The organism is Kluyvera sp. (genome assembly GCF_047971185.1).
Taxonomy (GTDB): Bacteria; Pseudomonadota; Gammaproteobacteria; order Enterobacterales; family Enterobacteriaceae; genus Kluyvera.
Map to the genome: position 1 here is coordinate 1 of NZ_JBKDZH010000035.1, position 57671 is coordinate 57671.

At 49.8% G+C, this 57671-nt stretch carries 55 protein-coding genes and 2 pseudogenes (1 of these 57 running past the window's edge); 38 read left to right on the forward strand and 19 right to left on the reverse strand.

Translation table 11 applies throughout. The features are described from left to right. The first annotated feature begins 739 nt into the window (after positions 1–739). From ACK5JN_RS09615 to ACK5JN_RS09625, 3 genes are read left to right on the forward strand one after another with little or no spacing between them, the layout of a single operon-like run. Complete coding sequence (locus tag ACK5JN_RS09615) at positions 740–1003, forward strand: hypothetical protein (RefSeq protein ID WP_152633612.1); 264 nt, start codon at positions 740–742, stop codon at positions 1001–1003. A gap of 7 nt (positions 1004–1010) precedes the next feature. Then, positions 1011–1385: a plasmid mobilization protein gene (locus ACK5JN_RS09620; RefSeq protein ID WP_121526065.1), complete on the forward strand. Its 375-nt coding sequence runs from the start codon at positions 1011–1013 to the stop codon at positions 1383–1385. Then, positions 1382–2842, forward strand: a complete 1461-nt coding sequence (locus ACK5JN_RS09625; RefSeq protein ID WP_416869970.1) for a relaxase/mobilization nuclease domain-containing protein — start codon at positions 1382–1384, stop codon at positions 2840–2842. Before ACK5JN_RS09620 ends, ACK5JN_RS09625 begins: the two co-directional genes overlap by 4 nt. A 104-nt stretch (positions 2843–2946) precedes the next feature. Here the strand turns inward: ACK5JN_RS09625 and ACK5JN_RS09630 are convergent, their stop codons facing one another. Next, positions 2947–4311: an AAA family ATPase gene (locus ACK5JN_RS09630; RefSeq protein WP_416869971.1), complete on the reverse strand. Its 1365-nt coding sequence runs from the start codon at positions 4309–4311 to the stop codon at positions 2947–2949. Further along, a complete protein-coding gene (locus tag ACK5JN_RS09635; RefSeq protein ID WP_112074904.1) occupies positions 4308–5258 on the reverse strand; it encodes a reverse transcriptase domain-containing protein in 951 nt (316 codons plus the stop codon). Before ACK5JN_RS09635 ends, ACK5JN_RS09630 begins: the two co-directional genes overlap by 4 nt. A 1107-nt stretch (positions 5259–6365) precedes the next feature. On the opposite strand from ACK5JN_RS09635, the gene ACK5JN_RS09640 reads away from it, so the two are divergent. Beyond that, positions 6366–6524: a hypothetical protein gene (locus tag ACK5JN_RS09640; RefSeq protein WP_162934431.1), complete on the forward strand. Its 159-nt coding sequence runs from the start codon at positions 6366–6368 to the stop codon at positions 6522–6524. Here the strand turns inward: ACK5JN_RS09640 and ACK5JN_RS09645 are convergent. From ACK5JN_RS09645 to ACK5JN_RS09665, 5 genes are all read right to left on the reverse strand, one after another. After that, on the reverse strand, positions 6521–6961 hold the full coding sequence (locus ACK5JN_RS09645) for a hypothetical protein (protein WP_416869972.1): 441 nt from the start codon (positions 6959–6961) through the stop codon (positions 6521–6523). The two genes, ACK5JN_RS09640 and ACK5JN_RS09645, sit on opposite strands and share 4 nt — an antisense overlap. Before the next feature lie 96 nt (positions 6962–7057). Further along, positions 7058–8173: a RelA/SpoT domain-containing protein gene (locus ACK5JN_RS09650; RefSeq protein WP_416869973.1), complete on the reverse strand. Its 1116-nt coding sequence runs from the start codon at positions 8171–8173 to the stop codon at positions 7058–7060. Positions 8174–8311: 138 nt separating this feature from the next. Then, complete coding sequence (locus tag ACK5JN_RS09655) at positions 8312–8524, reverse strand: hypothetical protein (RefSeq protein ID WP_416869974.1); 213 nt, start codon at positions 8522–8524, stop codon at positions 8312–8314. Next, positions 8518–9096, reverse strand: a complete 579-nt coding sequence (locus ACK5JN_RS09660) for a tyrosine-type recombinase/integrase (RefSeq protein WP_416869975.1) — start codon at positions 9094–9096, stop codon at positions 8518–8520. The genes ACK5JN_RS09655 and ACK5JN_RS09660 overlap by 7 nt, the downstream gene beginning before the upstream one ends. Further along, complete coding sequence (locus ACK5JN_RS09665) at positions 9083–9322, reverse strand: hypothetical protein (RefSeq protein ID WP_416869976.1); 240 nt, start codon at positions 9320–9322, stop codon at positions 9083–9085. Before ACK5JN_RS09665 ends, ACK5JN_RS09660 begins: the two co-directional genes overlap by 14 nt. 1344 nt (positions 9323–10666) lie before the next feature. Here ACK5JN_RS09665 and ACK5JN_RS09670 point away from each other — a divergent pair. The 10 genes from ACK5JN_RS09670 (at position 10667) to ACK5JN_RS09715 (ending at position 18027) form a co-directional block, all read left to right on the forward strand. Then, positions 10667–10831 carry a hypothetical protein gene (locus tag ACK5JN_RS09670; RefSeq protein ID WP_155167263.1) on the forward strand — a complete coding sequence of 55 codons (165 nt, stop codon included), beginning with the start codon at positions 10667–10669 and terminating at the stop codon, positions 10829–10831. Further along, positions 10797–12254, forward strand: coding sequence for a hypothetical protein (locus ACK5JN_RS09675; RefSeq protein WP_416869977.1), 1458 nt, complete (start codon positions 10797–10799; stop codon positions 12252–12254). The genes ACK5JN_RS09670 and ACK5JN_RS09675 overlap by 35 nt, the downstream gene beginning before the upstream one ends. A gap of 8 nt (positions 12255–12262) precedes the next feature. Beyond that, positions 12263–12544, forward strand: coding sequence for a hypothetical protein (locus ACK5JN_RS09680; protein ID WP_416869978.1), 282 nt, complete (start codon positions 12263–12265; stop codon positions 12542–12544). Between the two features lie 106 nt (positions 12545–12650). After that, positions 12651–13025, forward strand: a complete 375-nt coding sequence (locus ACK5JN_RS09685) for a hypothetical protein (RefSeq protein ID WP_416869979.1) — start codon at positions 12651–12653, stop codon at positions 13023–13025. Positions 13026–13242: 217 nt separating this feature from the next. Further along, positions 13243–13551, forward strand: coding sequence for a hypothetical protein (locus ACK5JN_RS09690; protein ID WP_416869980.1), 309 nt, complete (start codon positions 13243–13245; stop codon positions 13549–13551). A gap of 654 nt (positions 13552–14205) precedes the next feature. Next, positions 14206–14421, forward strand: coding sequence for a hypothetical protein (locus tag ACK5JN_RS09695; RefSeq protein WP_416869981.1), 216 nt, complete (start codon positions 14206–14208; stop codon positions 14419–14421). After that, positions 14418–14786, forward strand: coding sequence for a hypothetical protein (locus ACK5JN_RS09700; protein ID WP_416869982.1), 369 nt, complete (start codon positions 14418–14420; stop codon positions 14784–14786). The genes ACK5JN_RS09695 and ACK5JN_RS09700 overlap by 4 nt, the downstream gene beginning before the upstream one ends. A 20-nt stretch (positions 14787–14806) precedes the next feature. Further along, positions 14807–15841: a major capsid protein gene (locus tag ACK5JN_RS09705; protein ID WP_416869983.1), complete on the forward strand. Its 1035-nt coding sequence runs from the start codon at positions 14807–14809 to the stop codon at positions 15839–15841. A gap of 133 nt (positions 15842–15974) precedes the next feature. After that, complete coding sequence (locus ACK5JN_RS09710; RefSeq protein ID WP_416869984.1) at positions 15975–16175, forward strand: hypothetical protein; 201 nt, start codon at positions 15975–15977, stop codon at positions 16173–16175. Further along, complete coding sequence (locus tag ACK5JN_RS09715; RefSeq protein WP_416869985.1) at positions 16168–18027, forward strand: hypothetical protein; 1860 nt, start codon at positions 16168–16170, stop codon at positions 18025–18027. The genes ACK5JN_RS09710 and ACK5JN_RS09715 overlap by 8 nt, the downstream gene beginning before the upstream one ends. A gap of 28 nt (positions 18028–18055) precedes the next feature. Here ACK5JN_RS09715 and ACK5JN_RS09720 read toward each other — a convergent pair whose 3' ends face one another. The 3 genes and pseudogenes from ACK5JN_RS09720 to ACK5JN_RS09730 form a co-directional block, all read right to left on the reverse strand. Continuing rightward, positions 18056–19336 (reverse strand): tyrosine-type recombinase/integrase, encoded by a 1281-nt coding sequence (locus ACK5JN_RS09720; protein WP_416869986.1) that lies wholly within the window; start codon positions 19334–19336, stop codon positions 18056–18058. 368 nt (positions 19337–19704) lie between these two features. Beyond that, a pseudogene (locus tag ACK5JN_RS09725) lies at positions 19705–19812 on the reverse strand (aldo/keto reductase); the annotation flags it as partial. Between the two features lie 26 nt (positions 19813–19838). Further along, positions 19839–20690 (reverse strand): aldo/keto reductase, encoded by an 852-nt coding sequence (locus ACK5JN_RS09730; protein ID WP_223803972.1) that lies wholly within the window; start codon positions 20688–20690, stop codon positions 19839–19841. Between the two features lie 297 nt (positions 20691–20987). Here ACK5JN_RS09730 and ACK5JN_RS09735 point away from each other — a divergent pair, with 297 nt between their 5' ends. Next, a complete protein-coding gene (locus ACK5JN_RS09735; RefSeq protein ID WP_416869987.1) occupies positions 20988–21515 on the forward strand; it encodes a GNAT family N-acetyltransferase in 528 nt (175 codons plus the stop codon). A gap of 76 nt (positions 21516–21591) precedes the next feature. On the opposite strand, the pseudogene ACK5JN_RS09740 reads toward ACK5JN_RS09735, so the two are convergent. The 3 genes and pseudogenes from ACK5JN_RS09740 to ACK5JN_RS09750 all read right to left on the reverse strand — a co-directional run. Further along, positions 21592–21707 (reverse strand): annotated as a pseudogene (locus ACK5JN_RS09740) (transposase); the annotation flags it as partial. Positions 21708–21794: 87 nt separating this feature from the next. Further along, on the reverse strand, positions 21795–22382 hold the full coding sequence (locus tag ACK5JN_RS09745; RefSeq protein WP_416869988.1) for a sugar O-acetyltransferase: 588 nt from the start codon (positions 22380–22382) through the stop codon (positions 21795–21797). Positions 22383–22502: 120 nt separating this feature from the next. After that, complete coding sequence (locus tag ACK5JN_RS09750) at positions 22503–22868, reverse strand: hypothetical protein (protein WP_416869989.1); 366 nt, start codon at positions 22866–22868, stop codon at positions 22503–22505. 151 nt (positions 22869–23019) lie between these two features. On the opposite strand from ACK5JN_RS09750, the gene ACK5JN_RS09755 reads away from it, so the two are divergent. Beyond that, positions 23020–23784, forward strand: a complete 765-nt coding sequence (locus tag ACK5JN_RS09755) for a DeoR/GlpR family DNA-binding transcription regulator (RefSeq protein WP_416869990.1) — start codon at positions 23020–23022, stop codon at positions 23782–23784. Between the two features lie 52 nt (positions 23785–23836). Here ACK5JN_RS09755 and ACK5JN_RS09760 read toward each other — a convergent pair whose 3' ends face one another. Further along, complete coding sequence (locus ACK5JN_RS09760; RefSeq protein WP_416869991.1) at positions 23837–24637, reverse strand: Cof-type HAD-IIB family hydrolase; 801 nt, start codon at positions 24635–24637, stop codon at positions 23837–23839. 245 nt (positions 24638–24882) lie between these two features. Beyond that, positions 24883–25395, reverse strand: coding sequence for a LysR substrate-binding domain-containing protein (locus ACK5JN_RS09765; RefSeq protein WP_416870089.1), 513 nt, complete (start codon positions 25393–25395; stop codon positions 24883–24885). A 455-nt stretch (positions 25396–25850) separates the two neighbouring features. On the opposite strand from ACK5JN_RS09765, the gene ACK5JN_RS09770 reads away from it, so the two are divergent. The 10 genes from ACK5JN_RS09770 (at position 25851) to ACK5JN_RS09815 (ending at position 36370) form a co-directional block, all read left to right on the forward strand. After that, positions 25851–26411 carry a fimbrial protein gene (locus tag ACK5JN_RS09770; protein ID WP_416869992.1) on the forward strand — a complete coding sequence of 187 codons (561 nt, stop codon included), beginning with the start codon at positions 25851–25853 and terminating at the stop codon, positions 26409–26411. Positions 26412–26449: 38 nt separating this feature from the next. Then, positions 26450–27163 (forward strand): molecular chaperone, encoded by a 714-nt coding sequence (locus ACK5JN_RS09775; RefSeq protein ID WP_416869993.1) that lies wholly within the window; start codon positions 26450–26452, stop codon positions 27161–27163. Between the two features lie 27 nt (positions 27164–27190). After that, positions 27191–29698: a fimbria/pilus outer membrane usher protein gene (locus ACK5JN_RS09780; protein WP_416869994.1), complete on the forward strand. Its 2508-nt coding sequence runs from the start codon at positions 27191–27193 to the stop codon at positions 29696–29698. A gap of 24 nt (positions 29699–29722) precedes the next feature. Next, positions 29723–30901 carry a fimbrial protein gene (locus tag ACK5JN_RS09785; protein WP_416869995.1) on the forward strand — a complete coding sequence of 393 codons (1179 nt, stop codon included), beginning with the start codon at positions 29723–29725 and terminating at the stop codon, positions 30899–30901. 50 nt (positions 30902–30951) lie between these two features. Next, complete coding sequence (locus ACK5JN_RS09790) at positions 30952–32139, forward strand: HD domain-containing phosphohydrolase (protein ID WP_416869996.1); 1188 nt, start codon at positions 30952–30954, stop codon at positions 32137–32139. Positions 32140–32156: 17 nt separating this feature from the next. Continuing rightward, positions 32157–32936, forward strand: a complete 780-nt coding sequence (locus ACK5JN_RS09795; protein WP_416869997.1) for a winged helix-turn-helix domain-containing protein — start codon at positions 32157–32159, stop codon at positions 32934–32936. Next, the gene (locus ACK5JN_RS09800) at positions 32933–33412 is read left to right on the forward strand and encodes a hypothetical protein (protein WP_416869998.1); all 480 of its coding nucleotides are present in this window, start codon (positions 32933–32935) and stop codon (positions 33410–33412) included. Before ACK5JN_RS09795 ends, ACK5JN_RS09800 begins: the two co-directional genes overlap by 4 nt. A 29-nt stretch (positions 33413–33441) precedes the next feature. Beyond that, positions 33442–34110, forward strand: a complete 669-nt coding sequence (locus ACK5JN_RS09805; protein WP_416869999.1) for a Crp/Fnr family transcriptional regulator — start codon at positions 33442–33444, stop codon at positions 34108–34110. Positions 34111–34724: 614 nt separating this feature from the next. Then, positions 34725–34991 carry a hypothetical protein gene (locus tag ACK5JN_RS09810; RefSeq protein WP_416870000.1) on the forward strand — a complete coding sequence of 89 codons (267 nt, stop codon included), beginning with the start codon at positions 34725–34727 and terminating at the stop codon, positions 34989–34991. A gap of 542 nt (positions 34992–35533) precedes the next feature. After that, positions 35534–36370: an alpha/beta fold hydrolase gene (locus ACK5JN_RS09815; protein ID WP_416870001.1), complete on the forward strand. Its 837-nt coding sequence runs from the start codon at positions 35534–35536 to the stop codon at positions 36368–36370. 69 nt (positions 36371–36439) lie between these two features. On the opposite strand, the gene ACK5JN_RS09820 is transcribed toward ACK5JN_RS09815, so the two are convergent. Further along, positions 36440–37324, reverse strand: coding sequence for a LysR family transcriptional regulator (locus ACK5JN_RS09820; protein WP_416870002.1), 885 nt, complete (start codon positions 37322–37324; stop codon positions 36440–36442). A gap of 251 nt (positions 37325–37575) precedes the next feature. On the opposite strand from ACK5JN_RS09820, the gene ACK5JN_RS09825 reads away from it, so the two are divergent. After that, positions 37576–38634 carry an alpha/beta hydrolase gene (locus ACK5JN_RS09825; protein WP_416870090.1) on the forward strand — a complete coding sequence of 353 codons (1059 nt, stop codon included), beginning with the start codon at positions 37576–37578 and terminating at the stop codon, positions 38632–38634. A 132-nt stretch (positions 38635–38766) separates the two neighbouring features. Continuing rightward, complete coding sequence (locus ACK5JN_RS09830; RefSeq protein WP_416870091.1) at positions 38767–39870, forward strand: MFS transporter; 1104 nt, start codon at positions 38767–38769, stop codon at positions 39868–39870. Here the strand turns inward: ACK5JN_RS09830 and ACK5JN_RS09835 are convergent. Further along, the gene (locus tag ACK5JN_RS09835; protein ID WP_416870003.1) at positions 39867–40367 is read right to left on the reverse strand and encodes an Lrp/AsnC family transcriptional regulator; all 501 of its coding nucleotides are present in this window, start codon (positions 40365–40367) and stop codon (positions 39867–39869) included. The two genes, ACK5JN_RS09830 and ACK5JN_RS09835, sit on opposite strands and share 4 nt — an antisense overlap. An 84-nt stretch (positions 40368–40451) precedes the next feature. Between ACK5JN_RS09835 and ACK5JN_RS09840 the strand changes: the two genes are divergently transcribed. After that, positions 40452–41624, forward strand: a complete 1173-nt coding sequence (locus ACK5JN_RS09840; RefSeq protein WP_416870004.1) for an MFS transporter — start codon at positions 40452–40454, stop codon at positions 41622–41624. Positions 41625–41670: 46 nt separating this feature from the next. Here the strand turns inward: ACK5JN_RS09840 and ACK5JN_RS09845 are convergent, their stop codons facing one another. Next, positions 41671–42066 (reverse strand): hypothetical protein, encoded by a 396-nt coding sequence (locus ACK5JN_RS09845; RefSeq protein ID WP_416870005.1) that lies wholly within the window; start codon positions 42064–42066, stop codon positions 41671–41673. Between the two features lie 377 nt (positions 42067–42443). Between ACK5JN_RS09845 and atzF the strand changes: the two genes are divergently transcribed. From atzF to urtA, 4 genes are read left to right on the forward strand one after another with little or no spacing between them, the layout of a single operon-like run. After that, on the forward strand, positions 42444–44246 hold the full coding sequence (gene atzF / locus ACK5JN_RS09850) for an allophanate hydrolase (protein ID WP_416870006.1): 1803 nt from the start codon (positions 42444–42446) through the stop codon (positions 44244–44246). Continuing rightward, a complete protein-coding gene (gene uca / locus ACK5JN_RS09855; protein WP_416870007.1) occupies positions 44239–47871 on the forward strand; it encodes an urea carboxylase in 3633 nt (1210 codons plus the stop codon). The genes atzF and uca overlap by 8 nt, the downstream gene beginning before the upstream one ends. Continuing rightward, positions 47868–48566, forward strand: coding sequence for a GntR family transcriptional regulator (locus ACK5JN_RS09860; protein WP_416870008.1), 699 nt, complete (start codon positions 47868–47870; stop codon positions 48564–48566). Before uca ends, ACK5JN_RS09860 begins: the two co-directional genes overlap by 4 nt. 45 nt (positions 48567–48611) lie before the next feature. Then, the gene (gene urtA, locus ACK5JN_RS09865; protein ID WP_416870009.1) at positions 48612–49883 is read left to right on the forward strand and encodes an urea ABC transporter substrate-binding protein; all 1272 of its coding nucleotides are present in this window, start codon (positions 48612–48614) and stop codon (positions 49881–49883) included. Positions 49884–50144: 261 nt separating this feature from the next. Here the strand turns inward: urtA and iutA are convergent, their stop codons facing one another. Next, a complete protein-coding gene (gene iutA, locus ACK5JN_RS09870; protein ID WP_416870092.1) occupies positions 50145–52346 on the reverse strand; it encodes a ferric aerobactin receptor IutA in 2202 nt (733 codons plus the stop codon). Positions 52347–52748: 402 nt separating this feature from the next. Between iutA and urtB the strand changes: the two genes are divergently transcribed. The 5 genes from urtB to ACK5JN_RS09895 form a co-directional block, all read left to right on the forward strand. Beyond that, entirely contained in the window at positions 52749–54350 is a 1602-nt protein-coding gene (gene urtB, locus ACK5JN_RS09875) for an urea ABC transporter permease subunit UrtB (protein ID WP_416870010.1), read from the forward strand. Beyond that, positions 54350–55426, forward strand: coding sequence for an urea ABC transporter permease subunit UrtC (gene urtC / locus ACK5JN_RS09880; RefSeq protein WP_416870011.1), 1077 nt, complete (start codon positions 54350–54352; stop codon positions 55424–55426). Before urtB ends, urtC begins: the two co-directional genes overlap by 1 nt. Then, complete coding sequence (gene urtD / locus ACK5JN_RS09885; protein ID WP_416870012.1) at positions 55419–56210, forward strand: urea ABC transporter ATP-binding protein UrtD; 792 nt, start codon at positions 55419–55421, stop codon at positions 56208–56210. Before urtC ends, urtD begins: the two co-directional genes overlap by 8 nt. Position 56211: 1 nt before the next feature. Then, on the forward strand, positions 56212–56910 hold the full coding sequence (gene urtE / locus ACK5JN_RS09890) for an urea ABC transporter ATP-binding subunit UrtE (protein ID WP_416870013.1): 699 nt from the start codon (positions 56212–56214) through the stop codon (positions 56908–56910). A 602-nt stretch (positions 56911–57512) separates the two neighbouring features. After that, a protein-coding gene (locus ACK5JN_RS09895; protein ID WP_416870014.1) for a response regulator transcription factor crosses the window boundary here: on the forward strand, positions 57513–57671 show its start. Its footprint extends 516 nt past the window's final position; only the first 159 of its 675 coding nucleotides appear in the window; the start codon lies at positions 57513–57515; its stop codon lies beyond the right edge, outside the window.

Consider the following 57671-nt stretch of genomic DNA (forward strand, 5'->3'; position numbering starts at 1 on the left):
AACCCTCGATGCAGTATATACTAATATATACTATAGTCTGTTGATTTTATGAGCATTTTAAACCCATAGACGCCAGCAAACGAGCAAAAGCAAGTTTTACTCGTTTCTGTCGCCGCCGATCAAACCCCATTCCTTTGCATTTGGTGAAATCTGGCAAAGTTCGTGACCTCTTGGTAGTCAGATTTCACGTAGCAGCGGCATTTTTTACGCAAAGCTACCTATTACGCACAGCTACCCATCAAGACAATATATTATTTACCCTATTTTTTATTTGCATTTTATTTGTTGTGCAGGGTATTTATTTATGTAGCCGCTATATTGACAAACTTTTTAGATCGGTTATTTATTTAAATATAGGTTGAGTTCAGCTTTATTTTTGTTTTTCCGAAACTGAGGCAAGGTGTAATCCCGTAGCCGGTATTATACCCAATCCTTCGGATTGCCCTATCTCGCTTTGCTCGTAGGGTTGAAAAAGAACTACCCTTCCGCCTGATCACCCTATCAAGGGTTGGCGGTAAACAATAATTAGTTTTACATTGGATATTATAAATATAGGAGAAATAAATATGATGATTGTATCGGTGGGGGTTATGCTTCTTTGTATTCTTTTAGGTGCGTTCATGATCCGTAGTTGTATGGGTAAGATAAACTCTTCAAGCGAAGCAAAGCAAGCAATATCAGATGTTAGAAAAATGATAGATAAAAAATCTCTCATAAAATACAAAAGGAGCAATAGAATATGATTGATGATGACATAGAAAAACAAATGAGTTTAAAAATGAAGTTTGAGTTATTAGCACGATTTTTTTACTACATTGAACAAAATAAAGATATACCTTTTCGTGAAATTAATAGTGATGAACAAAGATTATGTTATTTCGTGTCTCATAGGTATATACAAGAAAATAAAGCTGATGACCTTCTAAAATCGTTGATTGATGAAAATGATGAAGACTATATAAAAGCTGTGAAAGATTTCATTTTTATCGATGGCGAGGAATAATACATATATGGATACAGACAGAAAAAGAGGTCGTATAGATTTAAATCACGAGGAACGCAGGGATATATCTATACAGTTTAGAGTAAACAAAGCAGAGTTTGAATATTTAAAATCATTAGTGGAAGCATCTGGACTTGAAAGAGGACATTACATTAGAAAAGAGATTTTAAACTCTGAACCATTGATAAAAAGAAAAATGCCAGAAGTTAATCAAAAAACATATATGCAGCTTTCAGCTATAGGAAATAATATAAATCAGGCTGTTAAAAAGTTAAATGGCAATGAATATTTTGATAAAAATGAAGTTGATAAACTTAACTTTAATATAAAGCAGGTCAGCAGAAGGGTAATAGAAATAAATAAAGACTTGGGGTATATATGAAAGGGAATGTGGCGAAAACGGGAAGATCATTTAAAAATAGAGTTAATTACATATTAAATGATGATCACAGTTTTATTTGTAGCAATATGTCAGCAGATAAAAATAATATTAGTGATTTGACTGATGAGTTCAATGCTGTAAGCAGCTTTAGACAAGATATAAAAAAACCAGTGTTTCATGCGTTTTTATCTCTTCCCAAGAATGAACATTTAACAGATGAAAAATGGCAAGAGATAGCAAAAGACTATTTGAAAGAAATGAATATCGATATAGAAAAACATCAATATATTTGTGTGCGTCATAAAGATACTGATAAAGACCACATCCATATTGTAGCCAACCGCATTGGTATTGATGGTTCTGTATGGCACGGTCAGCACTCAGCATTTAACACAATAGCAGCTTGTAAACGTCTTGAGATAAAGCACGACTTAACTATTACTAAGGGCTTACAAGGCCAAAAATCAGAGGTATCAGCACCAACCAAGAACGAGATCGAGCAAGCCCTCCGCACAGGTGAAAAACCAACTCGTATCGTGCTACAGAACGCATTACAGGCGGCTATGGTAGGAAAACCAGATCTTGAGACATTCATAGACAGACTGCAGGCTGTAGGCATAGAGCCGGCCTTTAACGTTGCTTCTACTGGCAACGTCGCCGGGGTGTCGTTTGGTATCAAAAATAATGAAAAAAATATTTTCTTCAAGGGTTCATCTCTTGGCAAAAAATTTAGTTGGAACACTATTAAAATGAAGGTGAAATATGACAAAATTAGAGATGATGAACTCATTAGGAGCTTCTCAGCAAGAAAAGATGATGAACCAAATAGTGTTGGACGATCATTTGTTGAACCAAATATCAATGACGGTAGAACCTCTGACGGAATCAATGATGATTCTTTCGGAATCAGTCAGCACAGCATTAAATCACACGCAACAGACACTAACAAGAGTGAACAACTCACTAGAAGCAACAACAACTGCTTTAAACTCAGCGAAAAATATAATAGACCAACAAGCCCAAAAGTTAGAAGAACAACACAAAAAGCTGCACAATTGCTCAACAGAGTTAAAGAACAACACAAAAAAAAATCAATCAAGACTTATAATCAAGGTAGCTTCAATAGTTGGCGTGATAAATCTGATAGCGGTTCTATCAGTAGGATACTTGATCACGCAGAAACAGCCACAACAGCCACGAATAAATTTAGACTCAAAGGCCGTAGCAGCTTCAATAGTAGAGCAACTAAGATCGAAGAAATAAGAGAAAAATTAGGTATAACAAAACCTGTTATTCATCCAAGGAACAAAGAAAAAATAGTTAAAGAAGAAATAAAGAAAAAACCATATTATATAGTTGAGCATGAAAATAGATTTAAATCTAGGTTGAGCGAGTATTTTAAAATCAACATACACAAACAAAAATATTTCGGCAGGAAACTAAATGTGAAAATATGAAAAACAATTGGCTTTATCAATAATTAGTATTAAAGCAAGGATGGCTGTTGAGCCTGACCGAAGGCAGGCTGTGCGTTAAAGTCATATTTACTCAATACAGTCTTCTACATTTTTAAAAAAGATGAAAGCCTGTTTTCAAAATTTAATACAGCTTCTTGATTATCTTTTTCTGCAATGTTGAATATCTTCTCCATATCAAATCCGTTCCTCTTTGTTAGTTTGTCAAAATATTTTTTGTTTCTTTTCTCTGGTTTCCCTTTTAATTTTCCAACATAAGGCAGATTGTATTGAGTATTATTGGATTTTTTAAAAATTTCCTTTTCAATTGAGTCGAAAGGTAAAAAGAGCAATTTAGATGCAATGCTTTTATTTTTTCCTAGGATTTCCTCCCTAACATCTCCATCTAAAATAACTAATACCTTCTCATCTCTCTCACATAGGAAAGACTCTTCTTTATTTCTTTTATAAAAATCAATAACGTTCTCACAGCCTCCTATGCTAATAACCTCAATTTTTTCTTTTTTGTTTAGCGTTGACTCTTTAATGATTTTTTGCATTTTCATTTTAATATATTCTTTTAAAACAGAGTCCTCTGTTAGAATATACTTATCACTTCCCTTAAATTCAAACATAACTCCTTTAATATAACTATATCCTCTTTTCTTTAAATCAACATTCCCATTTGAATTTTCTAGGTAATAAATGTCTATGCCAATATCATCAATAGATTTTAACATCGCAAGGGAATGCGTGGTAAATATAAAGAACTTCTCATTTTCTTCACTCGATTTCTTAATAAGCTTCACGAGCCTTATTTGAGCGTATGAGTCTAACGACATATCTATTTCGTCAATTATAATCAATTTTGTATCTGAGTTTATAATCCTAAAAATATTAATTACAAAATACTCTCCAGAGCTGAAATAATCTTCGCGTATATAGTTGCTATTTCCCACCAGTCTGAAATAATATTCCTCTCCATTTATTTCTACTGATTTCAAATCTGAAAAATCTTTATAGGGATATATAAAAGTTAAGAACTGGATTAGTGCTTCAGGAGTTGAATATTCACTGAATGCTATTTTAATCCTTAATTCACCATCTATTTCGTTCAATCTAGAATATGAACCATAGCGTTTCCCATATGGTACGGGAAGTTCAACAACACCTAGGTTTTTTTGGTTAACAATATTTTTACAATCTATTTGGTTTATAGCTGGATTGTATTTATACTCATAATGATCACCATCGATATCTATCGACAATTCACTATTTGGGTTGAATATAAATCGGTTTGATGTTTTTACAAAAATCGTAGGCTGGAATAAAATACCCATTGACTTTATTAACGTTGTTTTCCCTATTCCATTGTGGCTAACAATACAAAATATTTTACTTTCACTAAAGTCAAAGCTAGCGTTTAGATTTGATAGGTGTTGTATTTGGTTTATTGACAGTTCAAGTTTCATTTTACGAGACTCTTCCTAAGAAACATTTCAACTATTGTTGAACCATACTTTCTTTTTAATTTATTTATGTAAGCTTCATCAATCGTACTTATGTAATTAATCATGCCGGATAAATATCTTTTTACTTCCATTAGCTCAGGATCTTGAGAGTTAACGTTATTTAATTTTGATATATAGTGAAGCTTGGTTTCAATATTGTTTTTTATGGCTTTGTCAACAGAGATGTGTCCATCAGGCAAAATGCTGACGCCCATTATTTTACGGACACCACCTTTCTTTAAGAGTTTGGTCTTGTCAAAATTTAAAACAAATGTTTCACATTCTGAATTTATTATTTGTTGAATTGAGGAGAATATTTCATTTTTATGTATTTCTTTCTCGGACGAGATTATTAAATCATCAGAATATCGGGTGTATATGTATTCATTAGATGCGCTAAATTCTTTTAATTTTTTATCAGCATCACTGAAAAGAATATTACTTAGTGAAGGGGATGTGGAAAAACCTACTGGTAAGCAATCATTATAGCTTACAAGGTCAACTATTTTTGGTAAATATTCATTAATGTCAGATATAATAAACTCTTTAAAAATGTTTTCTAACTTACTTTGAATAAAGATTCGGGTGAAAGATGGGAAGAAGCTTTTTATATCTGTTTTGAAAATAAATGGGTTCAATCTATGTGGATAAACACAATCGAATACATTAACCTTTTTTCTATAAGAAAAGACTACATCATCTATGATCTTAACCCTGTTAAAGATAGCTTCATTGAGGAAGCGATGTAGCAATCGGAGTTTATTAAATCCTTCTTTATATGCTACTATTTCTCGTCCTCTGAAAGTTTTTGTCTCCAAATAGTCCATCTTATTTAAACTGAAAAAATCAACAAAATCCATTGTATTATTGAAATAAATATCAAATATTTCTTTTATCTTTATGCTCATGACGCACCACTGTTTATATCATTTTCATATAGATATCATATCGTATCTGCGGTGGAAAGACACTCTGGTGCTGAGGTATGTGAGGTATGTGAGGTATGTGAGGTATGTGAGGTGTGTTATACATACAAAAACCGCCTCGTTACATTGTGAGTTTAAACTGAAAACCATAAGGATTTCAATAAACTACATAGTAAGCGAAGCGGCATTGTAAGTGCATTAAAGCCTGTAGAGGCCGTTTACTGACCGGAGATTCTCGCTAGTCACGGCATGCAAGTAGTATATGCCTAAAAAAAACACATGTAAAGCCCTTGAAGCTTTGCAATCTCCGGTTAGACAAAATCATAATGAAGAAAGAAAATCCATTGGGGGTATCTTTGGGGGTATCACCAAAGATGAATCATGATATTTTTATTATTAATCAAATGAATATGTTACAGGTATTGCTCCTATTATCGCACCATTTCAACAAAATCAAAGGCTTACGTGATTTTCCCCGTCACTTTTGATCTTGCCTTAACACGTCTAAACGCCTGTGTAATGTATGGGCGGTTATCAGTATACATTGCATGGGCAGGTGTGCGAAGCGTCCAACCTGTAGAAGCATGTGAATCTTGCATGACCAGCATCACTTGCTTTGTAAAACTGAATCGTGCTAACAGGGCAGCCAGGCCCACACAACATGATAACGAAACTCTATCTTCTCCCCTTCGTGCGGGGGCTGTGGGCGATCCGTGCTGTGAAGCACCAGAAAGCCGAAAGTTCAGAAGTAACCCATTCGTAAGCCCTTGGGCTTTGTGTGGTGTATGGCTGAATGGATAAACAGGCGAAATGATGGGAAGACTAACCGGATCGGGAAAGAGTCCGGCTCTGCCACGGTAGCGATCACCGGAACACAACGATCACCTGATAACAGGAAGATAGAGAGACAATCTGACAGCCGCAGATCTTCTAACGAAGTCGCTACGCTCCCCGTTTTCTTATGTGCCCATCACGGCACGTAAAGGTGGGGTATTACCCAAAGGTTTTGTATTTGTCATTGCTCCTCAATTTTGGATAGCCTCCAGTATCCTGATCCGTATAGAAAAATTAACAAATCGAGGTGAGAACATGGCAAACGCTACCAAAAGCGCCGCGACAAAGCGCAACAACCGTAAGATTCATGCCCGTAAATTTCTGGCAACTCCAGAAGGTAAAGCCTGGCTTGCTAAGAAGCAGGAAGAAGAAGCAGAGATCAAATTAGCGCGAGCGGCTAACGCAATGTTTTAGCGGACATGTGATAAACCCCAGATGACCAGCCCAACCAATACGATAGCGCCGACGATGTTGATCGCGTTAACTGCGTTCTTCGTAGTCTGGGTGTAGCCTTTCCCTTTGCCAACATTGGCATGACACCAATCATTAAACGCCTGGTGGTGTTTTAGCTGTGTCTCTGAACCCGTTCTGGTGAGTTGACCGTTACGAGGCTTATAAAGCAATACCATGTCTTCCACGATTACTGTCGCATCTGGGGGGAAGTCTTGCGGAATGTCATTTACCTTTTCAGGGTATAGCTTACGGAACTCTTCGGCTAACAGCTTCCTTTCCCCATAAGCGTAGATTTCGTGTTGGCTTCCATACCTTAGCTCAATGTCGCTGAACCCACGGCGCACCATGTCATTAAGTTTCGGGGCTATTTTTTCGTAGGTTTTCGTGATGGTTGCCATCAAATGCACCTGCTTTACGTTAGTATAAGTATTGCGAAACTGGTTTTAAAGATGCGGTGTTATTAAAAAAGAGGGGATTCCCCTCTTTGTATTTTATTATTGATTTTGAGCGTGCTGTTCCACTGCATTTATATGCTTTTCAAGAAACTTTGTGAATAGCTCTGTTGAGCCAAAGTAATTGGGGTATGCGCGTTTGAGGGATTTACCATCTTCCGCAGATAATAACACGGAGATTATTATTTCCTCATTAGCTTCGCTTTCTGCTAAGGCATCCAATGCAGCTGCCGCAGAAGCCATTTTAAAGGGCTTGACTCTAACTGGGAATTTATTATCTGTAAATTTTCTGATCTCAATCAAATAATGACCCTTGAAGTATTTAGGTATTTTTATTCCAGGCATACCATTGTTTGTAATGTGCAGAGCCAATGTATAACGCGCTAACCTGGGAATTAATTGTAATTCAGCATGTAGTTCAGATAGTTCTTGCCTGTATGCCAATAAAGTGGCCGCAGGAAGTATGCTGGCTCCTTCATCATGAGCAACTAAGCATCCTGCCAAGTAAAATAATCTACGCCAGTCTTCATGCCCTTCCTGCGATGTTTTCAGCTTATAACCTTCAAGTGTATCAATGATCTCCAGACTTGTTGCCCAGGCATGTTGTAGTTCAGTACGAAGTTGAACCTCTATCTTCGTTTTTTTCCACGCGTTATTATCGTCACCTTCATGGAAACAACTGTAAATTAGATGAACTCCACCGTATCCGCTTGCTTTGGGTGTAAGATAATTTGCAGTATGAACAATGGTATGTATTGAACGACTCTTTTCGAGACGGCTTTGTAATAATTTTAGATGTTCAAGATTTTTTACGATTGCTCTACAGCCGCCAATGTCCTGCATCCGTGTTAATTTTATTGAGTTTTCGTGTATTCCATCAAGGGTTGGACGTTCAAGTTTATCTATAATAGTCGGAAGACGTTTTAAACGACGAGCAACAATTATTTTTTTATTCACCTTGGCGGATGTTCTCGCTAAGTGATTTTTCATTAACATTAACGGGTAAAGGTGTAATTCCCTAAAATTTTGGATCATCTCAATAGCAGCCTGACGTTCTTCATTAACACAACCATGTCTGATTGCTTGAGCAGATCTGTCGATAGCTTTTTTGGAGAAGCGCAAAGTGCATTTCTGGCTTTGATAAACGTCGTTAGCCATAGAGAAGTCCATTGTGAGTGTGAATAATAGTCAAGCATTATAACTGCATAACTGCTTGGTCTGAAATCATTTTCTCTGGTTGAAACTGTGATCTTAACGCACTTATTTAAGTTATCGACTTTGCTCTTTCTTCACTCGTCACTCCTCCTCAAATGTGCGGGTGTATTTGCACTGTTCGGACGGTCTGATCGTCACAGTCTCTGTAAAGTTGGCGTTGCTGTAGATGCAAATCTTCGCATTGTCTGTCTCCTGTTCGTCAGTCAACGGTAATGTGATGCGCCCAGCGTGAGCGGCGAGGGCTGGAAGTAGTGCCAGCGTCAGCACAAGTAAGCGTTTCATGTTGATCACCATTCTAAAGAAAACTCCTCTGTTAAATCGTCCTGCACGTCCTGACCGTACCCGATGTAATACATGGTTGAGCGCGGATCTGTCTGCCCCAGGAAATGGGCGATTGTCTCTATAGCCACCCCATTTTCGAATAAAATTCGGCCCCGACTTTTTCGCGGTGTATGGCAGCCCACGTTAGAGAATCCCGCTCTACGGCCCATCTTGCCGAACTCTGCAAACACTGTGTTACGAGTGACGGCATGGCCTTTGCTACGGAGATCGCCCTTGCTAAAGATGAAATCCGTTGTCACTGGCATAGTGGCTTGTTCTGCCTTGCGTTGTGCCACCACTGACAGCATGGACGCTGTAACCTTTGGCCTTACCACGTTTCCGGTTTTCTCCTGCTTCACCTTGAGGTGAGATTGTCCCTCTACGTCTTCATACTTGAGCTTTAGCACGTCAGAGATCCTCAACCCCGATTCATACATGAACACCCACAAGCAATAGAACAGGTTGCTTCTGGCGTTGCGTTGTAGTTCTGCTGCCACTGCCTTAATTTCGTCTGCGCTCTTTAGCGCCTGGCTAATACCTTTCATCTTTATCTCTCCTCTTGTTCGTTCCGGTGAAATCATCATTGATCAGAAATTGATCATTTTCAACATGTTGCACGATACGTTTATTTAAGAAGAGCACGAAATGATCAAAATGTGTGCGCGGTTGCCTGAGTTGCTGAACGGCTTGATCGAGGCCGCCCCGATTCTGCACAGCGTCCCTCTCGAATATCGGCAACTCATTGAAAAATAACAATAAATGTAATTTCATGAATGATTCATGAAACGGTGGTTATGTCAAGAAATTTATTTTCGATGACGGAGAGTTACCCCTGTTTGCACTGTGAAGTGATGGAAAAGTGTTCTGATTGAATGGAATCAACAAGTTAAAGAATACACTTTACGAAAGTGTATCGAATCGGGACGATATTGTACGGTAAATGAGAGTCTTTCTCATTTGTGACGGTGTGATCTGAGATGATGAGAATCATTCTCAATAATGGCGATTTTGGCATGAAAATAAACCGATGTTTCATTTTTAGAAAAAGTCTTTAAGCAAATCTGGCAAATTGCACCTGTCTGGAAAGTGCTCATTGTCCACAATGACGCTGTAAGCCGCACGGCGTAAGGATTTCGCATAAGTGGGGTAAAGTGTATTGATAGTTAGAAAGAGATTCAGAGAGCGTTACAGGCGGGTTATTTAGGATGGCTTAACCCTGAATTAAGTAGCGCTTTAATTACGGTTTGGCATGTATTTAACGTGGTATTTTTCCGGCTCTATGGAGTGTTGTTTCATGCGAGCACTGCGAACATGAAAAGATTATTGCATGTGTAGCATGTAATGCGGAGCATGGAAGAGTAGTACAGGAGAAGACTACTGTATAAAAGTAATGTTGATAGATGATCTCTCCTGTAATGGTGATTTGTCATGCTCGCTACGCTCACCGACAATTAAAACCTAACTACAACCCTTAATTAAATTAAGGTTATTAATTATCTCTCTTATGTTCTCGTACTCCTCGAACATACATCATTGTGCAAGATGTTTATGTGCAGATACTTTTTCATGCAACATTCACCTGCTGATCGCTGGTTCATCGTGAGCCTACACTTTCCGAAGGTATCAAAATAAATGTAAAAGGACTTATCATTTAAAATGATACCTCCTCTTACTTGATACCCTCGTAATCAGGTTACTTGTGCAAATGGCGCAGCCATAAGATCGGCTCCCTTGCATGAAGAGCCGGAAATGATACCATTAATGCATGTCTATGCACTGTTTCCTTCTTTTATGCATTTTAATGCATAAAGTGCTTGACAAACGTTAGTGAAATAGTGTACTATGGTAAGTATGAAGGGGAGAAAACCTTCTGAAACTTTCGGCCCTGGGCGGGGTAATCTGCCTGGGGCTTTTTGCATCCAAAATCCAAAGGAGGCCATTATTGAAGTATTTCAGCAGTGACCAGGTTTTTAATGATCTGGTGAGTGGCAAGGTGAAACGCCACGTTATTTACGCATCCATGCAAGCAGCAAAATCGAGGGAGTATACAGACCGAATGGAAATGTTCGCTGATGCTCTCGCCCGTTATGACCAACACCGAAAGGAAATTAACCAATGATGAACATTCGTTTTAGTCCAGAAGTTTACGAGGCTCTCCGTGAAGCCGCCACAATTAAAGGCGTAAGTATTCCGGCCTTGGTCAACTCCATTGTCAAAAATAACATCCTACAACAAGAGGAACCCAATGAAAGAAAAGAAGCAAGTAGTAAAATTCGTTGATGCAATTTGCGGATCTGGAAAATCCACCACATTACAGCACTACATCAAGTCAAATTTATTAACTAATTCTGATGCAATTCCCCCTCGTTATCTTCTGGTGATGCCAACACATGAATTATGTGGACAGGTGAAAGAAGAACTCAATGAAAGACGGGTGAAAAGTTATCACGTAGACACTGAAACAGAAGCAGTAAATCTATTAATTTCCACTCTGGAATACGATTTCCAGCATTCGGTGATAATCTGCACACATCAATGTTTCATTCATTATTGTTATCGCGCAGCGCTTGAAACGGAACTACAAAACCTTCTCCGTAGTTTCAGCATCTTTGTTGATGAAATCCCTGATGCTATGTTTGGCGCTTACATCAAAGTGCAGCATACAAATCGGACGGAACAAAATTTCCCATTCCTGGATTGGCTGGAAGAGCGCGACGGATTGTTATTCCTGAGTGAGGATAAGCGTGAAGATTTCTACGCATACTGGCATGAAAAACAGGCAAGCGGTCAGGATTTAAAGCGCCTACTCTGGGCGATAATGCAAGGTGCTGGACTTCTCTACGAAGAAAATAAACATCTGTTTGCTTTCACTGCGTCACCAATTATCAGATCTGTAGAATGGGCTGAGAAATTTACCCTCTTAGGTGCTGGCTCTTCTCGAAGTTTGTTTGTCTGGGCTTCTGAACATCTGTCTAATTACGAAGTAGAGGAAGCAGGTGAGAATTTACAGCCGCCACTTGAAAGACGTAAACATAAGCGTGTGCCGATCTCTCTGGTCGCCGTATGTGAGAACAGATGCACTCTGACAGCATTACAGAAAGTGTTTCAGGAGCATTTGCAGGAAATTATCCAGCGTGTACCAGGTGAATTTATCTTTGCCACCAATAGAGATAAATCCTTGTGTCAGTTTACAACGATAGGTGATGACATTCTTTTAAATTCTGCTCGTGGTGAACGTGTTTCAATGGCTTCCTACGGACTAAACCATTACCAGCACATGCACAATGCTGTGTTTCTTGGATGCAGTAATCTTGATCGCGATTTCCAGGGCAAATGGCGGCAGTATGCAGAGCTTAACGGATGGGATGTTGAAGAATTTGAACAAAAGCAACGCGCCGCGATGAATTATGAACGGTGCTACCAGTTTATTAGCCGCACATCTGTACGTAATGCTGATACTGATCATCCTCTGGTGTTCGTAGTGCCGGATCTGGCAACTGCTGAATACGTCAAAGTGCATTATTTCCCAGGTGCAAAGGTTGAATGTCTGAACTTTGGAAAAGTAAGAAAGAAACGCGATACAACAAAAGGCGATAACACCCGCGCAGAAGTGCAGAAACATAAAGCCAGTGGGTTAACTCAAAAACAAACTCAAGAAATTATGAATGTTGGAATAGCAACAATCAAACGAAATTGGAACTAAGGAGTAACATGAACAAATTATACCTATTGAACGAGTGTTCAAACCATCAAATCGAATGTAACACCGTCTGCCAACGTCTTTATTATCACCTCGCATCTCTCAAGCGTGAAAGCGGAGCAATAAAAGCCACCGTGAAACACATTGCTGATGGTGTCGGAATAAGTGAAAGCGGGGCGCGGTATTGGATGCTATTAATGCACGATGCCGCTGTGATTACAATGGAACGCCACGGCAAGTATTACGACATTACCGTAAACGATGCGGTGAGTTTTATCACGACAACCAACTAAGAATACAATTTGGGAAACACTCTGATGATTATAATGATGTACTGGACATTTTTTATCTATGCAATGGTTTATTATTTTCGGAAGTTTCCCTACCTAACGAGGGAAAATGAGCAAGAAAGAGCGAAATAACATTCTACGTATTGGTAAAGCCGCACGTAGACAACGAGAAAGATTATTAATAACTTCACTTGAAGAAATCCCAGGAACTTTAATCGAGCACGTCGAAGAAGTGCATTCACAACCGCCCTCTGTGGAAGAGTGGGCCGCTTTGAATGACATTCTTTCTTCGTGTCCTGGTGCGTATTACCGCCCACGTAAGCAGAAACGTTATTCTTGGGATGACAGCCAGTTAAAGAAATGGCAGATGTTGGGATTCACCTCTTTACGCCATTACCTTACATACAACTCGATGAATAACACCGTGGCGGGAGCCAGGGACTTTGACGAACTATTTCACATTGGAGACAGTTACACAGAATAATGCACACACAGACAACTCAAACTAAACGATTCGCGCAGCACGTTAAATGCTGTGAATGGTATTTCAGTGAGATCGAAACAATCAACAATGATGCTTATCTGACAGACGAAGAGAAAATAACCGCGCTTGACGATCTTGAAAATAAGATTCTCACATTAGCCGCGCCATTTTTGGCAGTGGCAACCACAATTAAAACGAATAAGGAAAAATTGACCAAATGACTAAAAACGAGATTGATGATTCACTTCAAGAATTACACGATAGCCTGATTATTCCGATGCTGGACGCAGCTACAGACGCATACCGCGAGGAAACGCCTGAGAGCCTCGCAGAGGCTGTTAAAACGCTTCACCTGTCAACGGTGGCATTGCAGGGGATTATTGCCACAGTGGAGGCTACAGAAGCCTTACACACCGATCAGGACGTGCTCTGGGAAGTGTCACGAGTGGCAAGGCTGATTGTCGATTGTCAGCAGGATTTAGAAGCGCTGGTGCAGGACATAGCGGAAGAATGCGCCATAACATAAAAGTTACTAAATGACTTGACAAATTGTGCTATTTATGTCATAATGAGTTATAGGGTAAGTATTCGAATCACTTCGCCCTCCTATGTCAATACACTATCCCATAGTGTGAGCACTCCGAAAATGCCGTTTCCCATAGCGGCACTTTCCCTTGAGTGTGCTTTCTGAAAGCGGTTGTTTTCCTTTGTTGTGTCGGTTCCAAAGGGGCGCGGACGCTACTGCTTTTTGTCGGGCAGTGGCGACCAATCCCCGCGCTATCCTCTTTCAGAGAGCACATTCCGTGTTCTAAGCCTTATAACCCCGTTAGGATTATAAGCAGTCAGACAAACTAAAACGTCGATGATGTTTCTTTGTTACGTCTGGCATTCTCTTATTACTATTCCAGTGGTGATAAAGAGATTCCATAGCCTATTATTGCCAGCGTGAAGGGCTTCACGTTTAATAGGCCGCAAAGCACCCCCGATCTTTTTTAATCTCCTTAGATAATAAAACGGGGGTTCTTTTTTAGATTGTATTCTTAACTTCATTCCTCCTTAATAATGACGTTAACAATGCTTTCTAACAAGGGCATTCTCTCCTGGCGACTTCGGTCGCCATTTTTAGAAGCTGTGTGCAGCATTTAAGTTGTACGCAGACACAACGCGAAGGAACAACACAATGTTTCTACTTAATAACAAATCGCGTGTACTCAAGTATAAAAACGATGTTCTCACCGTCAATTCTCAGATGATTGAATTGGTGGCGCAGTATGCAGGTTGTGAAGTGTCCGACGTGATCAAGGCAATGGAAACGTATTTCCCTGACGACTCACCAGAACAGAAGCCAACCATTGATGATTTGATTGCACGTAAAGTAAAGGACTCAACCAAATGATTATTGATCTTGATACGCTGTTTCCACAGCGCCTTTCATTAACAGATCTGGTTAGTTATTCAACTGACCATTTTGCCTCTATCGAGAGCAAGATTTTTGCCTCTCTTCCTGCTGATGTTGAATGCGGCGATGTTATTGGGGTCGATGGCGCTCTTTACACCTCCGGCGCTGATGCCTTTGTGGTGGTATCCGACTTCGTCAGTGCTGGCTCTAATAAGGCCGTCAACGTCCTACGCTCTCCGGCGCGTGGCTCCCTTGTCTGCATCAAATCGGACAACCTCACCACTGCTGATGGCGCACACGATGCCGCTGTAGCTGCTCTGGCTGCTCAAGGCTTCCAGATGCGTGAATTCTTCACCAGTTAATCAAGGAAGGAAATAATAACATGGCTATTTTAGGTCAAAACTACGTGGATCTTTCTCCACTGTTCAATCTGAACCCAACACGTAACTATCTGCTGGCCTCGCTGGGGCTGTTCGACGGCGTGGGCGTTTCTTCTCATAAAGTGGCGGTGAGCCGTCTTGTTGAAGATAACCGTTCTCTGTTCAATGAGCCTACCGCGCGTTTCTCAAGTGAGCATAACGTGACAGCACGGCAGAACGGGAAAGAATGGCTGATCGAGCTTCCGTACTTCCTGCGTGAAGACCAGATCACTCCGGCAGACATCCAGGGCAAGCGCAAGCCTGGCACGGACACCCAAGAAACCCTCACCGATTTATTCACTGATTACACTCACAAGCATAGTGTGGCGTTTATGCGTACTCGTGAGAGCTATCTTGCACGTTCTCTGTTCTCCGGTACGGTGAACACACCAAAAACTGATGATGTGCTGATCGACTTTGGCGACCTGTTCGGTGTGGCTCCGATGAATACCACGCTTGATCTCACTGCTACAGACAGCAGCACCCTACGCGCAATTGATGACATGGTGAGCCAGATCACCGAAGCGGCTCAAGGTATGTCGGCACAGGTAGAGAGGATCATTGTTTTCGCTAAGGGTGGATTCTATAGCGACCTGCGTTTCAGCCCTGCGATGGAAGCGGCTTTCCGCTACGTGTCTCCACTGGATGAAAGCAACGTTGTTTATCAGCGTCGTGACCTTCTGCCAGGCGTGAGCACTTTCAGTATTCCAGGCTCAAACGTCGATGTGATCAAAGTGACTGATCCACTGTTACTTGCACAGATGGGTGATGCTGATGCTATCGCTATCCCGCAATTTGCGGCTGGCTCGAACGTTTACCAGAACATCTACGGCGCTCCGTCGAGCAACTTTGAACTTCTGGACGCTACCCCAGCAGAAACCTATAGCTGGAGTTATGAAAGCGAACGTGGCGACGTGGTAAACGTGATTTCAGAGAACAGTTCTCTGCCTGTGAATAACGGGTTGGGCTTCTCCGTTCACATCAAAGCCTCAGAATAATGAGCAAAGCGGCAGCCTGGGCCGCTGGAAATAATCAGGCGTTTTAATGAGGGATGCAAACTAACCCACAGCGCAATTGTGGCTCTGGTGGCATCCCTTTTTTGTTTCCCCCAGAACAAGAGGAAAAATACAGGTGGAACTTATCCTTAAATCAAATCTTGGGCTATGCGTTCGCCTGAGTGCAGACGATGCGAAAGGGCTTCTCAAGGTGAGCCAGCTTTGCGAACTATTAGAGATTTCGTATACGGGCGTTAGAGCACGTATTTTCCGTGGTGAAACCGTGGAACAGGCCATTCATCACTTCTTGGATCAGAAAGGCGGTGCTGATGCTTGATATCAACGTCGCTTCAATTAAGACGACCGTTTCCTTTGTGGTCGATAAACAAAGCATTGCAGAAGCGAAGAAAGCCGCCACTGACCTACAGAAATACTTCCAGAAAATAGCCGATCCGAAGATTCGTTTTCAGGCTCAAAAGCAACGTAGACAGAAAGCGCGTGAACAGGTGGCAGATGCAAAAGCGGCTTCTCCTAAAACGTCAAATGACGTGAAGCAACAGCGCCAGGCAGAGAAAGCGGCAAAAGTTCAGGCGCGAGAAGCGGCGAAAATTGCCAAACGTAACGAAACGGCAGACCTGAAACGCCGCTCGTCCATCCTTCAAATGAAAGGCATTGCTGGGAAGTACGGCATTGATCCGGCTAAACAATACCAATTTGCAAAGTTTGCTCACGAGCAGACAGAGCTTTTCCGTAACGGACAGATCAGCAGCCAGAAGATGAATTATGAACTTCGTGAGCGCATAGCCCTGATGCGTCGTGAGGCTGCATTGCAGAATCGTATCACTACCAGTACACAACAACAAGCGGCAGCACTGAAACACGCTAAACGCACGGACTATGCAGGGGCGGCAAAGGGTATCAAGGAGAAGGGACTGAATCTGATCGGCGGTGGTGCTGGCTTTATCGGGGCTACGGCGGCTTTTGCTGGCGGCGCTGGTATCCTGTCCCGTATACGTGACCAAGGGAACGAGAATCTTGATCTTGTCCGTATGTCGGAGCGTACCAAACTGAATCCCAATGCTGTTAAGGCGATTGTTGCATGGGGCCAACAGCACGGCGTGCAATCTGCAAATGTGGACAAAATCACCGATGGTTTCGGGAAAGATACCCGCGAGAGAATCAGCGAAACGGTATTAAACAGCCAGTTTAAAGGCGGTAAATGGTCTGGTGGAAATAGTGCCGTTGACGAAGTGTTAAATAAATTTGGATGGGGCAAAGGTGATGTTGCCAAATTCGCAGACAACCCACTGGATTACCTACAAGCAGTAGTAAACGAAGGCCAACGCCGTGGGATGAAAGACGGTGAGATCGGGCATCTTCTCGAAAATACTTTTGATGATGGTATGCACTATCTTGATCTCTTCAAGAATAACGGCGAGCAGTTTATTTCTACTCTTAAACAGCTTGTGGACTCCGGTCAGACGCTGAACGACGAGCAGATCAAGCAAACTTACGCTTACGGCGATCTGTCTGTGGCTATGTCTTCCTTGATGAACGGATTAGACAACAGTTTATTCACTGGCTTTATGAAAGGCTTTGCTGACGGCGGTGATGATCTCGTGAACAATACCAAAGTTATCACCGAAGCGGCGGGAAGCCTCGGAGAGGGCTTAGGCAATCTCTCGAAAGAAATCACCGGATTTGTGGGCGAAATCTCCAGTGTGGTGTCCGATCTGAATACAGGGCTTCGTTCTCGTTTCCCTGATTGGTTTAGCGATGCTAACAAGCCAGCGGCCCAGGCTCTTTACGATGGCGCTGTGGGAGATTCAGCAAATGCTACAGCGGGTTGGATTCAGGATAAGACGGGATTTGATACTCGAAGTGTTGGCCCTGCTATCATGGATTGGTTGGGCGTTGGTGATGGTAATGCTGGCACAGCAGCCAGCCAATACAGCCTGTCTGGTGATTCTCTGCGTGATAGTGCGATGTCTCTTGGTGGTGGTGCGCCAGCGTACACGCTGAATCCTACATTCAACCTCACCGTAGCGCCGGAAGTGCCGCTCACCATCCAGAGTGACACCTCACGTCTTGCGGATTATGTCGATTTCCAGGCTAAATCCTCACAGGCGGCGTTTATGCAGAGTCTGACGCTCTCGATTAGCAGCGGTCAAAGCAGCACAGGCGGGTGATGATACAAGGGGCGCAATGCCCCTTTTTTCATTTGTAGCTTATTAGCTCAACATAGCCCTGCAATTCTTTCACGATCCGCTCAGGCACAGATTTAGAATACGTGGTGAAACTTTCCGTAGTTCCAGAAGAGTGACCAACCAGCAAGGCTACGCGTCCTTCGTCAACTCCGGCGGCGTTCAGCTTACTGATCACAGCATGTCTGAAACTGTGAAACACCTTGTTTTCTGCATCTGGCAGAATGTCACGTTTAAGCCGTCCAAAGCGGTTTACATGCCAGCTTGAACGCTTGCCGTCCTCACGTTTGGTGATGCTGGCACGGTAGAATAAAAAGCCGTTGTAGGGCTTCTTACAGCGTTCTGACACCATGTTGATTAAGCTACTGTGTATGGGGCAAATCCTTGCGGCATTAGCTGTCTTCCCTTCCATCACCTGAAAGCAGGGAACACCGTTTACTTCCTTGATGTTATGCGGTTGTAAGTTGCAGATTTCCCCGATCCTCATTCCACTGTAAGCGGCAATGCTTGCAACGTCGAATAACTCCACCTCTCCGGCTTCCTGTAAGCCCCGTAACAGTGTTACAACTTCCTGATCGGTGAATGCCTCATAGCTCGTGCGGCTCTTCGCTGTGTGGAGCTTATGCAGCCTGAAAGGGTTAGCCTGAATTGGCGGCGCGTCGTGGTAACGTGCAGACGCGAGGTCAAGCACACATGCCAGTGCTGAAAGGTAGTTAGCCTGTGTTTGTACGGCTTTGACACCGTTCATTGCATCAAGCCAGCCTGTAACAGTAGTTCGGCTTATGTCGCTTAGTTGAACGTCTGATCGCTTGAGATGGTCAAGGAATAGCTCAACGGCTTTCTTCGTTTTTGACAGCGTTCCGAGCTTCAAAACGTTGGCATTTTGCAGGAGATAAACATCCAGCATTTTCACCAGTGAAGGGCAGGACGGCGCGAGCTTGTTAGCCTTGTTAACCCTGGGTGCTGTGGCAGGTGACGGCCTGTTATCTCTTGTTCCTGCACTTTGCGCCACTGGTGACGCTTTGGCATACTTCGCCACGCTCTGGAGATAGCTGATCGTGTCTTGGATACTGTCAGGCTTCGGTGGTGCGGCGATCTCTCTCACTCGTTCGTATTCAATCACAATTGCATCCCGTTTGCGTCGTGCCACACGTAGATCGCTTGTCTTGAGGCTTCGAACAAGAGTCTTCTTTCCTCCGAAAGCGTCATGCAAATACGCCGGAAGTACTATCCGGCAGTAATACACGCCGTAACTGTCTACCGTTAGATACCTATCATCTTTGTTTACTTTCATGATTTCCCCGTCTAAAGTGTCGGGGCGTTTATTCTGTTAAGAATGAATGGCCTTTAAGAAAGTGTTAAATAGCTCAAAAATCATTCGGTTGCGAAGGTCGGTAGGTGATGACCAGACACGAAATTTATTGAGTGTTCGACTCCTATTATCGCACCATTTAAATCAAGCGCTTATCTGAATTTTAAGTAAACTACTTTCTCCTCTTGTGCCGTATTTGGCATCCGCCGGCCTTTGTGCTGATGATCGATACGCTTTGGTACTCGAAATAACGGGGTCCGCCATTCGCTGTGGAACCCGCAAGATATCAATGACCTATGCGTGCCTGATGCTCGGGAGAGCAATATTCGCCGACGATTTTAATCGTTTCAAGCGCCAGCGCTATCTGCCGCCGGGCCGTAGCCGTAGCTTAAGCCCATACAATCGAGCCCAAGCGCGGACACTTCGAGTTCTGATTGACCCAGATAACGTTCTTGCATTGATTAATTGTCTCTTTTATCGCGTCTTAAACGTCCAGTTTTCGACCAGTCAACCATTCAATTCTGGCGGGATCGCGGTGGGAGAAGAAAGCACTTGTTGCGGTATCGATAGCGGTAATCTGCAGCATATCTTCATCACTCAGTTCAAAATCGAGAATGTTAAGGTTCTCTTCCATGCGTTCTTTTCGCACCGTTTTTGCCAGCGAAACAATGCCTCGTTGGAAGATCCACCGCAGCACAACCTGTCCAACGCTTTTACCGTACTTCTGGCCAATCGCTGTTAACATGGGATGCTCAAACAGACCATTTTTACCTTCTGCAAACGGTGCCCAAGCTTCCGGCTGAATGCCATGGCTTTGATTCCATGGAACCGCATGCAACTGCTGGTTGAAGGGGTTAACTTCAATCTGGTTCACCGCAGGGCAAACCTTGTTGAAGGCAATGAGATCGGCCAGTCGGTCAGGATGGAAATTGCTGACACCAATGGCGCGAATTTTGCCTGCCTGCTGAAGTTCTTCCATAGCACGCCATGCCCCATGGACATCGCCGTAAGGCTGGTGAATTAGATACAGATCGACGTAATCAAGTTGCAGCCGATTCAGGGAGCGTTCGAACTGTGCTTTAGCGCCTTCGTAGTTAGTATCCTGCAGCCATAGTTTGGTCGTTACAAAGAGCTCGTTACGGGTGATACCGCTTTGTTTCAGCGCATTCCCGACCTGGGTTTCATTCTGATAAGACGCGGCGGTATCAATCAGACGGTATCCCGTATCGATGGCATCAATAACGGCTCTTTCGCATTCAGCGGCATCAGACATCTGAAACACACCAAAGCCCAACAGGGGCATTTCAATACCGTTGTTCAGTTTTACAGTTTGCATGACGTTATCCTTTGGTCGTTGAGTAGGAAAAGGATAGCGCAAAGTGATTTATTCAATTAGATGGGGTAATTAGCTAGGGTTTATTAGATTTGTTCATTAATAAGGGGCTCAAGGTCGGCTTTGTGCCAGGTGCGGACGTTTCAGAAGCTAGCTCTTTTTATCAAAAGCCTTTTTCGGCGGCTACGCCTGGGGGGGCTCGCACTGGTGAAAAGATGTTGGAGTGAGCTGGCAATCAGGCGTGTCATTCCCGCCTGAGGCTGTAAACTGTAGTACAGATATCTCGAGAGAAGGAACACCATGGAGCAATTAGCAAGCGGCTATCGTCTGCGGTACGCCTCAGCAGAGGACTTCGCGGCGCTCAACGCCATTGAACAGGCGGCAGCGCGCATTTTCCCGGCTGGATTCCTGCCGGATAAGGTGCTCGACGAGAAGCTGCCCTTTAGTGTGCTGGAACAGGCACGCCAACAGGACATGCTGTGGCTGGTGCAATGCGCTGATGGCACGCCGGTGGGCTATGTGATGATGGAAAGCCTGGATGGGCTGACGCTGCTTGCGCAGATTGATGTACAACCGGCACACGGCCGCCAGGGGCTGGGGGCCGCACTTATCCGGCACGCGCTCAGCCAGGTGCCGGGCAGCGAGGTCTGGCTCACCACCTTTACCAACGTACCGTGGAACGCGCCATTTTATCAGAAACTAGGGTTTGTTGTTGTCGATGAGGCCTGCGCGCCTGATGCCATTGTCAAGACTCTGGCCGCAGAGCGCGCTTGCGGCTTGCAACATCGCGTGGCGATGCGGCTCACCCGGCCCGAAAGCGACGGGTAAAAAGCGCACAGGCTCGTGCTATGAAGCAGCGTTAACCCCACATCACCGTCGGGAAGTACAGCCAGCAGTTGCGTCAGGTGTAGAAAGTGGCGTCTGAAATAGCATGCTTGCGGCAGAGTTCTCGGGCCGTCCCCTGGCTTCGGCCCCGCGGAGAATACTGATGATCTGTTCGTCGGAAAATCGTTTCTTCATAGGGATGTCCTCATGTCACTGATGAAGGCATTACTAACATCGCGGTGTAGTAATAAATGGGGGCAGGTCAATTTTAGTTACTCACCTTCATTGAATATGTTTTAACACTCTGGCGGGTATCCCACCGGCTATAACCCTGTCAGGGATATCACGGGTCACGACGCTACCTGCGGCAATAACAACATCATTGCCAATCTTTACTCCTGGAAGAATGACCGATTTACCTCCAACCCAGACGCGGTCACCGATGATCACCGGCTGTACATACTCAATTCCGGTGCTTCGGTGCCCGGGGTTGATGGGATGATTGACGGTATAAATATTCACCTGAGGACCCAACTGGACATCATTCCCGATAATAACGTCAGTGAGATCAAGGATGACACAGTCAAAATTACAGTAAAAATTGTTTCCCGCCCGGATGTTATACCCTCTGCTACAGTGGAAAGGCGCGGTGACAGAGGCACCTTCCCCACATTCAGGTAGCAGCTTTTTCATCAGTTGCAGGCGGGAAACTGTATCAGCGGGATCTGTATGGTTAAAACGATGAAGGAGCGATTTTGTTCGCAGAGAATCTGCTTTTATGGCGGGTTCAGAAGGGAAAAAATAATCCCCGTCTTTAAGATAGACACGTTCCATCTCGACGTCAGCGGAGGGAGAAGATTTTTCGGTCATTAACTCTGTTTCCTCTGTATTCAACGTATAATCGGCGGGAAAAATTTCGTGAACATATGAGTTCAACCGCTTTGTGTCAGAAGCTGCATTACTGAGCCCGCGCTTCATTAATTACTAAGGTCAGGTCAATATGTTCTCAATAATGTCCTGCATCTCATGACTTTCCGGAAGATTGTCTTTTTTGCCAGTGTGAGCCTGTATTAACCAGTATATTATTAAACTTAATGCGGGTCGTAGTCTGTACTGCGGTACCTGCCGGACGCGCATGATGGAATTGGCCAGGCCGTTGACAACCTGAGGAAGAACGCTTACCAGGCATTCCAGTGAATCATCCAGGAAGTAGGCATAATTTTTTTTAAAAACTCCGGATTGCGCTTCTTTGAGATAGAGAACAAGCATTGCTGATAATGCGTTATGTTTATGAGCGTCAAACCACACAGAACTGAGTTTTTCCAGATTGACAGCGTCTTGCTCAAGTCTTTTCATACATACTTGCCCACACATTTTTCCCGCTCTCCTGATCAACATTGTCAAAAGATACCTGCCCGGTACATCGCACGTGTATTATATTTACAGATCTACTATGCTTCATTGTGTACACTTATGCAACATTACGTTTATTTCTTGAGAGTGTGAAATGATTGATTATGACGCCCTGCCTGAACAAAGGCAGGAAGTGATTTACCAGATGCTGCAGCAGACTGGTCGGGTGATTGGCGCTGATATTGCCCGCCAATTGGGCGTGTCTGAACACACGATACGCAGAGATTTACAGGCGATGGTTCGCAAAGGGATGTGTAAAAAGGTCTACGGGGGGGCTGTCAGCCAGTTCAAACAATCCGCAAGTTTTGAAACGCGGGTTATGCACAGCATTGAAGAAAAATCAGGGGTGGCCAGGCGTTGTGCGGAACTTATTAGAACCGGAACCTGTATCTTTATAGACGGGGGGTCAACGTATCTTGCTATGGTCAGCTTCATTCCTGAGGACTACGTTCTCACTATCGTGACAAATTCCCCACAAATAGCAGCAGCACTGAGCGGACGCAAGCAGGGGGAAGTTATTATGCTGGGCGGTAAACTCGATCCACAGACTGGAAGCATTCTGGGATCAGAGCCGATTAATCACGTCAGGGAGATGTTGTTTGACCAGATGTTTATCGGCGTCTGCGGATTAGACCTGCAGGCAGGACTGACTGCGGTTTACTATGAGGATGCCTGCTTCAAAAAAGAAGTAATGCGCCAGAGCAATGAGGTTATCGCTGCGGTCATTGCGGATAAAATGCCCCAGGTCGCCCGGTATAAAGTTGCTTCATGCGAGGATCTTGATGTCGTCGTGGCAAGCAGTCTGACGGATACAGGCTCTCTTAAGCATACAAATATACGGCTGGAAATTGCAGGCTGATATGCACCCTATCTTCGGGAAGGCATGTATTAAGCCTTCCCTTTCATTCCCGTCAGGATTGTAGCGCAAGCAGTTGGTTGATGGTTTCCATTACCGCACTGTCATCGTTGGTTCCAGTGACAAAACGAGCCGCGTTCTTCACTTCTTCAAAAGCATTTCGCATGGCAAAGCTATATTCTGCCTGGGCCAGAAGTTCCAGATCATTGTACCCGTCACCAAAGGCCATTGTTTCTTCCGGACTGACATTCAGGATTTCCTGAAGTTTTTGTACGGTGCTCCCCTTGTGCACGCCATAACCGGCAATGTCGATCCATGAGGCTTCAGACACCACAATGTACACATCATCCTCAAATGGACTCAGGTGCGGGCGAGTTTGCGGGCAGTTTCCTGCCTCATCAAAAACAGTGATTTTGACAAAATCACTGTCGACCCTGTCAAAGTCCACGGTCTCTATCATTCGGGCATAGGAGCGTCTTACTTTATCCTTTAGATGCTGCGGAACATCAGAACGTACAATTGCGCCTTCCGGAGTACAGGCAATAATGACATGCGTGGAGCTAACTTCCTCAAGCGTGTTAATGATTGTCAGGCCTGTAGCATTATCAATTAGTGACTGAAAGGCAAAATGACCCTTATGTTTGATGCGTGTAGCGCTATCGCCCACTATCCAGATATCTTTGCTTAATTCCCCGAAAAGCTCTTCCACCCGCTCGCATTGCTTACCGGTACATGCAGCAAAATGCACCCCGTGGGACAACATATTCGCCCACGTTTTGGCAAATAAATCACGGTCATAGTCCCCACGGCTGTTTAAAAATGTGCCATCAAGATCCGTAATAATCAGCTTTATCATGCTTCCTCCTTACTACCTAGTCATCAATAGTCGTTTTGAACAAATAAATCTGAGCGCTTACACGTTACGTAACTCAAAGTATCACCTCATGATAGATCATGCAAAGTTACGTTTATTTATGTTCATTTTATTAATGAATAAGCAAGAGATAATGGCCGCTTCTCGCTCAAAGCGGACCTTGGAATTGAAAGCTTAGGGACACCTGACACAATTTTGCATAGTGAAGAAGCGGCCATCGCTAACGATCAGATCTTCAACGTATCAATGACCATCCGCAGGGCAGGGGAGACGTTTCGATGCGGATAATAGAGAAACAATCCTTCCATTCGCAGGCTGTAACGCTGCAACACCCTGATAAGCTTACCGTGTTCTAAATCATCCGCGACCAGTTCAACAGGGACATAGGCTAACCCGAGGCTCAGCCGGGCGGCGGCTGCTTCCATATAGCTGTCAGATAAGGCCCATTGTCCTTCTGGTCGATGGGTTATTTTTTTATCATCCTGATTGAGTTCCCACTGGTATACGCTGGCGTCGGCAAACTGATAGGCGATACAGGGATGCGCTTTTAAATCCGCCGGGGTTTGCGGAAAACCGTCGCGACGACAATGTTCCTGAGTACCCACAATCGCCATCTCCATATCGGGCGTGATGCGCACTGCTACCATGCCCTGGTCAACTTCAGGCCCCAGACGGACGCCGGCATCAGATCTTTCCTCGATGATACCGCCATGGAGATCATGACATTCACACCGTGAAATACGATCTGCATGGCATCCAGATTACTGTGAGTGTCTATGCGTTGACCCGGGAGGTGACCTTCTCATTTTCCGACCTATGTACTCTCACTGCTGATGATGTTTTGTTTTTGTTAAATGTATTTAACGATATTTTGTAATTACGAAATGAAATATTTAAAAACAGCCATTCCTCTAAAAGAAAAATCGCCATATGACGATTTTTAAGTTTTTTTAAATAGCGATTCCCTTCTCCCTTCTCTTTCATTTTTATCATTAAAAAGAATATAAACCTATAATCAAATTAAAAACCAGTGTTTTAGGTTTAAAAAAATGATTTAACCGATATTTACGTTTACTGATGATGTTCGTGATGGTTTTATATTCCAACCAAAAGCGACGGTGCAATACGATGTTCTACCATCCATCGGATCACTGCGCATAGGCACCACTGATATTGAAAATTGGGATATAAAAGAATGTTCAAGAAAACTTTAATCGCAGCGGCAATCGTATTTTCTGGCGCAGCAATGGCAGCGGAAAGCACCGGCGTAGCAGGGGGAACCATCACGTTTAATGGTTCTGTCTCCGACACCACCTGTGATGTGACAACCAATAATGGTTCCGATTTCACCGTAAATCTGGCACCGATCACACTTACCGATGTGACTAGTTCCACGGGTATCGTTACCGCCAACAGCAAAAATTTCACTATGAACCTGAAAAACTGCTCCGCAGCGGATGCAGATACTCAGACTCTGAAAATCACCTTCACCAGCAGCAACCTGTCTGATGATGGCAAATACCTGAAAAACTACAGCGCCAACGGTGCAGAAGGCGTGGGTATTGCTCTGACCTCTGACGGCTCCACCGCTGTACCGTTTGAAACGGCATTCAATACCGGCCTGACCTCCGCAGACGCATCTAGTGCTGACGGCGTTACGCTGACTATGCACGCTAACTACTACAACTTCGGCGGCGCTGCAGCGACCACCGGTAAAGTGGTTACCGATGCAACCTATTCTTTTAGCTACGATTAATAACATCAGCCGGGGTATCAACCCCGGCCCTTAAGATCATGAAAAAATTAATAGTGTTTCTCTTCGCCGCCCTCGTTTCACAAACGGTCGCCGCCAGCGTCGTCATTAATCAGACCCGCGTGATCTATCCTGCCGAAACAAAATTTGTTTCGGTACAACTCGTTAATGACAGTGATAAAACCCACCTGGTACAGTCCTGGCTGGATAACGGTGATGCATCCGCTGCACCTGAAAAGATCAAGGTGCCGTTTTCTCTGATGCCTCCGGTGGTCAAAATGAGTGCTCATAGCGGACAAACGTTGAAAATTGCCGCGACAAATACCCAGACACTGCCTGCTGATAGAGAAAGCGTATTCTGGCTTAACGTATTGGACGTTCCGCCAACGCCGGAAGATGCCAATGAAAACTACCTCCAGGTGGCGATTCGTAACCGCATTAAAGTCTTTTATCGTCCGACCTCACTGGAACCACTGGATAGTAAAACGATCGAAAAAGTCTTGATTTCTACATCGGGCGGTCGAACCTGCCTGAAAAATGATTCGCCGTACTATCTAACCATCCCTCAGGTTGTCAGCTGGCAGGGCGGTCAGTTAAAGCAGGTCAGAAAAGACAATTTACTCTCCGATACCGTGTTTATTCAGCCGTTCGGCTGTGTACTCGTATCCGACAAAGTCCACTCCGGTGGACAGTATCGTATAACTTGGCTTGATGATTACGGTACTAAACGCTTCAGCCTACTTAATAAATCGTAATTACTGCTGATACCAGGTTCTATTCTGATGAAGAACAGTTTTCTGTTTTGTAAAAGCCTGTTAGTTCATTCCGTCAGCCTCGCTTTATGTTCTTCTTTTGGGGCGTACGGCGAAACGTTCAACAGTAGCCTGCTGGTCGGTAATTCCGCGGATATGGATTGGAGTAATACAAAACTGGTGATGACCCCAGGTACGTACGATCTTGATATCTATGTGAACAATGCATGGCGCGGCAAATTCGCGATGACGATTGCCAACGATGATAAAACGACGGTACAGATCTCACGAGATGATGTGTCATTGCTGGGAATTAGCGACCTGGACGCCGCGGTTGAAGCTGCGCCAGTGCGTCTGATCGATATCAATGCGTTACTGCACGGCGGGAAAAGCAAACTGACGCCGGGCGAGCTGCGTCTGGATCTGGAAGTGCCGCAGGCCTACGTGATCACCGAGAACCGTAACTGGGTTTCCCCGCAGAAATGGGACCAGGGTATCAACGGCATTTATACCAATTACAACGTAAACTACTACAACTTTCACGGCCTGAGCGAAGGATATACCAACAGCGATAACGTTTATCTGTCACTGAACAGCGGCTTGAACCTATCCAGCTGGCACTTCATCGACAATTCAACGTGGATGCGTTACAGCTGCCTCGGTAAAAGCTATTGGGTCAATACAACCCGTTATCTGGAGAAGCCGATTGCGCCGATTGGCGCACTAATGCGCGTTGGCCGTGCTTATACCACCTCAGACTACTTTGATACCGTGCGCTTTCGTGGCCTGACGCTCAACAAAAGTCGCCAGATGTTGCCCGACAGCGAACGAGTCTATATGCCTGTGATTAACGGCATTGCCACCAGTTCTGCGGTCGTGAGCGTATATCAGGACGGGCATATTATTCATCAGCTCACGGTTCCTGCTGGTCCGTTTTCAATCAGAGATTTAATGCCAACCGGTTCGCGAGGCGATCTCTCTGTGGAAGTGAAAAACAACGGCGGGAATACCGAGCGTTTTGTGGTGCCTTTTTCTTCTATTCCTGACATGCTTCGTCCGGGGACCAGCGACTATCAGTTCAACATTGGTGAAGTGGATATGCGTGGTATCAACGACCATAGTAGCTTCGCTCAACTCAGCTATTCGCGGGGGATCAACAACTATGTGACCGCCACCGCGGGAAGCATCTGGAATGCCGACTATCGTTCATTTCTGGTTGGCGGCGCGCTGTCTCTTCCCTACGCAGGGTCGCTCTCGGCATCCGCTGAGACATCACAATATAAATTGCCGGGAGAGAGTCAGCGCCATGGTGAAAAATATTCACTCTCGTGGAGTAAATTTTTCCCGACCAAAACTAACCTGACGCTAGCCTCCTATTACTACCGGACACAGGATTACGCCTCGTTCAGCGATTATATTCTGACCCGTGCCAACATCGCGGACTACGGTGGTACGAATACCTCAACGCAGAATAGCAAACAGGCTTTCAGCGCCAATATTAATCAGCCGCTGCCGGATAATTTTGGCCGCCTTATGCTATCGGCGTACTGGCGTGATTACTGGCGCGGTCAAAAAACCAGCCGTCAATATAACCTGACCTGGAGTAACGTCTTTAATAGCGTGAACTACTCCGTTTCACTGCGTCGCTCTGAGGTTTCGCAGTCTTACTACGACTATGAAACGAATAACGAAGGTAACGTAGTCAGTTCGCTGCGTTCGCGGGGGAATACGGAAAATAATCTTTATTTATCGGTTACTATCCCGATGTCTATCTTTGGGACTCCGGGCAGCGTCGCGACACATGCCAGCGTCCAGAAGGGGCAGTATACTTCGTCTGATGTCAGTTTGAGCGGCAGCGCACAAAATGTTGATTATAGCCTGATGCTTGCACACGATCGTGATGGCAATTCACGGTCTGCTGATTTGTATACCTCCTGGAAAAATAGTCTCACCAGCCTTAACACCGGGCTAAGTATGGCCCGCGAATATCGTCAAACCAGCTTCGGCGCGAGTGGCAATATTCTGGCGTGGCAGGGTGGGGTGATAGCCTCGCCGAATACCGGGCGGAACTTTGTCATTCTTGAAGCCCCCGGTGTAGAAAATGCTGTGGTAAACGGTGACCCATCCACACGAACCAATAGCCACGGTATTGCCCTGGTCACCAGCGCTACGCCGTATCGACAAAATAACTTCCATCTCGAACAGGATGGAACTAAAAGCAGCGATGTGGATTTACTGGGCAACCTGCTGAATATTGCCCCATACGAAGGTAGCATCACTTATCTGAAATACAAAACAGATACCCGTAAGGTATTTATGTTGGATGTTCAGGACAGCAACGGCGACCAGTTACCGTTCGGTGCGCTGGTTTCAGATAACCAGAATCAAGAGCTGGGTTATGTATCTCAGGGGAGTCAGATGTTTATTAAATCTGACACGATGCCAGATACGATTCGTATTAATACCAGCAAAGGCAAATTAAAGCGTAGCTGCGTTATTAAACAACCAAAAGAAAATGCCACCAATATCTGCCGATAACCTGACATGAGTAATGATATCAACATGAGAAAAAACTTATTTATTATCGTGGCTATTTTAAGTTTTATATTTATCCCACTGCATGATGCCAATGCGGCGGCAGATGTTCAGGCCCGAGCGGTAACTGGCGATACTTGCCGGAATAGCGGTATTCTTTTTAACAGCGTTGCCGAGGCGGATAAATCGTTAAATCTTTCTTCTGAGTTTATGACCTCAAACGTCGTCGAGAAAACCTACACCACAAGCTGGTCTGGCAGTATGACCTGTGTTTATGGGAATGTTGGTATCGGCGGACTGTTGCAGGATCATCTCTATTATTTCACCGGTTTCAATAGCAACCCGGTGTATCTGAACTTTAATAGCGCAGATGGTGAGAATAGCTATTGGATTAAAGTGACGGCGCAAATCACCGGTGATACCAAAGTTACCGTCAGTGGTATCGTTGGTATTCACTCGATAGCCTACCAGACACAATATACCGTGCGCGCGGAGCTGTTGACCACTCCACCAACGGGGGTGTCTACCTATACTAAAACCACGTATAACGGCGCGCTGAGCGTCATTCCCGCCGTGATGAGCGGTACCGGTTCTGGCAGTGATAGCCCGTTACTGTCCAGTAAGACCTACGCCTATCGTGCGTGGAATAACATGATGTCGGACACCGCTCGCAAAAGCTGGGATACCGATCATTTTATTGCCTACGAGAAACTTACTATTCAGTTTGAACCAAAAGAGACTACCTGCAATATGACGCATAATATGACGGTAAAATTACCGCCAGCATCACTGAATATGCTAAAAATAAACGGCAAAGCCAATGGGGCTGATTTCACTATCCCCTTAAAATGTGGCAACCTTGCAGGTGTTAAAACGGCGACGAGGAACGTTAAAGCTTGGCTGTCCAGCAACGATTTGCTCACAACTGACACCAGCTATCAAGTTATGGTTAATGATGAAACAACCGCTGGTGGCGTTGGTATTGCCATTCGCAGTCGCTATTTTTTGGGCGATTATGAAGAAGTTAAAATATCCAGTAGTAATGATATGGAAAACGCCACGCAAATTCTTGATATCGCCAAGGACGATGACATTCAGGATATTCAATATATTTATCTGCATGCTTATTACAAAGTCTATAAAGCTTCCGCGCTAAGTACCGGCACAGTTGTGGCGACGGCACAAATTATGCTTGGTTACGATTAGGTCATTATTTATCTAAGTTTATCTATTTTTGAATGGCGTGAAAGGTTGTCATGAAGATATCAATTCAGACTGTACTTAATTTATTGCACAATATTATTGCTCCAGTTTCTACGGATCTGGTTAATCACTTACAAAGAACGGCGATTATCACTTATTATTTGAGCCGTCATGCCCGGCTTGATCAACAGTCCGTCAGTACGGCATTTCTGGCCGGTATGCTTCATGATATTGGTGCACTCAGCAAAGATCGCGCCAGGCTCACCGTCGGCAGCGAAGACTTTCTTGATAACCATGAACAACTGGGGAGAACGATGACATCAGGGATCCGTTTCCTCAGCCCGGTCACGCCGATCCTGGAAAACCACCATGTGAAGTGGTCCGATACTAACGACGAAAACCTGCCGCTGGTGAACCATCTTGTGCATATGGCAGACTCGTTCGAACTTTTTCTGCGCACGATTAAAGGCGACTTTATTGCTCAGCGTGAACAGATTATTACGCAGTTTTTCCTCCTTCCCGAGCAGTGGCCCGAAACGCTGAGCAATGCACTAAAGGAATCCAGCAACGAGGACGGCTTCTGGTTCCGGCTTGGCAACCCCATGCTGCCTCAGGTACTGAACGCCATCAGCCCGCTACACGACCAGATGCTCGATCATCATGACTTTCTGGAGGTGTGCCAGCTGATTTCCAGAATTGTGGATACCCACAGCAGCTTTACTCGCACCCATAGCACCAGCGTGGCCCATGTCGCCGCACGCTTAGCTGAGCTGTACGGTTACGATCGCGATATGCAGGAAAAAATATGTATTGCTGGCTACCTTCACGATATCGGCAAGCTTTTTACACCGCTCAGTATTCTGGAAAAAAGAGGTAAACTCGAAAACGATGAGTACGCGATGATGAAACAGCACAGCTATAAAACGCTGGTTATGCTCAACCCGATACCAGAGCTTGGCAACATTGTGCACTGGGCTGCGAACCATCACGAGCGGTTGGACGGCAGCGGCTACCCTTTCAGGCTTACGGCGGCCTCGCTCGATATGCCTTCGCGCATTCTCGCCGTCGCGGATGTTTTTACTGCTATGACAGAGAACCGCCCTTACCGACAAGGCATGCAAAGTGAGAAAGCGCTGGCCATACTCCGTGAAGAGGCGGCGAATTATAGGTTGGATCGGGACATCGTGGTATTACTAGACCATAATATTGCCACTGTGAAGCCACTTGTCGCAATGTATTGAGTCTGTAAGAACAGAAAATGAAATATTTGATTGCCAATAAAGTTGTCTACGATACGGAAAGCGGGGAGCTGAACATTCCTGATGGCGAGCTTACTGAAAGCAAAAAGCTCACGCATACGGCGAACCGGATCCTGTCACTGCTTATCGCCTCACCCGGTGAAGTACTTGAACGCCAGTATCTGCTTGAGCAGGTATGGGAGTCGGTCGGCCACACCAGCTCAAGTTCATCGTTAAATCAGTACATCAGCATTTTGCGCAAAACGCTGACTTCGTTTACTGATATTGAAGAGTCAATTATTGTTGTCCCGAAAGTGGGTTTTTTCTTTTCTGCGGATATCGACATTCAGCGAATTGATGAGGTCGATGAGCTACCGGGCCGGGCCGAACCTAAACCAGTCTATACGGCAAAGAAATCCTTACCGCTAAAATATGTGTTCGCCACCGTCACCGTGATTGTGCTTCTCATCGCTAACCTGTGGGTCTGGTATCCCTCGCAGAAGAATGAGCGCTATTCCAATCTGGCATTCATGGGGAACTTAGAAAAATGCACTATCAGCACCTACGAACATGTTTCAGCAGATACACGGAAAAGAATACTGGAAGTGCTGAGAATCGCCGAACCAAATTTAAATGAGAAATGCCTTAAGCACCCGACACAGTTGATGGTGAATATCCAACCAAGCGTGTTTTACGGTAGCCGCGGACGGATTTTTTATTCTTTGTGTTCTTTGGATTCAGAGGTCGGTGAGCTGACCTATTGTGAAAACCATTACGCATTTAACTGGGAAATGAAATGAAGTTTGCACTAACACTGTCTGCGGTGATAGCCACTTTAACGGCTACATTTTTATGGGGATTGATGGACCATTCTTCGTCCTATTTAGATGACCGTTGCTTTGCGAACTTCACCTACACCGATAGTACCGACAGCAACGCTTTCAGCTTCAAAGGTAATATTGTTTTTGAAATGTCTAAAAATAAAACAGGGCAATTTAATTTATCCGGCGATATGGGATATCACGGGAACAATTATACTTTATCCCGTTACGTAAAATTCACTTATACAAACAGCAAAGACAACTCCTACAGAGTGAAAGTACTTTCTCAGGAAACTATGGCCCACGATAATGTCCCGACCGACTTATCTCCGCTCGCCATTAAAATATTTTTTCTCAGCGGTGAATATTCAATGCATATAACGAAAAATGATAATAACTTTATCACTATCGGTAATGCGCTCTCACCGCTGATGAATTGCGTCATTCAGTCCTGATGTTCGTTCAACATCACAAGGAAGTTTTTGTGCAGCAAGAAATCAAAAAATCAAATTGCGTTAATTGTTCCAAATGCGGCTTTGCGGCCGCTTGCCAGTCGTATCTTTTCGACCGGCAGGAGCCTATGTTTATTAACGATCTGTCGCGTAAAAAAAGAGTGGCAAAAAACGAGTATATTTATCAAAGTGGCACGCCAGTTCGCGCATTGTATGCACTGAGGCGCGGTATTGCGAAGGTTTATGATGCGCAAAATACGCTACAGGGTGTCATCTTTCCCGGCCAGGTTGTGGGCGTGGATGAGCTGTTTGCCAGCCACTATCAGTACAGTGTCCAGGCCGCCACTGAGGTAGAAGTTTGTGAGCTGCAAAACCGTCACTTTTATCAGATTAGTCAGATCACACAAGACTTTACCCATCTGATTATTCATATCCTTTCACGCTCCGCTAAAGAAAAGCAGCGGTTAATTAGCGTGCTGGTAAAACCCGACGGGTTACAGAAGGTAAGCGACTTCATCCAGCTAATGGCAGATACGCGTAAAGAATATGGTTTTGACCACCACGATTTTGAACTTCCGCTGAACAAAAAAGAGTTAGCGCAACTGTTGGGGATTTCACAATCGACGCTGGCGCGGGCGCTTGATACTCTGGTTGAGCAGCAAATCATCGCGGTAAATAAGAAAGAGATTACCTTACTGTAGAAATCATCACGTGGTGGGCAAAGCCTGCTTCTTCCCACCGCACTCCCACCATTTTATAACTGACCCGGCAACGCCCCGCCTTGTCGCATGAGCAAGCTCACCTAAACATGAGGAAGTGGTATTCGGATTGAATTGGGGATTATCATCGGTTCCGAAAAGTCCATCGCTGGCGCACGATGCTATCACCGGCGGTAAAACGTGGGCGTTTTGTCTCGTGGGGAATCGGTAACATACAGTCGGCAGGCATGACTGCCGCTAGCGGATTGGCGCAGTAACAAGGCAGTGATGCGTTCACACCGGCCTGTCATCTCTGATGTTGTCACACTCAAAATACAGCGAGCTTGCCTCCAGACGGTTTCCATCTTTTCTCTGTGCATACATCTACGGAGATGGATATCTCGCTGTAACAGTTGGATTTTTTCTGAATATAAAGTTTAAATTACCAGGTTGATATGGAAATGTTATTTTATTGAAAATATAAACCTCTGGTTTGTTTTTATTGTCGTCATATGAAGTATAAATACCAATTTTTTATTTATTTGAAAACAACCTCTTGAATAAATGAATGTTGTGGGTAGTATGGTATTTGTCCTGTTGAGATTGAGGCGATGATAATGAGGGATATATTAAGCATTGCAGTTGCTATAATTTTTTTAGTTAATGCGCCGGTTTATGCAGGGAAAATTTACCTATCCGGAATGGTGGTCGATAATGCAGCCTCGGCAAGGCACCAATGCGTGGAACAAGCATTGAAGTTCGGTGTTGGACATATCTGTCACAGTAAACAAGGTGCCAGTATTATGGCTACAATTAAACATGTCACCGTCACCTTTCAGAACAAGCTAATTCAAGCTCGGGTTGTGACGTTAAATTATTCATAATTATCTGGCCTTATTAAAAAAGGCGAGACTATAAAATCTGTTATAATTAATATCTCCCTGCTGCAATGTTAACCATCACCTTGTTTTTAGTGACATCGGTATCCGTTTTGCCTATCTAACCAGCTTGCCTCAACGCTCAAATTTGCGGCCAGAGCCATTATCCCGCAGATAGTTGTGACTAAATGGCGGCACAGTTTTCTGGCTGTTCCGCCTGCGCCATGCTATACGCCATTAACGCGATACACCCCAGCCAACGTATTCCCGCGAAATCGTGACGTGGCGTTTGGTCGGGTCGGATTCGGGGTACTGAGGCGAAAGGTAATGATCCTCTGGCATGAAAATCTCCACCTAAGTTGTGGAAGACCCACTTTTCCCCGTCGTTGACATGGTCCCCCGCGACGATGACACAACCATTACTAATAAAAGGTCCTGCTGATGATATTCATCGGTGAAGTCAATTGTACGTTACGGGTAACAACGAGTAGTTTTATTCCTTAGTGAAAGGCAATAGGCCAGATGATCTAAATACAGGAGTAACCGCTATGGCATTCGTAACCACAAAAGACGGCGTTAATATCTATTTTAAAGACTGGGGCGACAAATCAGCGCAGCCTATCGTATTCCATCATGGATGGCCACTCAGTGCAGATGACTGGGATAACCAGATGCTTTTCTTCCTGGCGCAGGGGTTCCGCGTTATTGCCTTCGATCGTCGCGGTCATGGGCGTTCGGACCAGGTGAGCGAAGGGCATGATATGGATCACTATGCTGCTGATGCATCGGCAGTCGTTGAGCATTTGGATCTGAAAAATGCCGTACATGTGGGTCATTCTACGGGCGGCGGTCAGGTTGCACGCTATGTAGCCAGATATGGTCAGCCACAGGGTCGTGTTGCAAAAGCAGTTCTGATTAGCTCAGTACCACCGCTGATGGTTAAAACCGACAGTAATCCAGGCGGTACGCCGGTTTCTGTCTTTGATGGTTTTCGTCAGGCGCTGGCTGCCAATCGCGCACAGTTCTATCTTGATGTGGCATCCGGGCCGTTCTATGGATTCAACCGCGATGGGGCGGACGTTTCTCAGGGAACCATCAATAACTGGTGGCGTCAGGGAATGATGGGGAGTGCGAAAGCTCATTATGAAGGCATCAAAGCCTTCTCTGAAACGGATCAGACCGACGATCTGAAAGCCATTACGGTACCCGTGCTGGTGATGCAGGGTGACGATGACCAGGTTGTACCCTATAAAAACGCCGCTCTGTTGCAGGACAAATTACTGAGCAACAGTACGTTACGTATCTATCCGGGCTATCCTCACGGAATGCATACCTCGCATGCGGACGTCATTAATGCCGATATTCTGGCGTTTATAAAAGCATAAATCCCGCCGATGGAAGAGCGCATCCAGCGCTCTTCCTGTTCCACCCTCAGGCTGCGGAAATATCAGTGTTCAAATTTTCAACGTCTCAATCACCATCCGCAGGGCAGGGGAAACGTTGCGATGCGGATAATAGAGAAACAGCCCCTCCATTCGTACGCTGTTACGCTGTAAAACCCGAATAAGCGCCCCGCGCTCTAAATCATCGGCGACCAGTTCAACGGGAACATAGGCCAGCCCCAGACCCAGCCGGGCGGCTTCCGCTTCCATATAGCTGTCCGATAAGGCCCACTGTCCCTGCGGCCGGTGAGTCACTTTTTTGCCTTCCAGAATGAGCTCCCACTGGTACACACTTCCGTCGCCAAACTGATAAGCAATACACGGATGCGTGGCCAAGTCCGCGGGCGTTTGTGGAAAGCCGTAGCGACGAAAATGTTCAGGAGTACCCACCACCGCCATCTCCATATCGGGCGTGATACGCACCGCGACCATGCCCTGTCCCACTTCCGGCCCCAGGCGAACGCCCGCATCGAAGCGCTCCTCGATAATGTCGACGAACCGGCTCTCGTTCATCAGCTCGAGACGGATATCAGGGTAGCGTTGTTTAAAGACGGCAAGTTTTGGCAGCAGGCATTTATCAATCGCGTGCTGGCTGGCGTTGATGCGGACCGTACCGGAGGGCGTCTCACGATAGTGCGCCAGCGTGGCCAGCCCAAGATCTAAGGCATTAAACCCGGACTCCGTTTTCTGGTACAGCTGTTCTCCGGCCTGCGTCAGCGACAGCTTACGCGTGGTGCGCACCAGCAGCTGGACGCCCAATCGCGCTTCCAGCTCACGAACCGAACGGCTGACCCCTGATTGCGCCAGCCCCAGCCTCTGGGCCGCAGCGGTAAAACTCCCTTCCCGTACCACCTGCATAAACAGGTACAGCTCGTTGTAGTTCTCCCTTTTCGCCACTGGTATTTCCCCATACTCAATGCCAATTCATAACAATATGGTATTAATCTTAGCAGCTATCGCCCGCTAATCAGCACCTATTCTGCTCACTATAATGAGCCCATCAAAACAAAGCACCGCAGCGTTGTCCGTAGGAGACCTGTACCTCTCTGTTGTTTTTTCTGGGGATTTTTATGAAAACCTTCACCCGAACGCTAAAAACCGCGATGCCTGCCATGCTGCTATTCGCGTCATTAAGTGGAGTCACGACCATGAGCTATGCTGATACAACGAATCCAAATGCGCCCGTTTCCATGACCGATAAATGGGATAAAACGTTCGCTGAAAGCCAGAAAGTCGAGCATCGTAAGGTCTCGTTCCCGAATCGCTATGGCATCACCTTAGTGGGCGATCTCTACCTGCCGAAAGATCGCGGCGATCGCAAGCTGGCGGCGATTGCCGTCAGCGGGCCTTTTGGCGCGGTGAAGGAGCAGTCCAGCGGCCTGTACGCGCAGACGCTGGCCGAGCAGGGGTTTGTGACGCTGGCGTTCGATCCGTCTTACACCGGGGAAAGCGGCGGCTATCCGCGTAACGTTGCTTCGCCGGATATCAACACCGAAGACTTCAGCGCGGCGGTCGATTTCTTAGGGCTGCAAAAAGAGGTCGATCGCAACCGTATCGGGCTGCTCGGTATCTGCGGCTGGGGCGGCATGGCGTTAAATGACGCGGCGATGGATACCCGCGTCAAAGCGGTGGCCACCAGCGTGATGTACGACATGAGCCGGGCGATGGGCCATGGCGTGGGTGAGGGCAAAGACCGCTATTCCACCGCCGATCGTCGCGCGGTACTGCAGTATCTGAATGAACAGCGCTGGAAGGATGCGGAAAACGGCACCTTTGCGCACGGCGGCCATGATATTAACGTTGATAGCAACGGTAACGTCAGCGTGGGCGAGCGTATTCTGCCGGAAACGCTGCCGGCAGATCCGCATCCGGTACTGAAAGAATTCTATGACTACTATCGCATGCCGCGCGGCTTCCACGCGCGTTCGGTTAACTCGACCGGAGCGTGGACGGCAACGATGCCGCTGTCGTTTATGAATATGCCGCTGCTGAGCTACGCCGGTGAAATCACCATCCCGACGCTTATCGTGACCGGCGAAAAGGCCCATTCGCGCTACTTTGCCGAAGATGCCTATAAGGCGGTCGGCAGTAAAGAAAAAGAGCTGGTGATCGTCCCGGGTGCCAACCATGTCGATCTGTACGATAACGCAGCCGGAAAAATTCCGTTTGCTAAGTTTGAACAGTTCTTCCAGACCAACCTGAAATAAAACCTGCCCCTGAACCGACGTAAAGCCACCTGCCGATGGTAGGCGGCTTTACGTCTGACCGCGTGAAATCTGAATATGTCTACATTAAGCCCAACGAATCATCCGCACGCTTACTGGGGCGGTATTTTTGCCATGACTCTGTGCGTCTTCGTGCTGATCGCATCGGAATTTATGCCCGTCAGCCTGCTGACGCCGATTGCCGGTGATTTAGGCGTGTCGGAAGGCCTGGCGGGCCAGGGGATTGCCATCTCCGGCGCGCTGGCGGTCCTGACCAGCCTGAGCCTGTCGACCATCGCCGGAAATATAAACCGCAAATATCTGCTGCTGGGGCTGACGATGCTGATGGCGATCTCGGGGCTGGTTATCGCCCTGGCCTCCAGCTATCTGGTGTATATGGCCGGCCGCGCCATGATTGGCGTGGCGATTGGTGGATTCTGGTCGATGTCGGCGGCAACCGCGATGCGGCTGGTGTCTCCGCATCAGGTGGCGCGCGCGCTGGCGATTTTTAACGGCGGTAATGCGCTGGCGACGGTCGTCGCCGCACCGCTGGGGAGCTATCTGGGCGCCACCGTAGGCTGGCGAGGCGCTTTCCTGTGCCTGGTGCCTGTCGCCGCGGTGGCCTTTATCTGGCAGTGTTTGAGTTTGCCCGCGATGCCCGGCAATAGAGGCCCTGCGTCACGCGGGTCCGTTTTCCGTCTGTTCGCGCGTCCGGCGGTCTCCATCGGCATGCTGGCCTGCGGGCTGTTCTTTATGGGGCAGTTTGCGTTATTTACCTACGTGCGCCCGTTCCTTGAGTCGGTGACGCAGGTGGATTCTTCCGGCCTGTCGCTGATTTTGCTGGTCATTGGCGTCGCGGGGTTTATCGGCACGCTGGTGGTCTCGACATGTCTTAACGCCCGCTTCTACCCAACGCTGATGGCCATTCCCGGCCTGATGGCGGCTATCGCCATCGCCCTGATTCTGGTGGGGCACGTGGTGTGGGCGGTTGCTTTACTGCTCGGCCTGTGGGGCATGCTGGCCACCGCCGCGCCAACGGGATGGTGGACGTGGATTGCGCGCACGCTTGCCAAAGAGGCGGAAGCCGGCGGCGGGCTAATGGTCGCGGTGATTCAGCTCGCGATCGCATTAGGCTCAACGGTGGGCGGGATTGTCTTTGACCATCTTGGCTGGCACATGAGTAGCGTGCTGCTCCTGAGCGCCGTGGTGCTGACGTTTATCACTTCAAGAGCCTCTTAATCCGGTGAAGGCCCGCGCTCCAGAAACGTAGAGAGTGCGATGTAGCTTCTCACCGAGCGAACGCCCTCAAGGCTCTGAATCTCCATCAGAAAATTCTCCAGTGATTCGGTATCGGCGGCCCGCACTTTGATAAAAACGCAGCCGTCGCCGGCAACCGTATGCAGTTCTTCAACTTCCTTGCGGCTAGTGAACTGAAGCAGGGCGCGGGTTGCCTGGTAGCTGCTGGTATCGATCACCAGAAACGTTAACAGCGTCCGTCCCAGCTTGCAGCCGTCCAGTACCGCCACGGTGCCTTTGATGACCCCATCGCGCTTTAGCCGCTTTACGCGATCGTGAACCGCAGGTGCCGATAAATTGACGATCTCACTCAGTTCCGTGTAGCTACGGCCTGCGTCTTCTGCCAGGGCTCCTAATATTTTTCGGTCAATGGCATCCAGTTCTGCTGGTTTATGCCTTGTCTGCCGAATACCATCTTTTTCTTTATCAAATGTGCTCAAAGGGCTTCTCATTCTGAATGAAAGTATGAATATACTTAATTCTACCTAATATTATTAAATCATAAAATAAAGGATGGAGTTGCAATGCCTATCGCACTTTTCGCTCTCGCCATCGGCGCATTTGGCATCGGTCTGACTGAGTTTGTCATCGCCGGGATCCTGCCGCAAATTGCCACAGACTTTAGCGTCAGCATCCCGAAGGCGGGCACGATGGCGACCTCCTACGCGCTTGGTGTCTTTGTCGGCGCCCCGCTGTTAACGGTGATTGGCGCAAGGATTCCTCGTAAGGCTATGCTGATTGCGCTGGCAGGCATTTTTACCGTCGGTAATATCATTACGGCAATTGCTCCGACAATGGAGATAGCTATTGCGGGCCGCATTATCACCTCCTTTAATCACGGGGCCTTTTTTGGCATCGGTTCGATTATTGCTGCGTCGCTGGTGGCGCCAGGCCGTCAGGCTAGCGCCATTGCTTTCATGTTTTCGGGACTGACGCTGGCTAATCTGCTTGGCGTTCCAGCGGGCACCTGGCTTGCTCAAACGTTTAGCTGGCGTCTCGTATTCTGGATGATTGCCGGTATTGGCCTACTGACGATGGCTAGCGTAGCCGTACTGGTTCCGCATATTGCGAAGGGCAAGGCCATTGCCTTACGCCATGAGCTTCGTGCCTTTGTTGACCCACAGGTGCTGCTGGTTATGGGTATCACGATTTTCGGCCCCGCTGCCTTTTTCACCTCCATTACCTATATCGCTCCGATGATGGTTCAGGAGGCCGGATTCTCCGCAGGCGGCGTGGCCGGGCTGATGGTGCTGTTTGGCCTGGGGCTTGCGGTGGGCAACTGGATAGGCGGACGCTTTGCCGATCGCTCTCTGTTCGGTACGCTCTTCGTTACTCTCGCGGCTCAGGGGCTGGTGCTGCTGGTTTTCTGGGCCGGAGTCGAAAACCAATGGATTGCCGGTATCTCCGTCTTCCTGATGGCGGCCTTTGGCTTTGCAACGGTCTCACCGATTCAGAAGCTGGTGATGGAACGCGCCAGCCACGCGGGGGCGCCGACGATGGCGGCATCGGTCAATATCGGCATGTTTAATCTGGGAAATGCGCTCGGCGCATGGGCTGGGGGGATCGCCATCGCAGCCGGTTTTGGTCTGGCTTCACCGAACTGGGCGGGGGCGATTCTGTCATTTATTGCACTGGGCCTTGCTTATCTGGCCTGGAAAAGCGCGCGCAAGGGCTACGGTCTGCCGGTATACGAGTAGCTTACCAGGATAACGAACGTTCACCTGGTTTGGTTAACCTTTGAATCTATGGGTGACATTTCGCTTTAACATCACCCACAAAAGAGGCTACCGCATCCTGTATCACGTTGTTGGTGTTTGTCCGATTGAGGGTGACAAACGCTTTAGTTTGATCCGTTGAAATCTGCCATGTCTGGATGGTCAGCCCCAACTCGGTGGCATAGGTTCCCACCATCGCGGTTGGGCTTATCACGGTATAGGCCATCAGACTGTCGCTTACAGACGGTGAATTTCTATCGATATTCACCACAAATACTTTGTCCGCAAAACCATCTTTGCGGATGTCATACTGGTTGAACTGAGAAGCGCTGGAACCCTTTACGTTTTCGACAACCCAGCATCCCGCGTGAGCGGATACGGAAGCGAGAAGCAGTGCCGATCCAATACCATAGGTTTTTAACATGAGTGATTTCCAATAACTCTTCATCCGCAACGTTGATGAATATGCCATATTTCTCACGACTGTGCCTGTTAACAGTACAAGCCTATCAGCGATGACGGGCTTTTCGACTTAACCCTTAGCGCAATCAGGATAACCACAAAATAATTAATGATATTATGCCGGTTATTTTATAAATAATTATTCTGTGCCGCTTTTCTATTATTTGTTTTTCCTATGGAAGTTGCACCTTAATTGCGCGAGAGTGTGCGTTTACGGTGCGCGATAATATTTCATAAAAATCATCGTTTAATTTTAATTCAATACAAAACAACAAATTAAATATCTGACATAGGCCTTGCTAATTGAATTCCATCTTGTATACCAACAGGGATTCAACGATGGCTTTAATGACGGGAAAAACGCTGGCGGGCTGGCGTCAATACATCAGGCAAAATAGTGATGAAGTCTTCGCATTATTACAGGCGCATATTTCCTCGCTGGCAACGGACGATAACGCATGGTTGACGATCGCCAGCGAAGCCCAGCTGCGGGTGCAGCTGGATGTGCTTATTCCTCTCTATCGCAATAATCCTGACGCGCTGCCCTTATTTGGTATTCCTTTTGCGGTCAAAGATAACGTCGACGTGGCAGGCTGGCCGACTACCGCAGCCTGCCCGGCCTTTGCCTACGTGGCCGAGCAGGACGCCACGGCGGTGGCGCGGCTGAAAGCGGCCGGGGCCATTGCGATCGGCAAAACCAACCTTGACCAGTTTGCCACCGGGCTGGTGGGCACCCGCTCGCCGTATGGCGCGGTGGTGAACAGTTTCGACGCCCGCTACGTCAGCGGCGGCTCCAGCTCCGGTTCCGCCTCCGTGGTGGCACGCGGCCTGGTGCCGTTTGCTCTCGGCACCGACACCGCCGGTTCCGGGCGTGTACCTGCCGGGTTTAACAATATTGTCGGGCTGAAGCCGACCAAAGGCTGGCTGTCGGCGAAGGGCGTGGTACCGGCCTGCCGTCTGAACGATACGCTGTCGGTGTTTGCCCTGACGGTGGACGACGCGTTTGCCGTAGCCTCGCTGGCGGGGGGTTACGATCAGCAGGATGCCTATTCCCGCACCCATCCGGCCACCGCGCCCGCGGCGATGTCGGCCAATCCGGTGTTTGCCATTCCCGAAGTGCTGAATTTCTTTGGCGATACCGAGGCGCAAACGGCCTGGGAACGGGCGCTTGACGCTTTGCATGACAGCGGCGCAACGCTCAAACCGATCGACTTCAGCGCCTTTTCACAGCTGGCGGAACAGCTCTATCAGGGGCCGTGGGTGGCCGAGCGTACGGCGGCGGTGGGTGAAATGCTCCAGCACCCCGAACGGATGGACCCGACCGTCCATGCCATTATTGCCGCCGGGCTGAACTACAGCGCGGTTGATGCCTTTAAGGCCGAGTACCTGCGCGCCGAGCTGGCGCAAAAAATCCAGCGCGCGCTGGGCGAGGTCGACGCGCTGGTGGTCCCCACGTCGCCGACGATCCGCACCCTCGAAGAGATGAAGCAGGAGCCGATCCGCTTCAACTCGCAGTTTGGCACCTACACCAATTTCACCAACCTGGCGGATCTCAGCGCGCTGGCGCTGCCGGCGCCATTCCGCGCCGACGGCCTGCCCGCAGGTATTACGCTGATTGCTCCGGCATGGCACGACCGCGCGCTGGCAGACTTTGGCCTGCGCTGGCAGCAGCAGCTGGCGCTGCCGCTAGGGGCGACCGGGCGACCGCTGCCCCAGGAGGTTGGCACGCTGCCGCGCTCCGCTCAACACGTGCGCGTGGCGGTAGTGGGCGCGCACCTGCGCGACATGCCGCTCAACTTCCAGCTCACCACCCGCCGGGCGGCGTTTGTTGAAGCTACCCAGACCGCGCCGTGCTACCGCCTGTACGCGCTGGCCAATACTCAGCCGCCGAAACCCGGCATCGCCCGCGCGGCCAGCGGTGCGGCGATCGACGTGGAGCTGTGGGATATCCCGCTGGCGCGCTTTGGCGAATTTGTCGCGGAAATTCCGGCCCCGCTGGGCATCGGCTCGCTGGAGCTGAGCGACGGCCGCTGGGTGAAAGGCTTTATCTGTGAACCGGCGGCGCTCAACGACGCCACGGACATAACCGACTTTAAGGGCTGGCGCCACTGGATTGCCCGCAAGGAGAACGACCATGTTTAACACCGTCCTGATTGCTAACCGGGGGGAAATTGCCTGCCGCGCCATCCGCACCCTGAAACGCCTGGGGATCACCAGCGTGGCGGTTTACTCCGATGCCGATAAAAACGCCGAACACGTCAAGCAGGCCGATATCGCACTGGCGCTGGGCGGTGAGAAGGCCAGCGACAGCTACCTGAAAATCGACAGCATCATTCAGGCGGCGCGCGACAGCGGCGCGCAGGCGATCTGGCCGGGCTACGGTTTCCTCTCCGAAAGCCTGCCGTTTGCCGACGCCTGTGAAAAAGCGGGCATCGTCTTTATCGGCCCGACCGCGCAGCAGATCGGCGAGTTTGGCCTTAAGCACCGCGCCCGCGAGCTGGCGTCGCAGGCGGGGGTGCCGATGACGCCGGGCACCGGGCTGCTGAACTCGCTCGACGAGGCGCTGGCGGCCGCCGAGCGGGTGGGCTATCCGGTAATGCTTAAAAGCACCGCGGGCGGCGGCGGGATTGGCCTGACGCGCTGCGCCGACGCCGAGGCGCTGACGCAGGGCTGGGAGAGCGTGCGCCGCCTGGGCGAACAGTTCTTCAGCGACGCGGGCGTGTTTGTTGAACGCTGTATCGACTGCGCGCGCCATATCGAAGTGCAGATTTTTGGCGACGGTCACGGCAACGTGGTAGCGCTCGGCGAGCGCGACTGCTCGCTGCAGCGCCGTAACCAGAAGGTGGTGGAGGAGACGCCCGCGCCGAACCTGCCCGCCGCCACCCGCGCGGCGCTGCTGCATGCCGCCGTGCAGCTCGGCAAGCTGGTGAACTACCGCAGCGCCGGGACGGTTGAGTTTATTTATGATGCCGCGCAGGACGCGTTCTACTTCCTCGAGGTCAACACCCGCCTGCAGGTGGAGCATCCGGTGACCGAAAGCGTGACCGGGCTGGATCTGGTGGAGTGCATGCTGCGCGTGGCGGCAGGGGAAGCGATCGACTGGTCGCGGCTGGCGCAGGCACCGCAGGGGGCCGCCATCGAGGTGCGCATCTACGCGGAAAACCCGCTGAAAAACTTCCAGCCCAGCCCCGGCGTGCTGACGGAAGTGGTGTTCCCGGATGACGTGCGCATTGATACCGGCGTGACCACCGGCAGCGAAGTGTCGGCGTTTTATGACCCGATGATCGCCAAACTGATCGTCCACGCCGACACCCGCGAAGCCGCGCTGAGCAAACTGCATGTCGCGCTGAACGCCACGCGTCTGCACGGCATCGCCACCAACCTTGACTACCTGCGGCAGATCACCGCCAGCGAGGCCTTTGTCAGCGGCAGCGCGTGGACGCGGATGCTCGATAGCGTGGTGGTCCGCTCATCGGCGATCGAGGTGATCCAGCCCGGCACCTGGAGCAGCGTGCAGGATTATCCCGGCCGCCAGGGCTACTGGGATATCGGCGTGCCGCCTTCCGGGCCGATGGATGATTTTGCCTTCCGCCTGGCAAACCGTATCGTCGGCAACCATGAATCGGCGGCGGGGCTGGAGTTCACCCTGCAAGGGCCGGTGCTGCAATTTCACAGCGACGCGCTGATTGCCCTCACCGGGGCCGACTGCCAGGCGCAGCTTGACGGCGACGCGGTGGCGCTGTGGCAGCCGGTGGCGGTGAAGGCCGGGCAAACGCTGGCGCTGGGCCGCGCGCAGGCCGGGTGCCGCGGTTATCTGGCGGTGCGTAACGGTCTCGACGTGCCGGAATACCTTGGCAGCCGCTCTACCTTCGCGCTGGGGCAGTTTGGCGGCCACGCCGGGCGCACGCTCAGGGTGGCGGATCAGCTACCTATTTCGCGCCCCGAGCTGGCGGCCTGCACGACGCCCGCGCCGATAAGCGAAGCCCGGGCGCTATCGCCCGCACTGATTCCTACCTACGGTGAAGTCTGGCGTATCGGCGTGCTGTACGGGCCGCACGGCGCGCCGGACTTCTTCACCCAGGAGTCTATTGACGAATTCTTCGCCAGCGACTGGCAGGTGCACTACAACTCCAACCGCCTTGGCGTGCGGCTGGTGGGGCCAAAACCGAGCTGGACGCGGCCGAACGGCGGTGAGGCGGGGCTGCATCCGTCCAACGTCCACGACTGTGAATACGCGATTGGCGCGATTAACTTTACCGGCGACTTCCCGGTGATCCTCACCCGCGATGGCCCCAGCCTCGGCGGCTTTGTCTGCCCGGTGACCATCGCCAAAGCCGAGCTGTGGAAAGTCGGCCAGGTGAAACCGGGTGACCGCATTCGCTTCTACCCGATTAGCGTGGAGGACGCGGTGGCGCGTGAGAAGGCCATGGACCGCAGCATTGAAACGTTGCAGACCAGCGCGCCGCCGACGTTTGCCATGCCGTCGCTGGCCGACCGCGACGGCGTCTCTGCGGCCGGGCTGGTGTCGCTACCGGCGACCTTCACTACCCCCGCCATCGTCTACCGCCAGGCGGGCGATAACTACATTCTGATTGAGTACGGCGAAAACGTGCTGGATCTGGCGCTGCGCCTGCGGGTTCACGTGCTGATGGCGCATCTGCATACCCTGGCCCATCCGGGGATTAAAGAGCTGTCGCCCGGCGTGCGTTCGCTACAGGTGCGCTACGACAGCCGTGAAATCAGCCAGCAGGCGCTGGTGGCGCTGCTGCTGGAGCAGGAGGCGCGCATCGGCGACGTCAGCCAGATGAAGGTGCCGTCGCGTATTGTGCACTTGCCGATGGCGTTTGAAGACAGCGCCACGCTCGACGCCGTCAGCCGCTATGCCGACACCGTCCGCGCCAGCGCGCCGTGGCTGCCGAACAACGTCGACTTTATTCAGCGCATCAACGGTCTGCCGAGCCGTGAAGCGGTTAAAGAGACCCTTTTTGATGCCAGCTACCTGATTCTGGGGCTGGGCGACGTCTACCTCGGCGCGCCGTGCGCGGTGCCGATTGACCCGCGCCATCGTCTGCTGAGCTCCAAGTACAGCCCGGCGCGTACCTTCACCGCCGAAGGCACGGTGGGGATCGGCGGCATGTACATGTGCATCTACGGTATGGACTCCCCCGGCGGCTACCAGCTGGTGGGGCGCACGCTGCCCATCTGGAACAAGTTCCTCAAAAATGATCAGTTCAGCGCGGGCGAGCCCTGGCTGCTGCGCTTCTTCGATCAGGTGCGCTTCTATCCGGTCAGCGAAAGCGAGCTGGACCGTCTGCGCGAGGACTTCCGCGAAGGCCGCGCCACGATTCGCATTGAAGAGACGCAGTTCGACTTCCCGGCGCATCTGCGCTTCCTCGACGAGCATGCCGACGACATTGCGCGCTTCCGTCAGCACCAGTCCACGGCGTTTGACGCCGAGGTGGAGCGCTGGCAGCGCGATGAACAGCAGAGCGCGGCCGATCTCCCGCCCCCGGTTGCCGAGGCGGCCGTTGACGACGATGCGCTGGCGGTCACCGCCGACATGAACGGCAACATCTGGAAGGTGCTGGTGAACCCGGGCGATATGGTGGAAGCGGGGCAGACCTTAATCATCGTCGAGGCCATGAAGATGGAGCTGGCGATTCACGCGCCGCAGGCGGGGGTGGTGAAACGCATCGGCTGCCAGCCTGGCCGTCCGGTGAGCCCCGGCGACGCGCTGCTGTGGCTGGAAGAGGGGAGTGCCCTATGACGGAAACCCACGGTAAAAAGCGCCAGGCCGGGCTGGCGGAGCGCATCTATCTGGCGCTGAAAAACGACATTTTTGATTTCCGCCTGATGCCCGGCGAGCACTTCAGCGAAAACGAAATTTCCGAACGGATGGCGGCCAGCCGGACCCCGGTGCGTCAGGCGCTGTTCTGGCTGGAGCACGAAGGCTATGTGCAGGTTTACTCGCGCAGCGGCTGGCAGGTGAAACCGTTCGACTTCACCTATTTCGAGGCGCTGTACGACTTTCGCATCGTGCTGGAAATGGAGGCCGTAAAGCGCCTGTGCGCTATGCCCGCCGAGGCCCGCCACGAGCATCTGGCACCGCTGCTGGCCTTCTGGTGCGACGCGCCGCGCATGGCGCCGGGTAAGGCGCTGTCGCGACAGGACGAAGCCTTCCACACCGCGCTGGTGCGGGCCACCGGCAACAGCGAGATGGCCCGTGTCCACGTGGATCTGACCGAGAAAATGCGCATCATCCGCCACCTCGATTTTACCCGCGAGGATCGGGTGGAGGCGACCTACAGCGAACACGCGCAGGTACTGCTGGCGATTTCGCAACAACGGACGGAAGAGGCGCAGCGGATCCTCACTGCGCATATCTCCCAGAGTAAAGCCGAGGTCCGAAAAATAACCTTACACCGGCTGCAGCAGGCACGTTTACAACCCGTTTCACCGTAGTGGCGGGCAACATTTATCACTCAATATCATTTAGGGGTTTTGGTCATGAAAAGACGTTCTTTACTGAAAGCATTTGCCCTGTCAGCCACCTTTTTGAGCATCGGCTTCTCGTTACAGGCCTACGCAGCAGACACCATCAAAGTGGGGATTATGCACTCCCTGTCGGGCACCATGGCCATTTCAGAAACGCCGCTGAAAGACGTGGCGCTGATGACCATCGATGAAATCAACGCTAAGGGAGGGGTGCTGGGGAAAAAGCTGGAGCCTGTGGTGGTGGATCCGGCCTCCAACTGGCCGCTGTTCGCCGAAAAGGCGCGCCAGCTGCTGACTCAGGACAAGGCTGCGGTAGTATTCGGCTGCTGGACCTCGGTATCGCGTAAATCGGTGCTGCCGGTGTTTGAAGAGCTGAACGGCCTGCTGTTCTACCCGGTCCAGTATGAAGGCGAAGAGATGTCGCCGAACGTGTTCTATACCGGTGCCGCGCCAAACCAGCAGGCGATCCCGGCGGTGGAATATATGATGAGCGAAGACGGCGGCGGCGCGAAGCGCTTCTTCCTGCTCGGTACCGACTACGTTTACCCGCGCACCACCAACAAGATCCTCCGCGCTTTCCTGCATTCCAAAGGCGTTCAGGATAAGGACATCGAAGAGGTTTACACCCCGTTTGGCTATAGCGACTACCAGACCATCGTCGCCAATATCAAGAAATTCTCCGCGGGCGGTAAAACGGCGGTGATTTCGACCATCAACGGCGACTCCAACGTGCCGTTCTACAAAGAGCTGGCGAACCAGGGCATTAAGGCGACCGACGTGCCGGTGGTGGCCTTCTCGGTCGGGGAAGAGGAGCTGCGCGGTATTGATACCAAGCCGCTGGTGGGCCATCTGGCGGCGTGGAACTACTTCGAGTCCGTCAGTAACCCGGTGAATACGAAGTTTGTCGCCGACTATCGCGCCTACGCCAAAGCGCACAAGCTGCCGAACGCCGATAGCGTGGTGACCAACGATCCAATGGAAGCGACCTACGTCGGCATTCATATGTGGGCGCAGGCGGTTGAGAAAGCGGGCACCACCGACGTGGATAAAGTGCGCGCCGCGATGGCGGGGCAGAGCTTCAACGCGCCGAGCGGCTTTACCCTGACCATGGATGCCACTAACCATCACCTGCACAAACCGGTAATGATTGGCGAAATTGAAGAGAACGGTCAGTTTAACGTGGTGTGGAATACCGATAAGCCGGTGCGCGCTCAGCCGTGGAGTCCGTATATTCCGGGGAATGATAAAAAGCCGGATACGCCGGTGAAAACGGGTGGGAAGTAAGGTTCGTTAGCGGGGAGCGCTGGGGCGTTATTTCATAGGGGAAGTGCATTTGGGTTTATCACTCTGTTGCGCTCCCTTTCCGCTCCAGCCATATAAATTGCACGGGCGCAGGGAGCACGCAGGGGGCGGCCGCCCCCCTTGGCCCGTTCACCGGTGACGGAACGCCATATTCCACTCGACGTAAAGTGAACGGAACCCTTCACCTTACTGACAAATATCCGGTTTTTCGTCCTAACCCGAGCTAACGGCACTGCTTTTCCATCAGAACAGCACCGAATAGTTCAACCCAAACGTCCGTCCACGGCCTTTATAGTCATACAGTGACGCCGGGCCATAGCCAGGGCTGTAGTACATCGGCGCGCGCTGCCCCCACACGGTGGTGTAGTCGCGGTCGAACAGGTTTTCAACGCTGAAGCTTAGCTTGCCCACCGGCAGCGCATAGCTGCCGAGCAGGTCAAAGGTGGTGTAGCCGTCGATCTGGTTGCCGGCATCGTCGCTTAGCTTAAACGAGGTGGTGCTCTGTACGCGCAGGCTCCACGGCTCCGGCGCCCAGCCAATGTAGGCGGTGGCCTTCGACGGGCTGGCGACCTTCACGTCATATTTCTCCCACTTGCCGTCCACCTTTGACTCGGTTTTCAGCACGTTGAAGTTCCCTCCGGCGCTCCAGTCGGTATCCGGAATAAAGTAATCCACCGCGCCTTCGACGCCGTAAATGCGGCGCTTGTCGTCCACCACGCTGATGGTCAGATCGTCATTCACCGTCACGTTCTTGTCGGACAGCGAGTAATAAGCGGCAATCTGTGTGCGCAGGTTGTCGCCGGTGTAGCGCCAGCCAAGCTCATAGGAGTTGACCTTAATTCCTTCCAGCTTGCTGCCGTCCACGCTGACGCTGTTGGTCAGCGCGCGATAGCCGTTGACCGCCGTTGCATAGTCACCGCGACCGTAGTATTTCCCTGGGTCCGGCAGCTCCACGCCCTGCGAGAAGTTAAACCACGTCTGCTGGCGCTCGGTGAGGTGCATCAGTAGCCCGGCGTTAAACAGGAAGTTATCGTAGTCGGTAGAGCCGCCCGGAATGGCGTCCGCAGATTTCACCGTCCCGGCGGCGATCTGCTGCTGCACCGCATAGCCAATAAAATCATCGACTTTGTTCTCGGTATACTGATAGCGCACGCCGCCGCTCAGGGTGAAGATGTCGTTGATGTCGTAGCTGGATTGCAGGAACGCCGCCAGGTTGCTGATGTCGTAACCCGGGTAGCGACCGGTGGTATAAATTTGCTGGTTATTCATCCCGCCGGAAGCGCTGGCTTTAGGCAGGTCGAAGAACATCTGGTTAGAGGTAAAGCGCTCGTGATCGGCGTCGAGGCCGTAGGTCAACTGCCAGCCGTCCAGCGGGGTGCTGTTCAGCGTTAATTTAGCGCCGTACTGATTTGTGTCCTGCTGCGAGGAGGATAAAGCGGTGACTTGCTGCTGCTTGTTCACGGTCGGGAACGGGTAAAACAGCAGCGACTCATCGCGATAGTACACCTGGCCGACCAGCTCCTGACCGAGGAAATCGCTGTTGGAATATTGCAGGCTGATCAGATGGCGCTCGGTGCCCGGAATACGGTCCGAGTTCAGGCCGCTGCTGACGTACGGCTTGCTGGTGCCGGAAATGGCCGAGAAATCTTTCCCCAGATTCAGCCCGTAGTCATCGTCGCCCTGGCTCTTATAGTATTGCGTCACCAGCTGTAGCTGCTGGGTTTCATCGATATTCAGCGTACCGGTCCCCATCACATCGAGGCGGTCGGAGTACTGCAGCCCGGTCTGGGTGTTGTCGAGCAGGGTGGCATCGCCGTTGCCGTCATACCAGCCGCCGAACTTCTGATAGGCCACCGACAGACGCCCGGCGATATGCTCGTTGCCGCCGGAGACGGCGCTGGCAATACGCTCATCGTGATCTTTGCTGCTGTTAAAGCCGCTTTTGGTTCCCGCCTCAAACTCTACCTGGGTTTCCGGCTGGCCTTTTTTGGTCACGATATTGATAAGACCGCCGGTACTGCCGCCGCCGTACAGCGAGGTGGCGCCGGAGATCACTTCAATGTGTTCAATGTTAAACGGATCGATGGAATCGAGCTGGCGGGAGTCGGTGCGCGATGAGTTCAGGCGCACGCCGTCAATCAACACCACTAGCGGGCGGCCGCGTACGTTCATGCCGTAGTTGGTGCGGCTCTGGCTGCTGACGTCGAGGCCGGGGATCAGCTGGGCCAGCGCGTCTTTTAACTCTTTACCGCCCTGAATCTGCTGCTCCAGTTCGGCGTTTTCGATAACCCAGGTGGTCTGCGCCATTTCCGCGACGGTGCGGTTGCTGCGGTTGGCGGAGATCACCATGTTTTCATCATCGGTGGTTTGCGCCACGGCGGGAGCCATCATGGCGAGAAGCAGGGGGTTAAGCGCCCAGAGGGTATGCTTTTTAGTAATCATCATCATTCCTATGCACGGGCTGACAACGGCCAGCCCAAAAAATGCGTTAAGTGAGTTAAAAAGCAGCGCGAGGCCGCGAATGCGAATTGTGAGGATAATGTTTCTTATTATCAATAATTGTTTCTGGTTTTGTTAAAGTATTTTTGAATTGGATGGGGAGGGGTAAACCGCGGTTATGACACTGCACGGCGTAGCCATAAGTTAGCTATCTGGCAGGAAAAGATAGCCATCTCCTTTTGCTGTGACAGATTGCGCTAATAACGTGCGCGAATGTGCCGTTTCGGTGCGCGTGATGGCAATACCGTTACCTGATTTATCTTTAAGCCTTTTATAAACAGACTGTTAAATATTTGGCATATGCCTTGCTAAATGAATTCCATCTTGTATACCAACAGGAATTCAACGATGACATTTAGCATCAGCAGATCGCGGGCGGCGCGATGGCCGGCTCTGGCCTTTCTCCTTCTCTGTGCCGCCCTGCTCAGCTTACCGGCGGCTGCGGGCCCTGCCGCGGACTACGGCCAGGCCAGCCGCAGCGAGCAGGCGGCGTTGCTCCAGCACTGGGCTGCGGCCCCGCAGGCGGAGCGGCTGCCGCTGCTGGAGGCGCTGCGCCATGAATCGGTGGTTAGCGATGCCGACAGACGTTTATTCGACGAGCGCAGCGGCAAGCTCGTTCCGCTGGAAGGCGATGCCGCCCCGGCGGGGAACACCAAAAAAGTATTTATGAACAACCGCATTCGCGGGCTGGTGGCCAGCGCGCTGGCGTCGCATCAGCTGGTGAGTGAGGACGATAACGTGCGCCTCAACGCGGCGCTGACGCTGCAAAACAGCGCCCGGCAGGATCAGCTACCGATGCTGACTCAGCGTCTGGCCGCCGAACAGGATGATCGCGTCCATACCGCGCTGGCGATTGCCGTCGCTAACCTCCAGCTTTCCGACAGCCGCGCCGAACAACGGCTCCAGGCGGTAAAGCTGCTCGGCGAGGCCAGCGATCCGCAGGTGCAGGCCAGTCTGAATCGCCTGACGCAGCCGCAAAATGAACCGGACGCCGCGGTGCGTGCGGCGGCGGCGGAGAGCCTCAAGCAGGTGCAGCAGCGCCTGAAATTGGGCGACTGGTTAGGGCAGGCGTTTAGCGGTATTTCTCTGGGTTCTATCCTGCTGTTAGCCGCGCTGGGGCTGGCGATCACCTACGGCCTGCTGGGGGTGATCAACATGGCCCACGGTGAAATGCTGATGCTGGGTGCCTATTCCACCTGGCTGGTGCAAGACGCTTTCCAGCGCCTGGCGCCGGAGTGGCTGGCGCTCTACCCGCTGGTGGCGCTGCCGGTGGCGTTCTTTATCACCGCCGCGGTGGGAATGGCGCTGGAACGGACCATCATTCGTCACCTTTACGGGCGGCCGCTGGAGACGCTGCTGGCCACCTGGGGCATCAGCCTGATGCTCATCCAGCTGGTGCGCGTGCTGTTTGGCACCCAGAACCTGGAAGTGGCAAACCCGGCCTGGCTGTCGGGTGGCTGGAACGTGCTGCCAAACCTGGTGCTGCCGTATAACCGCATCGCGGTGATCCTGTTTGTCGCAGGCGTGCTGGCGCTCACCTGGCTGCTGCTCAACAAAACCCGTCTTGGCATGAACGTACGTGCGGTAACGCAAAACCGCCGTATGGCCGACTGCTGCGGCGTGCCGACCGGGCGCGTCGATATGCTGGCCTTTGGCCTCGGCTCCGGCATCGCCGGGCTGGGCGGCGTAGCGCTGTCGCAGCTGGGGAACGTCGGCCCGGAGCTGGGGCAGGGGTACATCATCGACTCCTTCCTGGTGGTGGTCACCGGCGGCGTGGGGCAGCTGGCGGGCACCGTGGCGGCCGCGCTGGGGCTTGGCGTACTCAACAAGCTGCTGGAGCCGCAGATTGGCGCGGTGCTGGGCAAAATTGCCATTCTGGTCTTGATCGTGCTGTTTATTCAGAAACGGCCGCAAGGATTGTTCGCATTCAAAGGGCGGGTAATTGACTGATGAGCCAACCTATTACGTTAACCCTTGCGCGTCGCGCGCCACGATTAACCGGCCTGGTGGCGGCGCTGGTGCTGGCGGCGCTACTGATACTGCCGTTCTTCGCGCTGCTGCCCGCGACGCATCCGCTGGCTATCTCAACCTATACGCTGACGCTGATTGGCAAGATCCTCTGCTACGCGGTGGTGGCGGTGGCGCTCGATCTGGTGTGGGGCTACGCCGGGCTGCTGTCTTTGGGCCACGGTCTGTTCTTTGCGCTGGGCGGCTATGCGATGGGGATGTACCTGATGCGCCAGGCGTCGGGCGACGGGCTGCCGGCCTTTATGTCGTTCCTGTCGTGGAGCGAGCTGCCGTGGTTCTGGGCGGGCACCCAGCATTTCGCGTGGGCGCTGTGCCTGATTATTCTCGTGCCGGGCCTGCTGGCGCTGGTGTTTGGCTACTTTGCCTTCCGCTCGCGCATTAAGGACGTCTACTTCTCGATCATGACTCAGGCGCTGACCTACGCCGGGATGCTGCTGTTTTTCCGCAATGAAACCGGCTTTGGCGGCAACAACGGCTTTACCGGCTTTACCACGCTGCTTGGCTTCCCGGTCTCCGCCACCGGCACGCGTATCGCGCTGTTTGTCGCCACCGTGCTGCTGCTGGCCGGTTCGCTGGCGATTGGCCTGATGTTGACCCGCAGCAAGTTTGGCCGCGTGCTGACCGCCGTACGCGACGCGGAAAACCGCCTGATGTTCTGCGGCTACGACCCCAAAGGCTTCAAGCTGTTTGTCTGGACGCTCTCGGCGGTGCTGTGCGGGCTAGCGGGGGCGCTGTACGTGCCGCAGGTAGGCATTATCAACCCCAGCGAAATGTCGCCGACCAACTCCATCGAAGCCGCCATCTGGGTGGCGCTCGGCGGGCGCGGCACGCTGATTGGCCCGATCCTCGGCGCGGGCATCGTTAACGGCGCTAAAAGCTACTTCACCGTCGCCTTCCCGGACTTCTGGCTCTTTTTCCTCGGCCTGATGTTTATCCTCGTCACGCTGTTTCTGCCGCGCGGTGTGATTGGCCTGCTTAAACGGAGGAAGCATGACTGATTCACTGTTTACCCAAACGCTGCCGCAGGACCGCTATCGCCACACCACCGATCCGGTGCTGGAGCTGAATAACATCAACGTCACCTTCGACGCGTTTCGCGCGCTGACCAATCTGTCGCTGAAGATTGGCGTTGGGGAACTGCGCTGCGTGATTGGCCCCAACGGCGCGGGCAAAACCACGCTGATGGACGTCATCACCGGCAAAACGCGGCCCGACAGCGGCACGGTGACCTACGACCAGAATATCGACCTGATGGGGATGTCATCGGTGGAGATTGCCCGGGCGGGGATTGGGCGTAAATTCCAGAAGCCGACGGTGTTTGAAGCGCTGAGCGTCAGCGAAAACCTCGAAATCGCCCTGAAGATGGATAAGTCGGTGTGGACCTGCCTGCGGGCCAGACTCACCGGCGTCCAGCGGGATCGCATTGACGAGGTGCTGGAACTGCTGCGGCTTACCGCACATCGCTATCGCCCGTCCGGGCTCCTTTCTCATGGGCAAAAGCAGTTTTTAGAGATCGGCATGCTGCTGGTACAGGAGCCGCACCTGCTGCTGCTGGACGAACCCGCCGCCGGGCTGACCGACGCGGAAACCGACTACATCGCCGAGCTGTTCCGCACCCTTGCGGGCAAACATTCGCTGATGGTGGTGGAGCACGACATGGGGTTTGTGGAGACCATTGCCGACCATGTCACCGTCCTGCATCAGGGGCAGGTGCTGGCAGAAGGATCGCTGCGCGAGGTGCAGGCCAACGAACAGGTTATCGACGTTTATCTGGGGCGCTAATATGTTACAGGTTAATGATTTAAATCAGTATTACGGTGGTAGCCACATTCTGCGCGGCCTCTCTTTTGACACCACTCCGGGGGAAATCACCTGCCTGCTGGGACGTAACGGAGTGGGTAAAACCACGCTGCTGAAATGCCTGATGGGGCTGATTCCGGCGAAGTCCGGCACCATCCACTGGCAGGGCAAGCTGATTAACGCCAGCAAACCGCACCAGCGCGTGCAGCAGGGCATTGCCTACGTCCCGCAGGGGCGGGAAATTTTTCCGCGCCTGACGGTGGAGGAAAATTTACTGATGGGGCTATCGCGCTTCTCCGGTAGCCAGGCAAAACGCGTACCGGAAGAGATCTACCAGCTGTTCCCGGTGCTGCGTGATATGAAGCAACGACGCGGCGGCGATCTCTCCGGCGGCCAGCAGCAGCAGCTGGCGATCGGCCGGGCGCTGGCCTGTAAACCGCAGCTGCTGATCCTCGATGAACCGACCGAAGGGATCCAACCCTCGGTGATCAAAGAGATCGGCGCGGTGATCCGCAGCCTGGCCAATCGCGGCGACATGGCGATCCTATTGGTGGAGCAGTTTTACGATTTTGCCGCCGAGCTGGCGGATCATTATCTGGTGATGTCGCGCGGCACGATTGTGCAACGCGGGCGCGGGGAGGAGATGGAGGCGCAGGGGGTCAGGCAATTAGTGGCAATATAAAAAAAGGGCCCGCCGCGAGCGGGCCTTTTTTTATCTGAAAAATACTTTCTGAATTATCACCTAACTTGTTTATTCATATTCAGAACTATCTGAAGGAGCATTTTCTTCAATTATTGAAATTATTTGTTGTTAAATCCCCTCATCATTACAGAAATCTTCAAAGACTACCCCCTTTGGTGGTATTAAATCATTTTGCATTGACGTAGCAACCGATGTGTCATCGTCGTAAAAAAAGAACGAACCCGCTGATAGCTTTGCTTAATGAAATATTAAACAAGATCAAATTTGCAAAGTAATGCTTAATAACCTTAAGTGATTTGGAGTAACTTATTGATATTCATGGGTTAATTTCTTAAATAATATGTTAATAAAATGTCATTGGATTTAATGATGACGGCGTTTTATCTTTAAAAAAAAGAAAGTTTCCTTAATGGAGGTCAATAACGACCATCTTTAGGATTTTTACTACAAAGAGTGAGGATTAATCCCAATTGAAAAAGTATGGTTATTTTATTTAAAATTTGTTCATCAATTGTAAGGAATATGGGGTGATGAGTGAGCGAGGATATTAATTAGAATCAATTAGAGAATGGAGCGCCCTATTGAGTTCAATACTGATTTTAAGTGATGATTTTATTTTTAGCGAGGCGATAACGCTTCTCGTAACTGAAGTGAAAACTGACGTTGCTTCGTTGATAAACAAAAACTCGGTGACCAGTACTTTTCATGCGAACTATCAGGAAAATATTAATCACGTGTTG

Coding starts and splice junctions, on each gene's coding strand:
- ACK5JN_RS09695 (WP_416869981.1), top strand. CDS start 14,206: ATGTTTCTACTTAATAACAAATCGCGTGTACTCAAGTATAAAAACGAT.
- ACK5JN_RS09685 (WP_416869979.1), top strand. CDS start 12,651: ATGAGCAAGAAAGAGCGAAATAACATTCTACGTATTGGTAAAGCCGCA.
- ACK5JN_RS09775 (WP_416869993.1), top strand. CDS start 26,450: ATGAAAAAATTAATAGTGTTTCTCTTCGCCGCCCTCGTTTCACAAACG.
- ACK5JN_RS09680 (WP_416869978.1), top strand. CDS start 12,263: ATGAACAAATTATACCTATTGAACGAGTGTTCAAACCATCAAATCGAA.
- ACK5JN_RS09640 (WP_162934431.1), top strand. CDS start 6,366: ATGGCAAACGCTACCAAAAGCGCCGCGACAAAGCGCAACAACCGTAAG.
- ACK5JN_RS09675 (WP_416869977.1), top strand. CDS start 10,797: ATGAAAGAAAAGAAGCAAGTAGTAAAATTCGTTGATGCAATTTGCGGA.
- ACK5JN_RS09700 (WP_416869982.1), top strand. CDS start 14,418: ATGATTATTGATCTTGATACGCTGTTTCCACAGCGCCTTTCATTAACA.
- ACK5JN_RS09730 (WP_223803972.1), bottom strand. CDS start 20,690: ATGCAAACTGTAAAACTGAACAACGGTATTGAAATGCCCCTGTTGGGC.
- ACK5JN_RS09750 (WP_416869989.1), bottom strand. CDS start 22,868: ATGAAAAGACTTGAGCAAGACGCTGTCAATCTGGAAAAACTCAGTTCT.
- ACK5JN_RS09650 (WP_416869973.1), bottom strand. CDS start 8,173: ATGGCTAACGACGTTTATCAAAGCCAGAAATGCACTTTGCGCTTCTCC.
- urtB (WP_416870010.1), top strand. CDS start 52,749: ATGACATTTAGCATCAGCAGATCGCGGGCGGCGCGATGGCCGGCTCTG.
- atzF (WP_416870006.1), top strand. CDS start 42,444: ATGGCTTTAATGACGGGAAAAACGCTGGCGGGCTGGCGTCAATACATC.
- ACK5JN_RS09690 (WP_416869980.1), top strand. CDS start 13,243: ATGACTAAAAACGAGATTGATGATTCACTTCAAGAATTACACGATAGC.
- ACK5JN_RS09705 (WP_416869983.1), top strand. CDS start 14,807: ATGGCTATTTTAGGTCAAAACTACGTGGATCTTTCTCCACTGTTCAAT.
- ACK5JN_RS09780 (WP_416869994.1), top strand. CDS start 27,191: ATGAAGAACAGTTTTCTGTTTTGTAAAAGCCTGTTAGTTCATTCCGTC.
- ACK5JN_RS09785 (WP_416869995.1), top strand. CDS start 29,723: ATGAGAAAAAACTTATTTATTATCGTGGCTATTTTAAGTTTTATATTT.
- ACK5JN_RS09660 (WP_416869975.1), bottom strand. CDS start 9,096: ATGAAAGGTATTAGCCAGGCGCTAAAGAGCGCAGACGAAATTAAGGCA.
- ACK5JN_RS09670 (WP_155167263.1), top strand. CDS start 10,667: ATGATGAACATTCGTTTTAGTCCAGAAGTTTACGAGGCTCTCCGTGAA.
- ACK5JN_RS09735 (WP_416869987.1), top strand. CDS start 20,988: ATGGAGCAATTAGCAAGCGGCTATCGTCTGCGGTACGCCTCAGCAGAG.
- ACK5JN_RS09620 (WP_121526065.1), top strand. CDS start 1,011: ATGGATACAGACAGAAAAAGAGGTCGTATAGATTTAAATCACGAGGAA.
- iutA (WP_416870092.1), bottom strand. CDS start 52,346: ATGATGATTACTAAAAAGCATACCCTCTGGGCGCTTAACCCCCTGCTT.
- ACK5JN_RS09630 (WP_416869971.1), bottom strand. CDS start 4,311: ATGAAACTTGAACTGTCAATAAACCAAATACAACACCTATCAAATCTA.
- uca (WP_416870007.1), top strand. CDS start 44,239: ATGTTTAACACCGTCCTGATTGCTAACCGGGGGGAAATTGCCTGCCGC.
- ACK5JN_RS09655 (WP_416869974.1), bottom strand. CDS start 8,524: ATGGTGATCAACATGAAACGCTTACTTGTGCTGACGCTGGCACTACTT.
- urtA (WP_416870009.1), top strand. CDS start 48,612: ATGAAAAGACGTTCTTTACTGAAAGCATTTGCCCTGTCAGCCACCTTT.
- ACK5JN_RS09715 (WP_416869985.1), top strand. CDS start 16,168: ATGCTTGATATCAACGTCGCTTCAATTAAGACGACCGTTTCCTTTGTG.
- ACK5JN_RS09665 (WP_416869976.1), bottom strand. CDS start 9,322: ATGAAATTACATTTATTGTTATTTTTCAATGAGTTGCCGATATTCGAG.
- ACK5JN_RS09770 (WP_416869992.1), top strand. CDS start 25,851: ATGTTCAAGAAAACTTTAATCGCAGCGGCAATCGTATTTTCTGGCGCA.
- urtC (WP_416870011.1), top strand. CDS start 54,350: ATGAGCCAACCTATTACGTTAACCCTTGCGCGTCGCGCGCCACGATTA.
- ACK5JN_RS09720 (WP_416869986.1), bottom strand. CDS start 19,336: ATGAAAGTAAACAAAGATGATAGGTATCTAACGGTAGACAGTTACGGC.
- ACK5JN_RS09635 (WP_112074904.1), bottom strand. CDS start 5,258: ATGAGCATAAAGATAAAAGAAATATTTGATATTTATTTCAATAATACA.
- ACK5JN_RS09830 (WP_416870091.1), top strand. CDS start 38,767: ATGACTCTGTGCGTCTTCGTGCTGATCGCATCGGAATTTATGCCCGTC.
- ACK5JN_RS09810 (WP_416870000.1), top strand. CDS start 34,725: ATGAGGGATATATTAAGCATTGCAGTTGCTATAATTTTTTTAGTTAAT.
- ACK5JN_RS09795 (WP_416869997.1), top strand. CDS start 32,157: ATGAAATATTTGATTGCCAATAAAGTTGTCTACGATACGGAAAGCGGG.
- ACK5JN_RS09800 (WP_416869998.1), top strand. CDS start 32,933: ATGAAGTTTGCACTAACACTGTCTGCGGTGATAGCCACTTTAACGGCT.
- ACK5JN_RS09625 (WP_416869970.1), top strand. CDS start 1,382: ATGAAAGGGAATGTGGCGAAAACGGGAAGATCATTTAAAAATAGAGTT.
- ACK5JN_RS09755 (WP_416869990.1), top strand. CDS start 23,020: ATGATTGATTATGACGCCCTGCCTGAACAAAGGCAGGAAGTGATTTAC.
- urtE (WP_416870013.1), top strand. CDS start 56,212: ATGTTACAGGTTAATGATTTAAATCAGTATTACGGTGGTAGCCACATT.
- ACK5JN_RS09615 (WP_152633612.1), top strand. CDS start 740: ATGATTGATGATGACATAGAAAAACAAATGAGTTTAAAAATGAAGTTT.
- urtD (WP_416870012.1), top strand. CDS start 55,419: ATGACTGATTCACTGTTTACCCAAACGCTGCCGCAGGACCGCTATCGC.
- ACK5JN_RS09860 (WP_416870008.1), top strand. CDS start 47,868: ATGACGGAAACCCACGGTAAAAAGCGCCAGGCCGGGCTGGCGGAGCGC.
- ACK5JN_RS09645 (WP_416869972.1), bottom strand. CDS start 6,961: ATGGCAACCATCACGAAAACCTACGAAAAAATAGCCCCGAAACTTAAT.
- ACK5JN_RS09845 (WP_416870005.1), bottom strand. CDS start 42,066: ATGTTAAAAACCTATGGTATTGGATCGGCACTGCTTCTCGCTTCCGTA.
- ACK5JN_RS09790 (WP_416869996.1), top strand. CDS start 30,952: ATGAAGATATCAATTCAGACTGTACTTAATTTATTGCACAATATTATT.
- ACK5JN_RS09760 (WP_416869991.1), bottom strand. CDS start 24,637: ATGATAAAGCTGATTATTACGGATCTTGATGGCACATTTTTAAACAGC.
- ACK5JN_RS09815 (WP_416870001.1), top strand. CDS start 35,534: ATGGCATTCGTAACCACAAAAGACGGCGTTAATATCTATTTTAAAGAC.
- ACK5JN_RS09745 (WP_416869988.1), bottom strand. CDS start 22,382: ATGACCGAAAAATCTTCTCCCTCCGCTGACGTCGAGATGGAACGTGTC.
- ACK5JN_RS09840 (WP_416870004.1), top strand. CDS start 40,452: ATGCCTATCGCACTTTTCGCTCTCGCCATCGGCGCATTTGGCATCGGT.
- ACK5JN_RS09825 (WP_416870090.1), top strand. CDS start 37,576: ATGAGCTATGCTGATACAACGAATCCAAATGCGCCCGTTTCCATGACC.